This window comes from Opitutia bacterium ISCC 52, assembly GCA_014529675.2.
Taxonomy (GTDB): Bacteria; Verrucomicrobiota; Verrucomicrobiia; order Opitutales; family UBA2995; genus UBA2995.
This window is the reverse complement of record CP076040.1, coordinates 2,018,502-2,076,172: the sequence shown is the minus strand read 5'-3', so window position 1 is coordinate 2,076,172 and position 57,671 is coordinate 2,018,502. Positions and strand designations below refer to the sequence as shown.

Genomic DNA, 57,671 nt, shown 5'->3' with positions numbered 1-57,671 from the left:
TCCCCCGACTCCAAATCCAGAATAAGAAAGTAACTCGATGTACCATCTTCAGTAGCAGCAGTCAGAATGACTCGATCGTCCAGGATCACCGGTGTAGAAATCCCATGATCATGCAGCTCAGTCTTCCAGGTTATGTTCTTACCTTCGTTCCAGACGGTAGGAAGTTTGTTGGCGATCTGTCCATCGTGATTGGGGCCGCGGAAATCGAGCCATTGATCTTGCGCGCAAAGAGAAGTTGTCAGGGCGAAAAGTAGAAGGAAGCACTTCATCATTGATTAAAATTTAGTAGTATTATTAGGAGATTGTCTAGGGAGTGTTTGGATTTCTAAGTCAATACCCTTTCAGACGATTGAGATCCCTGGAAAGTTCCTCGAGCACAATTCTATATTCAGGCCGATTCACCAGATTGAAATTCTCCTCCGGGTCTTGGCTGTGGTCATACAACATCCTCGCAAGCGTGGGACCACTGTCCTCAATTTCGGCGTTTGTATATTCCGTGTATCTCCATCGGTCAGTCCGAATGGTGTCTCCATTACGAAATCTCCCGACTGCAAAGCCTTTGCCTGGAGCCTTCGGATTTTCGATTACAGGCACTAAGCTTCGCCCATCCAGATGCGACGGTTTTTTCAGGCCGGCGAGGTCACAGAGTGTAGGATAGATATCAATAAACTCTGCCAACGCTTTAGTTTCATTTCCTCTTTGGTTGGCTGCTTGCTGTGGTGTGCGAATAATGAGGGGCGCCTTCATCGCATTTTCAAAGGTGCAGTGCTTACACCAGAGCGTGTGTTCTCCCAGGTTCCATCCGTGATCCCCCCATAGAACTACGATGGTGTTCTCGCTGAGGCCTAATCGATCCAGTTCGTTCAGTATTCGACCTACTTGAGCATCGGTGTAGGACACGCAGGCATAATAGCCACGGATCAAAGCGTGAGCCATGTCGTCAGACACGGGTCCTTGCTTGGGTATATTCGCGTAGGAACGCAACTCACCGAAATTGTGGATGGCTTCCTCCGGCGCATCTTGTGGCGGATGATAATTATCGGGCAAATCGATGTCTGTCTTGTCATATAAATCCCAATACTTTTTCGGCGCATTGAACGGTAAATGGGGTTTGAAGAATCCAGCAGCCAAAAAGAAGGGTGCATCCAGTTGTGCAAGTTTACGCAGCTGCTTCACCGCTTCCGCGGCTACCTTTCCATCACCTAAGGCATCGTCATCCACATCAAAGGAGGCAAACGGCATCCGTTTGTTTTTCGATTGAGCGATGCGTTCTTTCAGATCCGCAGGCTCCGTCCACCCAGCGATAGGGGCAGATTTCTCAGGAAAGCTCCGATCGGGTCGCCAGGCAGGTTCACTCCACCCTTCAGGCGTATCTGCCGGATAGTGAAGAATCTTTCCCAGGCTGATCGTGCGATAACCGTTGTTTTTAAAGTGGGTATGAAGGGCTGTAACATCGGGTGTCTGCTCATCGATCCGTGCCGTAAAACGAACAAATCGATTGGGCGATGGACGAAGCCCCGACATGAGACTCGCTCGAGAAGCACCGCAGGTAGGCACCATACAATACGCACGTTCGAACTTGGTGCCTGTTTCTGCTAATCGATCGATATGGGGAGAGATAATGTGATCAGCGCCGTAGCTGCCCAACTCTGTTCGCAGATCGTCGACCGCCAGAAACAACACGTTAGGTCTCTCATCCTGCCCAAGCAGGACAGCCGAAAAGATAAGCAAAACCGATAAGACTCTTAGGGGAAACATTCAAAGAGTAGATCTCATAATCCAGCTATGGACAACCCATTTGATAAGCCAAATGGAGAACACTCCCCGAAATACTGACATTAAGTAAACTTCTAACAGGACGTCCAACCACCATCAATGGTGAATGATCCGCCGGTGCAATAAGAAGAGGCATTTGATGACAGAAACAATGCCAGACCTCCAATCTCAGACAGTTCTCCCCAGCGTCCCAGCGGAATATTGGACACAAAGGCCTGGTATTTCTCAGGATCCTCCAGTAGTGGCAAATTCATCTCGGTAGCAAAAGGGCCAGGTAGAATAGCGTTGGCGGTAATCTTATGAGGCGCCAACTCGACAGCCAGAGCCCGGGTCATATTCAATACCGCACCTTTACTAGCTGTATAAGGAGTTCGGTCTGCCATACCAATGACGGAAAGCATGGAAGCAATATTCACGATACGCCCATACTCTTGCTTTTTCATGAAGGGCGTCACCGCTTTACAACCGAGCCAAGTGCCAGTCACATTGACTTCCTGCACACGACGAAAATCCTCAAGGCCCACTTCCTCAATCGACCCCCGGAAATTAATACCCGCACTGTTAATCAGAATATCTACAGATCCAAATTCCTCATTCACCTGATTCGCCGCCGAATTCACCTGGGCTTCCTCAAGTACGTCACAGGCAATCCCGATCGTCTTCCCCTCGCCTTGTGAATCAATAATCGAAACCGCCTCCGCATTTTTGTCGGCATCGCGAGCTGCGACCGCAACAGAAGCACCGGCCTCAGCAAGTGCTTTTCCCATTTCAATGCCCAGCCCGCGGTTTCCACCAAAAATAAGCGCTGAACGATTAGTAAGTTTGAATTGATCGAGAATCATAGAAGACAGGTAATAGAAGCTTTCAGAAAAGGTTGAGTAAATTCTTCAAAGATTTTGTATCCCCCTATTACATCTATGACTTGGAGTATTGGAATCGATATAGGAGGCACAGCGATCAAAGCAGTCGCGATTAAGGACGACGGAGAAATGCTCCTTCAACGTTCCAAACCTACCAACGACGATCCCGAAGCTTTCCGCTCTTGGGTTGATAGCGCCAAGTCGATTGTCATTGAACTGGAAAGCGAAGTGGGTTCACCTGCTAATTCTGTGGGCATCTGTGCTCCCGGATTGGCGGACCGTCAACACCGGTGGATCTCCTACCTTCCAGTAAAACTCCAGGGCATCGAGAAATTTGATTGGACGCAGGCATTGGGTCGCCCGAAACATGTGCCAGTCGTAAACGACGCCCATTCCGCCCTTCTCGGCGAATCCTGGATCGGGGCCGCAGGAGGAAAACAGGATGTTGTGCTACTCACACTAGGTACCGGCGTTGGTGGAGCGATACTCTCCAATGGTCGTCTCATCAACGGCGCCATCGGTCGAGCCGGCCACCTGGGGCACATGAGCCAGGACATTGATGGTGAGCCCAGTATCGCCAACATGCCTGGAGCCATCGAGGTCATGATTGGTAACGCCACGGTGAGCAGTCGTTCAGAAGGGAAATTCGACTCTACTCGCGATTTGGTGAAAGCTTATGAACAAGGAGATTCTAAAGCTTCTGTTATTTGGTTAAAATCCATTCGCTCATTAGGTTGTGCAATTGGATCGTACATAAACATCCTCGATCCAGAAGTGGTTGTGCTTACAGGAGGGATCACCACGGCCGGCGACTCATTGATGCAACCTCTTTTGAAAGTCATGGAAGAGGTCGAATGGCGGCCCGGTGGACATACTGTTCCACTTATCTTTGGAAAGCTCGACATGTGGGCAGGTGCAGTCGGTGCGGCATACGCTGCCCTCAAACCCAATAAAATCTAATTTCCACTGATTTTCTTGGCTGAAATCCGTTGCTTCACGTCCTGTAGTCGTTAGGTTGTTGAATCGCATTTAATCTTACCCACATACACATGTTATGAAACAGAACACCCCAAATACTACTCGCAGAGACTTCCTTAAAGCTGGAGCTGCTGCCTCTACTCTAGCCGCTCTCGGCTCACAAACTCAACTATTCGGCTCTGATGTTGGAGCCTCAGACAAACTTAAAGTCGGAGTCATCGGCTGTGGAGGACGTGGTACTGGCGCGGCCATTCAGTGTGTGCGCGCTGCACCCAACGTAGAGCTCTATGCCTTGGCAGATTTCTTTCCCGACAAAATCCAAAACGCCAGGAAACAGTTTGTCGAAGGCTGGCGCGGCTCGGAACCCATCACTGACAAAGTAAACGTCAGTAAAGAACGTGAGTTTACCGGATTTGATGCTTATAAAAAACTCCTGGCAGCGGACATCGACGTCGTAGTCATCGCCACCCAACCAGCTTTTCGCCCCATACACTTCGAAGCGGCGATCAAAGCCAGGAAGCACGTCTTCATGGAAAAACCTGTTGCGGTTGATCCGGTGGGTGTCCGCAAAGTGATCTCCGTATCTGAATTGGCAAAAAAGAAAAGCCTTACCGTAGTCGCCGGTACCCAGCGCCGCCATATGCCCAGCTACCTTGAAACCATGAAACGTATTCACGATGGTGAGATGGGTGAACTTCGTGGAGGCGACTGCTACTGGAACTGGGGACAAAAGATCGGGCAAAACGCCCAGAGCCCATCCTGGTCAGAAATGGAATTTCAAATCCGCAACTGGTATTTCCACTGTTGGGGATCCGGTGACTGTTTGGTTGAGCAAGCCATCCACCAGATCGATGTCATGAACTGGGCCTATGGCGGACCTCCTGTCTCAGCCCTCGGTATGGGCGGATTGGAAATCGAACACAACTTCGGCAACATCTACGACCACTTCGCCATTATTTACGAATATCCTAATGGCGCCCGTGTATCTGCCATGGCCAGCCAGATTCCAGGATCCACTTCTCGCGTAGGACAAAATATTGTAGGTGCGAAAGGCAGTTCCGACGGAGAAAGCATCTCCGGCAAGAAGTCCTGGAAATACGACGGCAAAGCAATCGATGGCCAAGAGCAAGAACACGTAGACTTCATCGACAGTATTCGCGGCAGCGGTCCCTATCTCAACCACGGTAAACGCATCGCCGAGTCAACACTGACCGCCATCATCGGACGCATGTCTGCTTACACCGGTCGCCAAGTACGCTTCGATTGGGCACTCAATAAATCCGAACTGGATCTCACTCCGGCTAAGTGGGAAATCGGAGATAACCCGATCACACCACGTCCAGTACCCGGTCAGGATCAGTTGGTTTAAACGTCATCAATTTTATCACAAAGTCCCATCCATTCGGGTGGGGCTTTTTTTATTCCCTGGGAACGCTGCCGTGTTTCGCCATTGCCCTTGGGCGACGGCGAAGCACCAGCTCGGCATTTTGAGATAATGTGTTTTAACCGCCTAAATACGCTCATTTAGCGCTAAAAATTTAGCAGCGGTGGATACACCGCTGATTGAGCGAATTCTTAGCTCTATGCACCCTGCTCACTCTTTCAACAACGCATCAAAGTGTCGCGTCCTGCCCTAGGTTGACAAAACTATCCAGTAGCTACTGATCACCGATTACTGAAAACAGACAACCGACCACGGCGGTCCGCGCCTCACCATTCCGCGATCGAACCATCCTCGTGGCGCCAGTCGCGGTCATGCCAGGTGAATCCTTCTTTGTCTGCTTCGATGACGGCGTCTTCGACGATGTCGACACCCAGACCGGGAAGCGTTGGTAAGCTTAGATAGCCATCGGTGACATTGAAGACATCCTTGTTTTTTATGTAGTCCTGCAAGTCACCATTGGTGTTGTATTGCATCTGCAAGGACATCTCCTGGATGACGAAATTTGGAGTGCAAGCGTCCAGCTGCATGGAGCTGGCTAAGCAAAGCGGACCCAATGGGCAATGAGGGGCGATTCCAATATCGTAGGCTTCTGCCATGGCGGCTATTTTCCGTCCTTCAAAAATGCCCCCACAGTGGGACAAGTCGGGTTGAATCAGATCTACAGCTCCTTGGGAAATCCTGGCTTTTTGAGGGCGGAATTCGGGTTCCGCTCATTGTTCGCTGGCGTAAACAAATTCCCAAAAACCAGGTCTCCGGCTTTGTCACTTACAATACAGATCATTTCCCTACTCTACTTGATCTACTGGACCTACCGCTCATCCCCGAACGACACATCGATGGAGTCAGTATAAAACAAGAGCTAGTAGGAAATAGTATGAAGCTCGATCGCCCCTACTATTGGGTCTACACGAGTCACCAAATGGAGAGGCAGGCTTATAATTGCGTAGCCTACCGCGAAGGAAATTTTAAACTCATTCATTGGTATGAACACAACCACACCGAGCTTTACAATCTGGCCAATGATATAGGGGAAAACCACAATCTCAGCTATATCATGCCAGCTAAAAGGGAACAGATGAAAAGCACCCTGTTATCCAATGTCTTGGTTGCTGATGTCGTAAAAAACTACCGCAGAAGAAAAGACTGAGCTAAGCCTCTGTCCTCGTCATTGGTTACAGCTCATTCAAGGCGGTTTCCAAAATAACCCGTTGTTCCTCTAATTGAACTTTCGATAATTCACGGGGCACATGTATGGGTTCAGAGAATTTAACCGAAATTTTTGAAAATGGCTTAGGAATGATAAGTCGATCCCAAGATTTCACGCGCCAACAACGGTCTACAGAAAAGGAAAATAAATAGATGGGAGCTCCTGACAATTGAGCCAGAACAATAGCCCCCGGTTTTGCTTCGTACCTAGGACCCTGCGAGCCATCAGGTAAAATAACAATGGAGAATTTTTCCTTTTTTAGCACTCGAAACATGCCACGAAGTGCGCGACTTCCTCCTCGATTAGAACTACCTCGGACAACCTTTATATTGGCCCATTTCCCGAGGTAATAGCCAACGTCTCCATCTTTAGACAAACTGACCATTTGAGTGAGCCTAAAACCTCGACGGGTCAATCGCTTCTCTAGAAAGCTACCCATGTAAAAGATGCGATTGTGCCAGGCACACAAAATCACAGGCGAATCACAATCTAATAACTCCTGAACCTTTCCCTCGCCGGATGCAATCTGGACTCGATAGGTGAGCGCCATGAGACGTATGATGCAGCGCAACAGAAAGGCCGTACAAATTGCCTTGAGCGGATTTCCCTTCTTTTGCGGTGCTTTGTCAGCCATACGGCTACGAACCAACCTTCTTGAGAATGTCGCCCACCGTTTCCATTTCAGCGGCATCTTCGTCCGAGATTTCAATCTCTAACGCTTCTTCCAATTCAAATAGGAGCTGCAAAGCCATCGGAGAATCAATTCCCAGACCCGCCGTCAACTCGGAGTCGTTGTTGATCTCACTCCGATCCTTACCCGTTAGTTTGCTCAGAATCTCGTAGACAGTATTTTCAGTACTCATGGATCTTAAAATTTTAAATACTCAGTTCAAACGCTCAATTTTACCCTGTAAATAGTCTTCTTTCAACTCGCCACGTTTTATTTTTCCGCTGGTGGTTTTAGGCAATTGCCCACGACGAATAAAAACCAGATCCGCCAACACCAAGCTCATTACCCGCCCAATCCGACTAAGGATGTTTTCTTCGAGATCATTCAAATCATCCGGATTGGAAATGGACGTTTCAATCACCAGAACCGGTTCTTCACCAGCACTGCCTCTGACTATCGAAAAAGCACCCGCTCGTTCCGAGCCGCCACTTCCACGCACCTCTTCCACCTGCCATTCGATATCGTGTGGCATGATGTTCTCACCACGAATAATCAGCACTTCTTTGGCGCGTCCAACAATATAGAGTTCTCCCTCACGAATAAATCCAAGATCGCCCGTCTTTAACCAAGCGTCTGTCAATACGTCCGATGTGGCTTCCTCGTTTTTGTAGTAGCCCGCAAAAATACTCGGACCTTTTGCCTGAACAGCTCCCAACTTTCCCTCAGGAAGCACTTCAGATTCATTGCCCGCATCCACTATACGAACGATTGTATCCGGAATAGGGGTACCACAGCATACTACCGGCTCTACCGCCTGTACACCTTCCTCCTGATCTGGAGCAGCCACCCGAATACCTTTTCCTAGTTGATCGAAGGTCAGTCCTACAATCGATTCAGCCATGCCGTAGCAAGGGAGAAAGTGCTCCGCCTTCAGACCTGTGCTTTCCAGCTTCTTGAGAAATGAAGCCATCGTATCGGGACGAACCATTTCAGAACCGATGCAAAAACGTTTGGGCTGCGATAAATCAATCCCTTCAAGTTGCCCGTCTTTGACGCGATCCAAACAAAACTGATATCCGAAATTGGGTGCTGGTGATATAAACTTCTTTCCAGACCCCGCTTCCAACCATTTAAAAGGTCGAGCGAGAAACGTAGTCGGATTCATCAGCACAATATCCATACCGGTTGATATGCCAAAGAATACACCAATCAGCCCCATGTCGTGATTCAACGGCAACCAGGATAGTAGCACTTCGTTCCAGGCCTCCGACTTGGGAGCGTACGGTCTACCACAGCATGCATCGAGCGAGAAAACATTGTGCACCAAAGCCTGGTGAGTAATCATTACTGCCCGGGGCATTCCGGTGGATCCACTGGTAAATTGAAGGAAGGCCAACTCCGATGGGTCTGGTTTGTGAAAGTTTTCAGGAGCTTCACCATCTTCCGCCAACAAATCGGTCGCGGATATAGTGATCGAAGAAAGCGCTTCGATGCCTTTACTTTGAATAAACTCAACCAGTTTTTCCTTACTAATAATAAAGCTGCCGTCGATGACTGATCTGAATCGTTCCAGCCGGACGTGAAAATTTGAATTGGGACCCAAACCGCCAATGGGCGGTGCGATCGCTGCTGGCAATGCTCCGAGGTAGACACAGCCTAACCAGATCTCTAATAGTTCCCAGCTTGTTGGCAAAGAGACCAAGACACGATCACCTGTTTTTACACCTCGAGCGGACAAGCAACCTGCAGCTTTTTGAATACTTGCCATGACCTGGGGATAAAGGCGCCTATCGACATTTATTCCTTTCCGGTCATATATGCCGATGCCTTTGTCAGCGTGTTTCTCAGCACTTGATTTAAACAGATCAATCAGCGTAACACCGGCGTAATCCTGCAAAATCGTAGACTCCTCTCCCTTGATGATAGATAGAGGACGCGAATCACCATTTGAATCACTCACTTGCCAACTGGAACAATTAAATCTTCGTCCTTTATTTTAACCCCTTCCGTAGCCTTACGGCTTGCCACAATTGATTTCTCCAATCGCCGCTTAGTCACGTTGCTAACCGTGTTCATAATACGTTCACGATCGAGACCGATGGAGGTCAGTTCATCTTTCAAGGCATCCAGTATGGGTTCGACTCCTTCGAGCACATACTTCCGACGCTCTTCCAGGTGCGCAGCAAAGGTTTCGGCTTCTTCTTCGCCTTTTGTTTCGTGCAGTTCCTTGAAGTGATCACACATATAAACGTGATTGAAACCCAGGTGACGCGCTTCGTCTTCGAGTATTCCGTCGCAGATTTCGCTAAGAACAGGATCTATGTCTGCCTCCTTAAATTCGTGGCTCACTGTTTGGGCTACCGTCTCGCTGACCAAAACCCCGGTTAACCATTCTGCGGGTTCTTTGGAAATGATACGGCTTTGAAATAAATAACCGGCAGGAAATCGGCGAATAGACAAAGGCTCTCGATCCAATCGATGATAGTAACGCGCAAAAAGCTCCGTGTGCCTCGCTTCGTCTACAGCCCAGGTTGTTAAATAAAACTGACCTTCAACTTCGCTGCGGTGCCCCAGGACCGGGATTAAACCGCTTACACTATATAGAGCAGACTGCTCGCCCGTAAGGACTGGAGTTAAAACTTTGGCCAAATCATCCAAGCAAGATTTCGATATATTGGGCAGAGCCTTCTTCCAGTTGATATCTTCAGCAGACCATTGCTTGCGAAGACCTTGATACCAAAGGCGCATCTGCCGCTCGTTCGTCAGGTCCGGTAAGACTTTATAGATATTCATAAGGACAAATTGGGTTGTCTTTAAGCAATTGATTTAGGCACTTGGTCGCAAGTGAATCGAGGATTTTTTTCGGATTGCTCTACCTGTATCTGCTCGAGGAAACTCCCCAATATTCAGAGTTGTGCCATAGGCTGTCTTTCGATGGAGTTCTACGTCATGGTGTTAAAACTCTACCCCAAATGGCTACTCATAGCCGCCGTATCATCCAGTTTCTCCACTCTCTGCTATTCCAAAGATGAGCTAAAAATAGGTGGCCAGGTATTTGAGCTGGAACCCTTTGTCATCTATGAAAGCCCAATACCAGTCATCGACGGAATGACGGGAGAAAAGTATACTGGAACCAATCCTCTCGTCCTGGACTTTGCGGAGTCATTCAACGATCTGTTGCTTAAATATCACCGCCAACTCCTGGTCTATGAGATTCAGCATCTGGATTTCCGCTTGAAAGACGGTGTTGCCTTTGAAAAAGATCTCAGAGAATTGGCTGAATCCTTCGGGATCAAGAGCTTCCGCATGCGGCATGAAAACTGGCTTCGGCGAGAAGTTTCAATCGTCACCCGCCTCAACGAAGAGCCGTTTTTCAAAATTGAGGAGTTAATTATATGGCATGAAGATCAGCTTAACGACCTCTACCCCACCTTGCCTCTCACCAAGCATGCGAAGGATATTCGCTTCAATGAGGAGAAAAACATCTGGGAACGCCGAGTGACCACAGATTGGGTCGTGGCTTATCGGACCTACAACAACAAAGGAAAACTAGGTAAAGGTGTCCGTATTGAGAAACAACAAGGCCTGAATCTGGATACGCAGAAAGGTTACCACATTCTAAATCGCGGGCTCACAGCACAGGTTCCTCCTCACGCATTCAAAGACGTAAAATTTACATACCCCATCATTATAAATTCTAAGGAGGATCATGAGATCCAGCTGAAACGTCTGAAGGAAACTTACGCCCAGAATCTGATGCACATCTACGATCCATTTAGTTGGATGGCTCGGCGCAACTCACGCTTCCGTGGAGGTTTTGCTAGAGACCTGGAGAATCACCTATCCAGACGTAGCCTGAAGGTGTCTGACAATGATTGGTTTGAACCCGTTCTTTGCAACTTCCTCAACGATATTATCACCATCAAACGTCACGGCAAAGAGGAGATCTATAATTTGCATGGTATCCGAAAATTCAGTCCATCCCGCAACGTCCTTGGGAAAGGTCTTGACTTACTCAACTGGAACAAAGGGGAGAAGCGTAAAGGAACTTCCAAGCCCGCAGCTAAAGTTAAAAAACTTAATTTCAACAATCATGGCGATGCCCGCTTTATCGTTCTGGACGCTTACATGAGAAACAAAGATAAATTTCTAAATACCATCAGGGAAAAAATAACTAACCTGGAAGGACGACCATCAGGAAAAGAAATTTTCAAATCGGCCATTGAGGAAGTCTCGGGAATACCGTTTAAAATTTATGTGGAGAAAGTTACTCCGATACAGCTTAAGATGATCAATGATCAAAGGCCAGATTATCTAGATGAGTAATCAGCGCTAAACTCAAGCCGGCCAGAAAAACGGAAGACAAATCATTGCCGTCACGAATACCACAAAAGCGAGTGGAATTCCTACTTTGAGGTAATCAACAAAACGATAACCACCAGGTCCCATTACCAAAACATTGGCCGGGTGAGAAATGGGGCTCGTGAAGCTCGCTGAAGCGGCCATGGCTACAGCCATCATAGCTGCATAGGGTGAGAACTCCAAAGTCTCTGCCGATTGGATCGCAATGGGAGACATCAACACCACCAAAGCCGCTGTGGGAATAATCGTCGTTGCCAATGAAGTAAGGACATACAGGCCTCCAATAATAACCCATGGTCCTTGACCGCCAATGACAGCCATTAAACCATTTGTTAGGTAAGAGGCGGCCCCGGATTGCTGCATAGCCGTTCCTAGAGGAAGCATGCCTGCAATCAAAAATACAGCACGCCACTCGATGGATCGATAGGCATCCTCCATCCGCAAACATCCTGTTAATACCATAAGGGTCGCTCCAGCAATCGCTGTTAGGGCAATAGGCATCCAACCAAGAAATACCGGGATGAGAACCGCAGCCATAATGGCCGATGCAATCCAGGGTTGGTTAGTCCCCTCTTCTTTGGCCTCTGGCAGCTCAGAAAGAAGTAAGAAATTTTTATCAGCTTTGATAATTTCTAGTTTATCCTCAGGTCCCATAAGCAAAAGTGCATCACCATATTGGATTTGCATTTGCCCCAAGTCTGTTCGGTAAACTTTATTAGCGCGTAAAATCCCAAGAAGCTGCAAGCCATAGCGATTGCGCAGTTGAATATCCGCCGCTGTTTTTCCTGCAAATTGGGTATTTGGCGCAAGGGTCGCTTCAATTAGAGCGATATCTTCAGCTTCAAGGATAGCCGCATCGGATTCTTCCGACGTTTCGATTTTTAACTGTTGTAAGCCTTGCAGCGTATCCAGGTTATCTGGACGGCTATGCAAGGTCAGGCGATCACCCACTTGCAACGGCATCTCTGGATCAGGTAAAAGCAATTCTTCTCCTTCCCGCTTAATCGAAATAACATGAATATCAAACAACTGGCCCATCCGACATTCTGCCAATGCTTTACCAGCCAGCCAGGAAACCTCAGGCACCTCAACCTCAAAAAGTTTACGCTCAATAGAACGATACCGCTGAAGCAATTCATCAGAGACAGGTTGAAGGTCCTCAAAGCCAGGGTTGTCCCTCAATGAAGCAATTGCATCCTCGGAACCTTGCAGCAACAAGCGATCTCCAACCTGCAGCGCTTGCTTGGCGAGCTCGTCATCTTTTTCTGATTCACCTTGAATAACCTTAAGGACATTCAGACCGTAATTTCTTCGAAATCCAGATTCACGCAGGGTCTTTCCCACAAAATCCGCTTCTTCAGTCACCTTGGCCTCGACCATGGAAATAACGCCTTTCTGAAGCATGTTTTCTTCGGTCGCTTGAACCGGCTGAAGATCATGCCAACCGATCAACTCGTTCAGTCGCTCAGCTTCGCCCTGGGTGTAAAGTCGATCACCTTCTTTCAGCACCATATCAGGCCCAGGAGCAAAATGAGTCTGCCCTTCCCGCTGAAGGGCTATGACCTGCATTCCCAGGCTATGGCCTATGTTTGAATTTGCTAATGTTCGCCCCGCCAATAAGGACCCTTTCTCGAGTTTCACAAAGAAGGCCCGGTCCTTAAGCGCATATTGACTCTCCAGTGATTTACGGTCCGAGCTGGAAGACTCACTGGCTCCTGGGTCATGTGCGGGTAATAAAAAACGGGCTGTAAAAGCCAGAAACAGGGTACCGACCACCATAATGACACCTCCGATGGGCGAAAAATCAAAAAGAGAGAATGGTTCGTAACCGGCTTCTTTTAGTCCGTTGCTAATGAGTAGATTTGGCGGAGTTCCAATTAAAGTCGTAAGGCCTCCGAGCAATGACCCGAAAGCCAAGGGCATAAGTAGGCGGGACGGAGCCACGCCTGTTTTTCGTGCTACGGTTATAACCACCGGGAGCATAAAAGCAGCCACACCTATATTATTCATAAAGGCCGACAGCACCCCCGAAGTGATCATGATAACGATGATCATCCTAAATTCTGTCTTACCCGCCATCTTGAGCACTTGCTGACCAATAATGGCTGCTACTCCAGTTTCAGTTAGTCCGGCACTTAAAATAAACATCGCCCAAACCGTGATTACGGCAGCGTTGCTGAATCCGGCTAATGCCTCGGTGGGAGTAACCAGTTTGGTGAAGGCCAATGAGACCAGAACCATAAGCGCAACCACATCCATTCGGACCTTTTCCGTAATGAATAATACGAGCGAAACGAGAAGAATGGATAAAACAATTGCGATGTCCGTCGTCATAGAAGTGGGAAATGTCACTTACAATCGTGACTGTTTTCTTTCGACGTTAAAGTCTTAAGTGCGCTCAATTCAGGAAAAACTCGAAGACCTTGGTGATTGAATAATGAGTCAGGCCTCCTAGGCTGTGTTTATGAAATCCGGAGACCCTAAAAAATCGGACCATCTACCACTAAGCAGGCGTCGCTTCGTAAAGGCGATGGGCGCTGCCCTCGGGACGAATATTGTATTCGCCCATTGGATGCCAGAAGGACTGACTCCCGTAGCGCTCGCTCAAAGCAATCCATCCATCCCGGGAAAGGATGGATTAACACTGCTTAATGATCGTCCTCTAAATGCAGAGACTCCCGCTCATCTACTCAACGACGAATTTACTCCAGCCAACCGACTCTTCGTAAGAAACAACGGTCTGCCACCCGCCAATCCCGATGCGGATGATTGGACGCTTACCTTAGGTGGGGAATCTGTGCGAACCCCAAAGACCTACACCATCAAGGAGCTCAAGCAGAAGTTTGAGACTATAGAATTAGCACTCACTTTGGAATGCGGAGGTAATGGTCGTGCGGACTTTTATCCACCAGCAAGTGGCAACCAATGGACAACCGGTGCTGTTGGGTGCCCTAAGTGGACGGGGGTTCGACTCAAAGATGTTCTCGAAGATTGTGGAATGAAAGAGGATGCCGTCTATGTCGCTTATCATTCTGCTGATGCCCACCTCAGCCAGGATCCCTCCAAAGATGCCATTTCAAGAGGCGTGCCCATTGCGAAAGCGATGGAGACAGAATCTATGATTGCCTGGGGTATGAATGGAGAAACACTCCCTTCTCATCATGGATTTCCGCTTCGGCTCGTATTTGGCGGATGGCCTGGATCAACTTCAGGCAAATGGCTCAAAGAAATTGATATACGCAATGTGGTACACGACGGCACCAAGATGACTGGCACCTCCTATCGAGTCCCCAATTACCCAGTAAAAGCGGGTGCCGAAGTTCCAGATGAAGCTATGGGGATTATCGAAGCCATGCCGGTAAAATCCTTAATCACCTTTCCACGCAGTGACCTCAAGCATACTACTGACAAGTCTCTTAAAATAAATGGTCACGCCTGGGCCGGAGATCTTGAAGTCTCAAGCTTGGCCGTATCAATTGATTTTGGACAAACCTGGATATCGGCAAATCTGAAGATGCCTGTGAATCGACTCGCCTGGCAACAATGGTCTGCGAACGTATCCTTCCCTAAAAAAGGGTATTATGAAGTCTGGGCCAGAGCGGTTGATTCAGAAGGGACTTCGCAACCCATGCTGGTTCCTGGTTGGAATCCCAAAGGCTATCTCAATAACTCCTGTCACCGAATTGCCGTCTATGTCAGCTAATCTGAGAAAACTCATTAGCAAAGGCCTGCTTTTAGTAATAGGAGTATTACCAGCCACAGCAGAAGTGCCAGAGAAAGACCCAATAACCGGTCTGATCAAAGCCAAAGATTGGGAATTGGTAACTGCCAATTGCATGGCCTGCCACTCGACCAAAGGATTCACCCAGGTACGCTTAGACCGAAAAGGTTGGGAAAAAACAATTCGCAGTATGCAGGAAAAGAACGGCCTTTGGCCACTGGGCGACATGGAAGTCAAAATACTCGACTATCTGGAAACAAACTACGGCCTCCCGAAAGAAGCTCGTAATCCTAAAATCCGTCGTCCACTTGTAGATTAAGTTTTTATACCTGCTACATGCCCATACTTAGTCTGCGCAATATAACCTTGGCTTTTGGTGGTCCTCCCATCCTGGACCAAGTCCAAATGACCATCGAACTCGGTGAGCGCATTTGCTTGGTCGGTCGTAACGGTGAAGGCAAATCGACCTTACTCAAATTGATCCTCAGGGAGTTGGAGCCCGATGGCGGTGAGTTCGAACGTTTTCCTGGATTGAAAATCGCCAGACTCGATCAAGATCCTCGTATTGAAATTGATGGCACAGTCATTGATGTAGTTGCCAAAGGTGCCGGACCTACCGCAGCCCTGATTGCTGAGTATCACCATATCACAGCCGAGCTTGGTGGTGATCAGGATACAGAAATCATGGATCGCATGCACGAAATCGAGCAGGAGCTTCAAAAAACCGGCGGCTGGGAACTCGATCAAAAGTTAGAGCAAATATTGAGTAAACTCTCTCTCGATGGTGATGCGGAATTTAATGCCCTTTCCGGCGGAATGAAACGCAGGGCACTTCTCGCTCAAGCATTGGTTGCTGACCCCGACCTATTACTGCTTGATGAACCAACCAATCATATGGACATCGATTCTATACGTTGGCTCGAGGGATTTATGATGAAGTATGAAAAAGCAATTCTCTTTATCACTCACGACCGGATGTTTCTCCGGAAATTAGCCACTCGAATAATCGAATTGGATCGAGGTCAATTAACCAGCTGGGATTGCAGCTATGATCTGTTTCTTGAAAGGAAGGCCGCCCTACTTGAAGCTGAGGAAAAGCAAAACAAAGTCTTCGATAAAAAACTCTCAAAAGAAGAAGTTTGGATTCGTAAAGGCATTCAGGCTCGGCGAACGCGAAACGAAGGCCGAGTACGTGCCTTGAAGTCCCTTCGTGTTGAACGGTCCGAACGTCGCGAACGTTCAGGCACCGCCCGTCTGGCAATGCAAGATGCTTCCTCGTCAGGAAGGAAAGTCATTGTAGCTGAGGACATCTCCATGGACTTTGATGGCCGTACTTACATTAAATCGTTTAGCACTACCATTTGGCGGGGAGAAAAAATCGGAATCATAGGCGCCAATGGCTCCGGGAAGACGACCTTACTTAAGATACTGCTTAAGCAACTCGAACCCACAAGAGGGACAGTCGAGCATGGCAGTAAACTCAAGGTAGCCTACTTCGATCAGCATCGAAGCCAACTTGACCCGAAGAAGACATTGGCAGAAAATATCTGGGATAAGGGAGACAGCATAACTTTCAATGACCAGCCATTGCACCTGATGTCCTACCTTCAACGATTTCTATTCGACCCCAATCGAGCTGATTCTTCGATCAATGAATTATCAGGCGGAGAACGAAATCGTTTATTACTCGCAAAACTTTTTGCCCAACCGGCCAATGTTTATGTTCTCGATGAACCTACCAATGACCTAGACATCGAGACCATGGAATTACTGGAAGAATTGTTGCTGGATTTTTCCGGAACCATCCTGCTTGTTTCTCACGACCGTGAGTTTCTTAATAATATTACCACGAGTGTACTCTCACTAGAAAAAGCGGAGGTTAAGGAGTATAATGGTGGCTATGATGATTATCTTCGTAATGAAGTATCGAATACACCCAAGCCCAAGGCTAACAAAGCTCAAAAAACAAAGAGCAAAGAACGGCCACAGAAAACTCGCTATATATCCATCAGCGAACGTAAGGAATTAGAAAATCTCCCAAGTGTTATAGAACAGCTAGAAGAAGAGCATTCAAAGCTCGTTGAAGAAATGGCCCAAGCAGATTACTTTCAGATGACTGGCTTAACTGCAGAGCAAGCTGCGGAATCATTATCCACGCTAGAACAGAAGCAAGAAGCTGCGTTTGCCCGCTGGGAGGAGTTGGAAGCCTTACCTAAAAAACAGAACCCTTCCGCATAGGAACACTTCATTCCAGGAAGGTTGGTACAATTCAGATGCAGTAAGGCAGCTGTGCCTATTTCGCCCATAGAGGCACTTCCATCGCGATACCGAACACAGGAATAGCTATTAAGTACATCACTAATGTAACAATCGCGACCCCGATTAAATTCAGGAAAAAACCACAACGAGCCATCGTGGGAACATCGACGCGACCACTCGCAAATATCACACTATTCGGACCTGTGGCGGCTGGCAGGATAAACGCGCAGGAACAAGCAACAGTGCCAGGAATCATCAAGAGTAATGGATTCAGGCTACCGACAATGGCCATAGCGCCCAACACCGGCACGAAGATATTTGAAGTTGCGGTATTTGAATTCACCTCAGTCAGAAAACTCAATGAAAGCACAACTAGCAGAACGATAATTATCACTGGAAGCACATGAATAAAACTCAATTGCCCTCCTACCCACTCGGTAAATCCAGTGACTTTAAATCCAGATGCAATACAGTAACCCCCTCCGATGATCATAACGATTCCCCAAGGAATAGTCTGGGCAATCTTCCAATCCATTAGGCGCGGTGCGACTGATTCACCTGCTTTTTTGGGCTCTCCTGATGGAATCATAAAAACCAGTAGCATGCCTAAAGCCGCAACCGTACCATCATGGACCCAATCATTTAGGCCCGTTAATGTAGCCCAGCCCGGGATCATAACGGATCCAAATTCAAAGTCTTTTCTAAACACCCAACCGGCAACCGTAAGTAAAGCCACGAAGGCCGTCCGCTTCTCAGCAGTTGTCATGGATCCCAAAGAACGCAATTCTTCCTTGATCGCCTCCTCACTACCGGGCAACTCACCTTCAATGTTGAAGAAACGAGTCAGGTAGAACCAACAGACCGGCAAGAAAACTATCACGAGAGGCACTCCAAACAGCATCCACTTGGCAAAACTGATTTCAGGTGCGTCGGGGAACATGTTTTTCAGCACTCCGGCAAAAACAATATTAGGAGGTGTTCCCACTAAGGTACCTACTCCACCAATACTGGCAGAATAGGCTATCCCCAGCATCAATGCCAAAGAGAATCCACGCTCGTTTTCAGTAGCGCTTAGCTTCAGGAGAGCTACACCGATAGGCAACATCATCAAGGCCACTGCCACATTCGATAACCACATGGAGAGAAATGCCGTGGCTAGCATAGTGCTAAAAATAATTTTGCGCCTACTCGTACCAATCCAACTAATAATGAGTAGAGCAATCCGCTTATGGAGGTGATTACTTTCAATCGCTTTTGCTACAATTAAGGCACAAAAGAACATCAACACCATTGGCTCGCCAAAATTGGCTGCTGTTTGCTTGGCATTTAGTACACCTAAAAGGGGAAACAAGATTAATGGGACAAATGCAGTCGCATAAATAGGTATGGCTTCAGTGATCCACCAAGAGGCCATCAATAATGTAACAGCTGCTACGTATTTACCTTGCGGCGTTAAACCTTCTGGGGTGGGGACAAGACAGATAAGTCCAAAAAGAAATAAGCCGAAGAATAATCCAAAACGGTGACGAGACATAGAGCAGAGAGAAGAGCACTTAATTCAGTCAGCTAGATTCTTTACGAGCAAGCTAACAATAGCCTTAATCAATTAGCTGGAGCCAGCATCACGCTCTTTATAAACGCTATGTCTCCAGGAGATAGCCGCCTCTCCATGACGGCCAGGTTACTTTCCACTTGGGTGGCGTTTCGAAAACCTGGAATCACACAAGCAACCCTCGGAAAACTAAGCACGAACCGTAATGCGAAAGATGCCAGTTCTGGAATGGAGTCACCAAAGCGTTTCTTAATTTCTGCTAATCTGGGCTTCGCGTCACGTAATGCTTCTTTGGAAAATATCGGTGATATTCCACGATGGTCGCCTTCTTCAAAATCGGGAAGATTCTCAGGATCAAATTTATCCAACAGAATTCCCTTATTGAGCGGACTAAACGCTATGTAGGAGAGCTTACTCTCTACCATCAATCTCCCAACTGGACCGTTGGGCTCAATAAATTGGGTATCCATGGCGTGAGCCCAACTCTGTAACACTGTGGGCTGAATAACAGGAACTGAATTCTTGAAGTGAGCAGCCGTGTAGGCTGACTGGCCTTTCAGTCGAATTTTTCCTTCATCTACCAAGACATTCATGGTGTCTGCTGCACCGTCTAGGTATTCATTGTTTTTACCGAAATTTCCGTGATGCAGATAGAAGAGATCAATGTAGTCACGATTCAGATTCTTCAGGGACTGCTCACATTGGCGACGAATATGGTTCGGTTCATAGGCATGGGTCGCATCTCCAAGAAAGTGTCCCATTTTGGTCGCGATTACAAAATCTTCATTGTTCAGGCCGATACGTTTTAGGATTCGGGCCAACATCTGTTCAGCTCGGCCATTTCCGTAGACATCTGCATTGTCGAAATGATTTACGCCTGCATCGACCGCCCTTTTGACCGCTTCAAAGATTTCATCCTCGTCTACATTGGCCCAGCCATTGGCTTTTCCCTCAATAAAGCTGAGCCCTCCCATGGTCCAGCAACCCAGGCTCATTTCCGAAACCTTGATATCACTTTCCCCCAGCCGTCGGTATTCCATGTGTAGTTTTTGAGTTATATAAAGAATAAGAAAGACATTGATACTCGGCGATTAATTGTAAACATCCATCCCTTTCATCTACCTAAGCGTTTAAGCACTCCGTTGCTCAATCATCGAAAACTACGATATCCGAATGCACACATTTACTTGGGCCATTAAACAGCACCGCTTCCCTCTTCTGCTTCTCCTCTTGGTTGGACAGCTCGCCTACGCACAGCAAGAAACCATTGATCTAGCTCCGATGGAAATCGTTGCTGATCGGGCATTTGAATCAAAACTGGGCATTTCTACGGATGTCTTATTGGGTGTGCAGGAGACCTCCCTTTCAATAGACCAAGCACTTAGACGTCTTTCCTCGGTTGATACCTATCGTTCGATTGATTCATTCACCGCTCATCCGACTACCCAGGGCGTTCGATTTCGTCATACCGCAACGAATGCAACTTCCAGAGCTTTACTTCTAGTAAATGGTGTCCCGCAGAATGATCCATTCGGCGGTTGGATCTACTGGAACAAGCTTCCGATCGAAAGCCTGAGGTCATTAGAGGTATTTCCCGTGGGTTCAGTACCAGCCTGGGGCAATTATAGTTCAGGAGGAGCCATCCACATGTTAACACGCTCCCCATTCGAAGAGCGTTCACGCATTTCAGTCATGGGAGGATCTTTTGGCACGGTCAAAGCAGCTTTTGATCATTCTTCCAAAGTGTCGGACACGACTGCGATATCCGTAGAAGGTCGATTTTTTACAACGGATGGATTCAACGTTGTTCGCTCCGATCAACGGGGTCCGGTTGATGCCGCTTCAAAATCTGACTACGATTACCTGAGGGCCCAAATCACTCAGATGATCAATGATGAGTGGCAGTGGTCGTTGACTGGGCAGTATTTTGACGAAGAACGCATTAACGGGACTCCACAGTCTCCGAATTCAACCTACGCAACGGATCTGTCATGGACGCTTGAAAAGGCGCCTGGAGCAGGTCCCGGTTTCAATTTTGTGAGCTTCTACCAAGATCGTGGGTTTCAAAACGTATTTTCCTCCGTCAATGAAGACCGAACTTCAGAACGCCCTGTGCTGGATCAATATTCGGTTCCTGCTGAAGCCATTGGAGCTCAAGCCACCTTTCTTTGGGAAGGAAATGGTTATTTAAATTATCTGGCTGGTGCCGACTTCCGTCATGCCGAAGGAAGCGCCAACGAATTGACGAGAAATCTGGGAGCAGGATTTACGCGCAAGCGCCAGGAAGGCGGAGAACAGTCATTTGCGGGTGCATTCATTACCGCTCAATCTTTGCCAGACGAAGATAGCACGCTTGAGGCTACATTGCGGGCTGGCCACTGGAGCCAGAAAGATGGCTTTCGCCGTGAATTCAATCTGGAAACGGATTCACAAACAAGAGACACCGCATATCCCAATCGCTCTGGTGATGTTATTTCATTAAACAGTCGATACTCTCGACGATTGAATGCTAATTGGAGTTTCGAAGCCTTGGTCTTCCATGGGTTCCGTGCACCTACTTTAAATGAACTATACCGTCCATTTCGGGTTCGCAACGATATCACCGAATCGAATCCCAATCTGGGAAAAGAAACTTCTACCGGGGGTGAGCTAAGCCTATACTATTTGGATGAAGCTAGCTCCTTTGAATTCTCTGCATTTCACTACGAATTGGACGACATGGTAACCAACCTGTTTCTTCACAATGATTTTGGTTTTGATCCCCTTTGCGGATTCGTCCCGGGCGGAGGATCCTGCAACCAGAGAGGTAATGTTGAAAGCAGTGAAGTTCAGGGATTTGAAGTGGCTTGGTTATGGGACCCTGGTAATGATTTGGAATTCCTCCTCAACTATACTTACAGCCATACTGAATTCAAACGCTCAACCATCCAGCCTAGTCTTGAGGGAAGAGCCTTTCCCCTGTCTCCTCGACACAAGATCACCTCGCAGTTGGTTTGGCATTCTAGCGAAAACTTAGATCTATTAGCTCAATTCCAATATCGACATCATCATTATGATAATCCGCTGAATACGCGCAAAATTGATAGTTCGTTTGTCTTGAACCTGGGTGCCCACTATCAAGTTCCTGATGCACCCTGGTCTGTGCGCATTCAGGTCGACAATGTTTTGGATGAAGACGTGACCACAGCCATATCCAGCAGTGGAATCTATACTCAGGCGGCTCCCCTTAATGCTTGGATAAGTTTAAGCTACGATCGTTAGTTTTCCTTTCTCAAGAGAGGGCTAACCCGTAGGCAAAACCTTACCCCTGGTGGGTGTTTTTATATTTTGGTGTTGATGGACTATGCGGCCATAGCTTTGGTGGATAAAGCGGGGCATGCGTCGCTCCAAAGCAAAATCATCAAGCCTACGGGCATAACCAATCCAAAATTAAAATCCGCAAATTATGACATCCACATTCGAAGGCTACGTAGAAGCCCATGGAAAGACCGTTTATGAAGCCGTCCAGGGCACTTTTCACAAATATACCCGCAGACAGGGTAGTCCGCTCTGGGACGGCAACTTCAATATCCAATCAGGTGAACCTCCCCAACCCCTATCCCAAGGAGTCCTACACCCAAAGAATGGTAAGATGGGTAAAATATCTATCACTGACCTTTTTATCGGATCGAATGTAGTACACTTTCGAGGCCTGGGTGATATAGAGGGCGAAACCAACTAAGCGATATCCCAACATAAACATTTCCGCCACGGTCCTTGTAAGGGCCGTGGCTTTTTTGTGCTCTTGCCTGGAGTAGATCCTGGATCGTCTCCCTTCAAAACCCGAATTCAGGTTTGACCTGGGAACGGGTCTCTACTGGAGTCATTTTTTACCCATTCACCCCCTATTACAAAACATGAGTTCAGACTGGACTAAGCAAGTAGCGATCATCACAGGTGGCGCTTCCGGTATCGGATTCGCTACCGCCGAAAACCTACAGTCTAAAGGTGTTCAAGTAGCCCTTCTCGACATGAATGCAGAAGGACTGGCAACGGCCAAAGAAAAGCTAGCCGACAAGCCACTCACCATCCAAGCCGATGTAAGTGATGAAGTCTCAGTGAATGCTGCTGTCGAACAAGTCGCTAAGCAATTCGGACGCATCGACATCTTGTTTAACAGCGCAGGTATAGCTGGAAAAACCAACCTAAAGACTCACGAAGTTCCGACAGAGGATTTTGAAAAAGTATATGGAGTAAATTTGCGTGGTTCCTTTCTTATCTGCAAAGCGGTAGTGCCTCACATGCTGAAAACCGGTTACGGCAGGATTCTGTTGATGGCTTCGATTGCCGGGAAAGAAGGGAACGCAGGTATGGTCTCCTACTCTGCCACCAAAGCCGGAGTCATCGGCCTGACCAAAGCGATTGGAAAGGAATACGCCGATTCCGGGATCACTGTGAACGCGCTTGCTCCAGCAGTCATCTGGACACCGATTCATGACGAAATTCCACAGGAGCAAATCGATTATATGACATCGAAAATCCCTATGGCTCGTTGCGGCACTCTACAGGAAGTCACTGACATGGCTGTCTTTATTGTTTCTCCCGAAAACAGTTTCACTACCGGATTCACTTTTGACCTATCCGGAGGTCGAGCCACCTATTAATTTTTAACTATCCCCATTTTTATGAAGATTATTCGTTATCAGGACTCACATGGCGCTGAACATTATGGCGCAGAAGAAAACGGCCAACAGCAACGCATCGAAGGCGATATCTACGGTGACTATACCGTGACAGAAGAGGTAGCAGATGTCGCAAAACTACTCGCACCTATAGTTCCTGAAATCATTTGGTGTATAGGCCTGAATTATAAATACCATGCTCAGGAAAGCAAAATGCCCATTCCTGAAAGACCCGTTCTTTTCGTAAAAAGCGCTAGTGCTACTCAAAACCCAGGAGATCCCATCGAGATCCCTACCCACTTAACCAGCCATAAAGTCGATTACGAATGCGAGCTGGCCATAGTCATCGGGAAAGCGTGCAAGAATGCCACTGAAGAAAATGCACTTGATTACGTATTAGGATATACCTGTTGCAACGATGTCAGTGCTCGCGATTGGCAAATCGAATGGGGAGGCAGTCAATGGTGTCGCGGGAAGACCTTCGATACGTTTGCCCCGCTTGGACCCTGCCTGGTAACAGGAGACGAAATCGGCGATCCTAATGCCTTAAAGATCAAAACGATCCTCAACGGAGAAACGGTTCAGGATTGGAATACTGATGATATGATTTTCACTATTCCCCAGATCATTAAATTTCTGAGTGGAAGCACTACCTTATTGCCAGGGACTGTGATTATTACAGGCACACCGCATGGCGTGGGTATGGCTAAGGAACCACCTTTATGGCTGAAAGCTGGCGACGAAGTCACCATCGACATTGAAAAGATTGGCGCGTTGACCAATCCAGTCATCGACGAAGCTTAGGGCGAGGCCTAAGAAAAAGCCTAGGAGTTGTCTTATCGGCCATTTCCTGGGTCACACATGCGCATTAGGCTTAATCGTTAGTAGGCCGGAGAAAGACTTTCTGTACAATTGGAGTCTGCCCACGAAACCTTGTAGCCTCGCTTTTCCCAGTTGGCGGAACATGGAAATTTAATATGTTTCCATATAAAGAGACAAAACGGCGTTTCCGTAACGTTTCATCCATATAACGATTCAATGGCCGACACATCCGCATCTTGGAAAGACTACTTCGACCAATGGGCACCTGCGCTCCTGCTGTTTGCTAAACAACAGGCGTACAACCCAGCGGAAGCGGAGGACATCATTCAGGAAGCCTTTGTCAAAGTATGGATGAAATATGGACACGCTAAAATCACCAAAGCCCTACTCTGCTCAACGGTGCGAACCACGGCTATGATATGAACCTTTTAGACGAAGATCTCGAAAAAGAATTGGCTTCATTACGCCCGACAGCGCCTAGTGAGGTTCTGAAGTCAAACATAGGAGAGGAACTGGAAGAACAAACAGTAGTGCACTCCAACAAGATCATCCGGCTATGGCCCATCTTGGCAATCGCGGCGGCAGCCTGCCTGGCACTAGTCCTAGATATTTCACGGTCAAATCCTGAAACGGTTGAGCCACTTAATGTAGCTCAAAACGATGCTTCCCACCCAGAACCAACGGATCCCTTCGCCAATTATGAAGCTGTCGATTCTGAGCAACGACTCGTCGAAGCCATCGATGATGGTGTCGTTTTGGTGGTGAACAATGAACCTGTCCGTCGACTTCGTTACCAATTCATAGATTCCGTAACCATGGTTGATCAAACCGATGGCAGCGTATTCACCATGGAAATACCGAGAGAGGAAACTCTATTTGTTCCTGTAACCCTTTTATAATTTCAAACCAATCTATATCATGAAAAAGAGTACTATTACTACCCTCTCCATATACCTATTCGTGAGTTCCATCACTATGTTTCCAGCTTCCTTATCGGCCGCTGAAGAGGAGGACGTTGAGATCATCATCAAAAAAACGAAGACCGTAACATTTCTGGGAATCGAAACCAGTCGCATCAGCAAAGCGCTTCGTAATCACATCGATTTACCTGAAGGCGTAGGACTTACTATAGGTCATATTGCTGACGATTCAGGAGCTGCTGAAACGGATCTCAAGCAATTTGACATCCTGCATAAAGTGGATGACCAAATCATTATTAACCAAGAGCAGCTGAGAACTTACATTCGTTCCAAGAATCCCGGCGACACAGTAAAGCTCGAGATCCTTCGCAAAGGAAAAGAACTGAAGGTACCCGTAAAATTAGGAGAACGAGAAGTCTCTGAAAACCGCGGTTTTGGAAATGAGTGGAAATTCCCAAATTCCATGCCGAATCCTTTTAAGGGCGCAGGTAAAAACTGGAACTTCGATTTTGATTCGGAAGAGTTCAATGGCCGTATGGAGGAGTTTTCACAATGGGCTTCTGAGTTTGGCAATCGCGCCATGCAATTTATTCCAGAAGTAATGATTGAACAAGAAATTGAAGATGGAAGTAAACGAGTCACATCTGTGGGACGAGGTGCACACCGCGTCGTGATTCGAAAAAATGATCTGACAGCTGAATTAACGCACGAGGAGGGAGAGAAAGTTTACACCCTCAAAAGGAAAGACGGAGAAGAAGATACCACACTCTATGAAGGTGCAAAGTCTGGTGAAGAGGAACTCGAGAAACTTTCTCCTGAAGCCCAAGCCCTAATCCAGCAATTAGACAGCTCTGAATCTTTCGATTGGAAAAATATGAATAAAGTGATGAATGAGAAAACCCGAATCATCATCAACACCGGAGAAGATGAAGCTAGCCTGTCAGATAATTCCGACGGTAAAGAAGAAGCCTGATCCTTTGGTTCAAGCGGAAGTTTACTATAGAGCACCCCCCGGATCATTTTAAATGGCTGGGGTTTGTTCAGATTAACATTTCCAATATTCTTCAGCCTCAGAAACGTCCATCGCGATCTGAGCTTTCAAGGCACCCAATCCATCAAACTTCTTTTCGGCTCTCAGATGCTTATACCATCTAACTTTAAGTAGTTGCCCGGTTGTAAAAGGACAGAAATCCAATACATGAACTTCAAGCACTGGATCTTCTGATTCTCCAATCGTTGGGCGGATGCCATAATTAGCAACTCCACGGGCCTTTACAGGGCTACCTCCAACTTTCCCCTCCACCTCGACACAGTAAACTCCAAAAGGTGGCTTGAGCTCAGGTGACCAAGGAAGATTAAGTGTAGGAAATCCCAAATCTGTTCCCATTCGCTTACCTTCAACAACGGTGCCAATAGACAAATAGATATCACCAAGGAGCGCATTAGCGTGCTCCATTTCACCGGCCGATAAATGTTCTCGAATTCGTGTGCTACTTATGGGATCTCCGTCATAGGAAACACGCTCAACACTTATGACATGAACTCCTGCTTGCTTACCTAACTCCACAAGTAGTGGAATGTCTCCAATTCGCTTTTTGCCGAACCTCCAATTTGAACCCACGTGAATAGATGTCAGGTATGGCAAACACGCTTTTAGGTGAGCCACAAGACCCTCTGCTTCAATGGATGCAAATCCCTCGTCAAAGGGTTGTTGAATGATGTACCCAATATTGTGAGACGCGAGTACGTCTACTTTCATTTCCGGTGACATGATCATTTTCACCGGGTCATCGGGGTTGAATAGCCGACTGGGATGAGGCCAGAACGTGAGTACTGCCGCCACACCATTGGAAGCATGGGCAGACTGAACAGCTGTTTCAATGACAGCTTGATGCCCAATGTGAACGCCATCAAACATGCCAACTGCAAGATGGAGTGGTTTGTCGGGAAATCCGACAGACTCTAGACTTTCAAATTGTATGGTGGTTTTTACTGCCACAATATTGTTACTCCAACCCTGGAGCGATGGCTTTGTAACCGGGAATCAGGTACTTGCTAATTTCTGAAAGGGGCTGATCTTCGAACTTTTTAAGCTCAACGGCGTTTTCCAAGTTCAAATTATTTGATGCGGTTCGACGAAGCTGCGTTAGAATTCCTCCACAACCTAGCTTCTCGCCAAGATCATGGACAAGACTCCGGATGTATGTTCCCTTAGTGCAATATACAAAGAAGGTACCACTCGGCTTATCCCATGACTTCAATTCGTATTTTGAAACACGTATAAATCGCGGCTCACGTTCAACAACCTTTCCCTTGCGTGCGTGCTTATATAGAGGAACCCCTTTGATTTTCACAGCTGAGAACATCGGGGGTGTCTGGTATTGATCCCCTTCAAAAGTATTCATCTGTTCCTGAACCAGCTCAGCAGTAATAGATTCCGGAACCTCATTCTCTTCGAGGATCTCGCCTTCTATGTCATGGGAATCAGAGACTTTTCCAAGTTCAAAAGTACCTTCATACTCTTTGTCCAAACTCATAAGTCTAGAGGACAGCTTAGTAGCCTTCCCAACAAGTATGATTAATAAACCAGTCGCCAAAGGATCAAGAGTCCCAGCGTGTCCCACACGCTTCATTTTCAACTTTCGCCGAACTCGATCGACTACATCGTGCGATGTGATACCACTCGGCTTGTCCATGAGCAGTACTCCTTCAAAGTCATTTTGTATCTGTGCCATAACAAAACTAATTCAAGATTCAGAATCTATAGCCTCTAGTTGAGTCGATATTGCTGCTAACAATCTGGGCAAGAACTCTTCCATACTCGATTCATCATTCAATCCAGCGGCAGCAGCATGACCACCTCCATTAAACTGTTTCGCTATGAGATCGCAGCGGTATTTCTGTTCTTTCGCACGCAAGCTGCCCTTGATCTTCCCTGAACGTTCTTCGACAAGAACCCCAATGTCGACGCCTTCTATACTTCTAGCGTAATCGACCAAACCTTCTGAATCCTCCGTACTGGCTCCCACTTCATCGTACACGCCGTCTTTCAACAATCCTACGCACACGCGGCCATCAAAATGCAGCTCTAGGGACTCAAGAAAACGCTGTAGTAATTCCAGTTTGGCAAAACTCTCCTGCTCATAGAGCTCTAAATTTACTTTCGCTAAATCTACTCCACGATCGATCAGTTTTCCGGAAATCTCAAAAGTATGACGCGTAGTCGATGGGAAGCGAAACTGCCCTGTATCAGTAGCAATGCCGACATAGAGACCGTTTGCTGTATCCGTATCCACTTCGTAATCACAGTCGAAAAAGAATCCAGCCAATATCTCGCCGGTTGCGGAAGAAGTCCCTTCAATCAAATTCATTTTCCCATACTGGGTATTGGAAATATGATGATCGATATTACCCAAGGTGCGTTCCATGTGCGGAGCAACACTAGGCCCTGTCCTTCTAGCATCCGCACAATCCACACTCATGATATCCCAGCCATCCAGGTCAAATTCTGTTCCTCGATGAAAGGCTGTATTTTCAACAAGGAATTTGAGTGTAGCAGGAACCGGATCGTGATTAACGCAAACGGCTTCTATTCCCCGTGACTGGAGAACTCGGCAGAGTGCTACCTGGGAGCCAATACAATCTCCGTCCGGTCTCACATGTCCAACGACAGCAATCTTTTTCCCGTTTATAGACTCAACCAACTGCTTAAATTGAGGGGAGGTATCTGGGTAATAATTCATGAGTCAGATGATTCTTCAGAAATTCCTTCATCAGCCACCTCATCCATCAAATCTATGATATCAACTCCGCGTGCAATTGACTCATCATAATTGTAACGGAGATGCGGCAGATACTTAAGCACGATTCGCTTTCCAAGGTGATTACGAATATCGTGGGCATTCTGCCTAAAGAACTTTTCGGCCTTCTTTTTTTCCTCTTCTCCGCCAATGACCGAATAGTAAACACGGCCATTACGAAGATCAGGCGAAATCGATACATCAATTATGGTAATGTATACAGTGTCTCCGCGATACCTCGTGTGCAAGAGATGGCTAATCTCCTGTTGAACGAGCACATTTACACGTAGGTTTCTTTGCCCCATGGCGCCTATGGATTGAATGGGTTGGGAATCTTCACCCCTTTAAAGGGATGCACGCTTCTTCTCGATTTCGAAGCATTCAATAACGTCGCCTTCTTCGAAATCTCCGAAGTCAGTCACCTGAACACCACATTCGTAACCGTTACGCACCTCTTTAACGTCATCCTTAAAGCGTTTGAGCATGGAAATCTTGCCTTTGAATATTTGAGTGCCATTGCGAAGCACTCGTGCTTTGGCATCCCGGCTAATCTTGCCATCAGAAACCAAACAACCAGCAACGGTGGTACGTCCTACTGGGAATAGTTGTCTAACTTCGGCAGAACCAACCGTCTTTTCACTCAATTCTGGCTCAAGCTGATCGGCCATCGCCTCCATCACTTTATCCACCATCTCATAGATGATGTTAAATTGCATGATGTTTACACCCGCGTGTTTAGCTATGGGAGCTACACCGCTTTCAAGTTTTACATTGAAACCGATTACCGCTGCATCGGAAGTGCTCGCAAGATCCACATCCTGCTTACTAATTCCACCCACTTCAGCCGTAATAACTTCCAGGTCAACTTTGTCGCTTTGAATGGCCTCTAGGATATCAGTGACCGCTTCAGTAGATCCATGCACGTCGCACTTCACCACAACCTTAAAGACTTTCTTACGTGTCTTTTCAATGGCTTCAAAAAGAGTCTCAATGGTCGCAGGTTTCTTGGGCTCTTCTTCCTCTTCTACGGAAGCTCCTCTTCTTCGCTCTAAAGTACGTTCTTCGACGATACCCTTGGCAGTTTTTTCATTTTTGACTACTGTAAACTCATCACCACTGCTTGGCGTGTCTGACCAGCCCATAATTCTCACAGGAGTAGATGGAAGTGCTGATTTCAAGTTTTTGCCGTTGTCGTCCATCATAGCACGAACCTTGGCAAAGCTTTCGCCGCAAACAATTGCGTCACCCACCTTGAGAGTTCCTTGCTGCACGATCACGGTAGCTGTAGGTCCTCGACCTACCTCCATTTGTGATTCAACCACGGTTCCAGAGGCTGGCCCTTTAGGACTCGACTTTAATTCCATGACTTCAGACTGAAGATTAATCATCTCCAGAAGATCGTCTACATTTTCACCTTTTAAGGCTGAAATAGCTACGGAAATGGTTTCACCACCCCAGTCTTCCGGAGCAATATTCCGCTCCTGCATCTGGGTCTTAACGCGATCAATGTCAGCTCCCTTGGAGTCCATCTTATTGATGGCTACAATGATGGGGTTGCCAGAGTCTTCAGCAAACTTCAGTGCCTCGTCAGTTTGTGGCATAAATCCATCATCAGCAGCTACAACCAGAATCGCTAAATCAGTCACATGTGCCCCACGCTCTCGCATTTTGGAGAAAGCTGCGTGGCCGGGAGTGTCGAGAAAAGTGATTTTCTGATCGCCATGCTCCACTTGGTAAGCGCCGATGTGCTGAGTAATTCCACCGAATTCATCAGATACCACGTTGGCATTTCGGATGTGATCCAGTAAAGTTGTCTTTCCGTGATCAACGTGACCCAAAATACAAATAACCGGTGGTCGAGGTTCGAGGAACTTACTTTGATCAACTTCGACTACCTTCTTCTTAGGTGCCGGTTGTTTTTCTTCACCACGGTGTTTTACTTCCAGGAGAAAGCCATGTCTTTCGGCTAATTTGACGGCTACCTCTTCATCAATATTTTGATTCATGGAAGAGAAAATCCCCATCTCCATGAGTTCTGATATCAATTTGAAAGGCTTGAGGCCGATCTCTAAGGCAAATTCCTTAACGACGATGGGTGGCTTCACTGTAACCACTTTAATGTCATCACTTGCTTCTGCGGCTGATTCACCCTCTTCAGCAGCTTCTTCATCTGCTGGTTGATTGAGTGGGGGCGGCGGAGCACCGATACCGGGAGTCGCCGGAGGTCGTCCAGCAAGAGGTGGAGGTGCGCCGGCAGGTGGAGCGACCGCTACTGGTGCAGCTGGAGTTGCGGGAGCTGGTGCCGGTGGTGCAGCTTTAGGAGCCGCAGCGGGTGGAGTAACGGGCGGCGGAGCCGCTGGAGAAGGTGCTGATGGCGGAGGTGCTGGCGGAGGCGGAGGTGTCGGAATCGGAGGCGCTGTAGCTGCCGATTTTCTTTTATTTTCCTCTTCCTGACGCTTCTCTTCCTTTTCCCGGTCGATATCTTCCTTTGACCGCACAAATGCGCTTATAGGAGGGGCCGTTGGCGATTCAGGAGCTTCTTGTTTCTTCGGCTCCTCCGGTGGAGATTCCGTTGAAGTGGGGTCGCTTGCCGCTTCGGGTTCCGCTTTTTTGCCTAGCTCTTCAATTAGAGATTCAGCAGAGATGGGATCGATACCACTTGAAGCAGTAGATACTTCGTATCCTCGCTCCTTCAGTAATTCGATAATCTCCTTACTGGCGACTCCGGTCTGTTTAGCAATTTCGTGAATTCTTACACTCATAGATTTATCCGCCCACTCGGGCAGTAGGGTTAGGACCTAAAACGATTTATTCCTGTGTGAGGAATTCCTTAACTTTGGTTAAAATAATATTGGCTTCGTCTTCTGTAAATTCTGCGTCCACTAGATCAGAGGCTTCTACTCCGGCAAATGCATCTGGACTGACAAGACCTACGGCAACAAGTCGTTCGGCCAACTCATCACTGATACCAGGGATTTGATTAAGTCCTGCGATCGCCCGCTCTTTCTTGTCTTCAAAACCTCCAGCGACCTTTTCTTTGCTGATGTCGAGACGCCATCCCATCAAACGAGAGGTCAAACGCGCATTTTGTCCACGGCGGCCAATGGCAACGGAAAGGTCACGATCTGCCACTTCGAAATGAATGCGTTTGTTGCGCTCATCGATTTGAACATTGATTGGCACGGCTGGCTTCAACGCTTCAGCTAACATTTCCTCCGGATCTTCGAAATGGCGGATGATATCAATCTTCTCACCACCAAGCTCTCGGACAATGCTTTTGACGCGAGCTCCACGAGCTCCGACACAAGCACCTACTGGATCTACTTTAGCATCCTTACTAGCTACCGCAATTTTGGTGCGATAACCAGGCTCACGAGCCAGGGCCTTAATGACCACGGTTCCGTCTGTAATCTCGGTGACTTCGAGTTCCATCAAACGGCGAATAAATTTAGGGTGTGCGCGTGTGAGAATTAACTCAGGGCCACGATTCGTTTGCTCGATGGCTAGAAGCAGGCAGCGGATGCGTTCACCGGGTGCATAGTCTTCACCGAATACCTTTTCACGGGCTGGTAAGAGTGCTTCAGCTTTTCCCAGGTCAATGATTAGATCATTGCGCTCACGTCGACGCACGATCCCGGAAATCACATCGCCGATTGAATCTTTGTAATCATCAAAAATGCGCTCTTTCTCAAACTGCCGCACCTTTTGTATAATGGCTTGGCGAGCCGTCTGCGCAGCAATGCGTCCCAGGTAAGCTGGATCGATTGGTTTTTCGAATAAATCACCCAGGTTTTTCTCCTTGTCGACCAGGCGTGCTTTCTCGATATGAATCTGGGTTCTAGAATCGCTGACTGAATCAACGACTTCCAGTAGCGTCCAAGCTTCGAGATGACCCGTTTTAGGATCGATTTCCACCTTCAGCTCCTGATCGGCATTTACGCCTTTCGCGGCCGCTGTTTTGATAGCTAAGGAAATGGCTCCAATCATGTCTTCACGACTGATGCCTTTTTCCTTCTCCATGTATTCCAGGACGGATAAGATTTCGCTACTCATGTCAAAAAAAGTGATAAAAAAAAGCGGGCTAATAAGCCCACTTCCCAGTGTTGGTAAAGTGTTAAAGGCAGCATTGATAGACCCGGTCCAATCCCATGTCAAGTATGCATAAAGTCGGGAAAAATTGCTGAAATTTTCCTCGCAAATCGACTACTTCTCCAGCAGGCATCCGACGAGCCCCTGATAGGCGCCATTTCTGTGCGGGCCCAGCACAGAGCTGTCCTCACCCAGCCTACGAAACAGTTGTTTGAGCGCTGAAGGCACATCCCCTGGAAACCAATCATACCAATGCATGAAATAATCATCTCTGGAACGAGCTGCCAAAAGGGGTAGAAATCCGTCACAAACCATATTTTCAATGCGCGTTCCACCCACGGCATTTGCCAGGACATTGTCTGCCAGGTTTCGTTTCCTGTCCCCCAATTGAAGACTCCTCCTGGAACAAGTAGCTGAGGGTGCCATTTCAGCATCTTGAAGCTCATCTCCCCATGAGACCAAGCTTTAAGGCCAATTAGGCCTGGCGAGAACCCATTCAAATTACTGGTCTAAACGAATTTTTGGGTGATTTGCCGGTCTACTCCCGGACAATTTCCATCTTCCCTTCCCTGCTCTAAAAATATCCTCAACACTATGAGAGCCTGAACGTATAGCCTCCAACGTATAATCGCCTGCCAGGAACAGCATAACTGCGCGATTATAGCGGTAACCGAGGATTTCCATAGCCGTCTGATGGCAGGCATTTTCCCAACTCAAAATCTCTAGTCGTTTGCGAGCATAGTCGACTTTTCCGAGCCACCGAGACTTGGCAGCCTTCAAAAGCTTCTACTGGCGCTGCTCCAATGGCAGAATTAAGAGCCTCTCCTCAAGTGCGGTGGTTTCTCCATCAGCTAAAGCACCCAATACTTCTTCTTCTGCATAACTTTCCAAACCTTGGGGAAGCAGGTCTATGAATAACAATGAGTGTTCTATACTGCAGCGCGTGGGCGATGTCCTTGGTTTCGGAGGAAAAACGAGAATATGTAAGATTACATCGTCAAAGGCTGGATTCTTCCCATGACCATGGGCATCCCAATCAGATTCAAAAAAATGTAGCTCAGCATCCCCATGCAGCAGCTCACCATCTATGCGCAAAACTACGTTTTTAAATTCGGGGCCCGCTAACAAATTCCAATTACCTCATTCCACAATCTCTAAGGACCGTCCCTCCAGGGTCTGCAAACCGGTCTGCCGAAACTCACCTCGAGCCCAGATCTTTTGCACCAACCGTTCACTAACAGTGATCGGTCCATACTCACCTTGGATTCCTGCAACTAGTTCTGTTTTCAACGACTGCGTGAATTTAAGAAAGTTAACAGGACTTTACACGTATCCAGTAACGGAACTCCAATTAAATCTCTTTGCCCCACTTTCCACCTTGGAAATAATAACCTTTTGGGTCAGTTGGTAGTAGTATGAATGGATTGCCCCGGACTCTCTGCTTACTTGGAGCTTTTATCATAGGCTTCATTTTCTCAGAGATTGGCGAATCCTCCTTTCTGATTCAATACATCGTGATCTTTGTATTGTTCATGGCCTACCTGACAATGCCCCTGGAAGGTAATCCTCTAACGCGAATTCACTTTTATATCCTGGGAACCAATCTTCTCATGGGCTTCGTGCCGTTTATAATATTGAGGTCATGGTCAACGGATTTGGCACTGAGCGCATTCATGGTCGGAATCACACCGACTGCGATCGCAGCACCAGTCATTATGGTGTTGATAAATCGCAATGTGGCCTTTGCCGCTACCTCAACCCTATTAACCAATACGGTGATGGCGTTCGTCATACCTTTTTCGGTCCCCCTTCTGGCCGGCCAAGATATCCCGATCGACTTGGTTCATATCACCAGTCGTACATTCCTTGTATTACTGGGACCTCTCACGATTGCATTTGGGATTCGTTTTCTGTTACCCAGATTGGCACTTCAGATAAGCAAGATCGGACGTTATACCTTCTTTATTTGGATATGGGCCATTATCTTGGCTGTGGCTTCTGCAGCGAATTACTTGAAGAACCAGAATGACGTATCCTCTACGCAATTGCTTTTTGTGGCGATTATCTCATTCATACTCTGTGCACTCGGATACACACTTGGTTACTTTTTAGGAGGTAAACGATTCAATCTGGAAGCTTCCTCCTCGCTGGGTCAGAAACATGCCATGCTCACGATTTGGATTTCACTTAGCTACTTGAATCCTTTCATCGCTATGGGGCCGACCTTTTATATATTGTTTCACCATATCATGAATGGATGGCTGATTATTCGGCATAGCGGGAAAAAGTGAGCTTAATAAAAGCGCTGTGACGGAGGGATGGCTGGCTGTTTTCGCTTTGCTGTCGGATTAACCCTTGGTACTCCCTTTGCTCGTGAACTACCGGGCACGAAGAGCGACATGACCACAAGAAAACAACCCCGGGGTTCTCATCCCGGGAAACACATTAGATTACTGTACATTAAAAAACCTGTGTAGACACAGGTCTCTTAAAAGTGGCGGAGAGAGAGGGATTCGAACCCCCGGTACCTTTCGGCACAATGGTTTTCAAGACCACCGCATTCGACCACTCTGCCATCTCTCCGGTGGTCAAAGAATCGGAAATTAGGAGTAGACCGATTCTCGGCAAGTAAAATGTCATAATTTTTATTGAGGCAGAAGGTCTCATTTTCGCATGGTCGCTTCGCTTGTGTCGTCACTTCGCTCCTCGGAACGGCCACTCTGCCATCTCTCCGGTGGTCAAAGAATCGGAACTTGGGAATGGAGTGATTCTCAGCAAGTAAAAACTTTCGCTTTTCTTAGCCTAGCTGAAACTGCGAGGACGAGATCCAGGATGAATCAATTAAATGAGCCTTTATCGGGACGTTTCGCTGACAACTTTCCCATTGATAATTACTGCGGTGCAATGAGTCACGTATTCAAACGGGTCCCCATCAAACAGAGCCAAATCTGCATCCTTTCCGACCTCAAGTGAGCCGACCCGGTCGTCCACACCCAATATTCGGGCAGCATCTATGGTGATAGAGCTCAGTGCAGCTTCAAATGGTAGGCCATAAGCGGCAGCCATTCCTGCTTCAAATAGAACCACACGGGTCTTCGGAACGTAAGATTCAAATCCACTTTGTATGGCGAAAGGAATACCCTCTCTTTCAAGAATTGCAGCCATCTCTAAAGTCATATTCTCTCCATCTCCCCCAGCACGCATCATGGTGGGATGAACGATTACAGACACATCGGCCTTCTTGATGGCTTCCAACATCAGATGCGCTTCACTGGCACCATCCAAAATCAGCTTAAAGCCAAACTCCTCAGCTAAACGTAACGCCGCGCCAATATCCTGGTGCCGATGTGCTGTTAGAAGCAAAGGGTTCTTTCCCTGCAAAACATCAACGAGTGCTTCCAGCCTAAGATTCCGCGATGGTTCTTTTCCCTCTTCCGCCGTTTCTAATTTAGCCTGGTATTCGTCGGCTTTGATTAATTCGGTTCGCAACAGCGCAATGGCCTTTGCTCGTGTCCCTGGCGACTTCTTGGCTTCACGGTTAATACCACCTGTTCCCAATGATCCAGTTACCATGGCAAAGGGAACCATTACGTCGTCACCTATGGCTTTCTGATCCGTTTTTAGAATCATCGTCTGACCTGAAATGAGGGATCCAGGGCCGTGGCCCGTGTGAACCGTTGTAACCGCGAGATTCCTAACCCAATCGACCAATTCATCTCGAGCATTGTAAGCATCTATGGCACGGAGTTCCGGTTGCATGGGAGCTGACTTTTCAACCTGCTCCTGATCATGAGCCTGATTGAGCATCCCAGAAAGCCCCACAGTGGTATGAGCGTCTACGAGTCCAGGGGTTACTACAGCAGCTGAAAGCGTGTTCCAACCATCTGGAATATTTACCTCATCTGCGCTACCTATCTGGGATATCTTGCCATCCTCAATCAAAACAACACCTGCTTTGATCACCTCATCTGCCATGGTATAAACAGTTTCTCCCTTCACCGCCAGGTTGGCTGATAACGAACCCGCAATGCAGTAGAAGGTGACTAGAATACAAATAAATGTGTTTTTAGACTTCATCTCTTAGTTCTCCAAGTGCTGATAACAGCAAAGCTGCAAGGTTCTAGGGGTACCCGCTCCGTAACCTCCGTTAGCCCAGAGTCGATCTTGTGGATCTGATAGATCAAAGACTTTCTCACCTTCGACCCAGGTTTGCTCGATACGCGTGTAAACACTTAGGGGATTTCCGTTGAGGACAATAAAGTCTGCATCTTTTCCTGACGTAAGCGACCCAATGCGATCATCCAAATCCAGCATAAGCGCTCCAGCCATTGTCATGCCATAGAGGGCACCGCTTTCTGACATGCCGGCTCGCACGGCAAACCCTGCTGACCTTAAGAACCAACGAGAATCCGTAACGCCATCATCTGTATGAAACCCCGTAACCACTCCGCGCTTTTCGAGTTCAGCTCCGTTCCGCCAATCAATATCCCTGGCCTCCAGTTTTCCTCCCGGACTGTCTAAATAAATGATCGAACAAGGAACATCAGCAGCGGCAATTTCATCCGCCACCTTCCAGGCCTCACTGACATGCTGCAGCACCAAACGAAAACCAAACTCTTCCTTTAATCGAAGCACCGTCAAAATGTCATCATGCCGATGTGTATGATGGTGCACGACTCGCTTGCCTTCGAGCACCTCCACCAAGGCCTCCAATCCTAAATCTCTTTCTGGAGGATCTTTCTCAGGATCATCCGCAGCAGCTTGGAGTTTCTTCTGATATTCTTGAGCCTTAATATACTGTTCCCGAACAAGTGCGGCAGACTTTGCGCGGGTCCCAGGAAAGGGTGCACCTTTTCTTGGATTGGTGCCATTCGCCATTTTGATTCCACCTGCAATGGTACCGTCCACAGTGCGAATCACTAAATCATCAACAGAATTGCCGTCTCGCAATTTGAGATAAATCGTTTGACCGCTGAGAAGATGCCCGGAACCAGGCATAATATTGGCGGTTGTAATTCCTCCAGCTCGTGCTTTCTCGATTCGCGAATCCCGTACATTGATGGAATCATAAGCACGAACTTCAGGTTGAATGGGACCGGATGCGTCTGCCCCGCTCACCTGACCAATATGACTGTGAGTGCAAACCAGGCCAGGCATTATGACCTTGCCGGATACGTCCGTAATCACCGCATCATCTGGTATGGTAATCTCATCCGTAGTTCCTACGGCGAGTATATGTCCATCTTTCACAAGCAAGACACCCTGCTCAATAGGATCTGATGAAATGGGATACAGTTTCGCCCCAACATAAGCATGAATGGATGCTTGAGCAGCCAGGATATTGAAGCTGAAAGCAATGAAAACAATGCAGGTTGAAATGAGGGGCGCAGGAAGGGAGATTCGTCTAAACATTCTGAATACGTACCCTGCTCAGATAACTCGGAGGGAGCAACTCGAATCTTTATTTGATTATTCGACGATCATTATTCTACGCATCATTAAATGATGCCCCGAACATTCACCCTGTAACAGGCAGGTTAAGAAGTATTTAAATAAACAAGTTCTTAATAATTAGCTCAACACCCTCTCCTACTTGCTCTTAACGAGTCTCTGGAAGTAAACAGTGGCCACCAGACCTATGAGAGCAAAGACAGCCACCAATCCAAACACATATTGATACCCTAAGGCACCCGGGGAACTATCAATTAGAAGACCAAACACATAGGCAGAAAATATATCCGGTGAATACCCAATCACAGAAATAAGTCCAATGGCGCTGCCCGTATATACCATCGGCATTCTGGCCTCTTGGAAGAGTGAAAAGTAAATCCCCCGCAAGGCATATATCCCGATGTTGGTGAAAACCACCGTTCCGACTATCGTCCAGTAGATTCCAGCCTCGAGGATGTTAGAAGCAAAAATAAGGCCACCCAATATTACCACCAGAAAACTCAATACAATCATACGTGAGTTTCCAAACCGATCACCCATGAATCCAGCACCGATGGCCGCAAAGGGACGAACCCAAAATGAGACCGTTCCCAAATGGGCCGCGGCTACGTCGTCGTAGCCAAACACATCGCTGGCGTATTGAGAAAAGAAGGCCACGCTTTTCATGCCCACATAAGCACTCACAACGATCAATGAGAGCAACCACAAGGTTGGCATTGGCAGGATCTTGCGTATGCCTTCCAGACTCAATCGATTGCTTGATTTATTGACATCACTCGCAATGCGATCGGGAACCAGAATCCATACCAGTAGTGCGGCCAGAAATACCATAAGGGTGAATATCGTAATGATCTGCTTTAAGGCAGCCGTACGCTCTTTCAAAGTCGCCAGTCCGGCATCGGAAGGAAGCAACAGTGAAAAAATAATCACCGATCCGCTGGCAAAGCTGGCAGCGGTGAGCCCACGGCCTCCATCAAGAAAACCAAAAGCGCGCCCCTGACTGCTACGACCTCCACACTCCCGAGTAGCACGAAGCATGGCAGCCCAAAATAAGAGCATCGTCGAGACTCCCCAAAACGTATAAAGAATTCGTAGCTCCACTATACCGGGAATCGTTCTTAAGTATAATCCACCTGACGCGGTAATAACGAGAGCAAGAGACATAAGCCGGCGTGCCGTAAAACGATCGGCAATGATTCCCCCCGGTACATAGGCAATCATCGCCACAATACCTAATAAAGAGAAAGCCGTACCTAGTTCCGCATTCGTCAATCCAAACACGTCCAAGTAGGTTGGGCGAAAAATACGGACGAGGACAAACGGTAAGATAAAGATCAATTCACCCGATATCACGAGTGCGACCATAATGGAGAATCGCCGCCAAAATGAGAATTCCCCTGGAGAATCGGATGCTTCAAGCATTACCCATTTTCAGCAATTGCCAGCAGAGAGCTCTGAGTGCGGAAATACAAGGTTCCATTAGAGATCGCTGGAGTAGCCAGGCAATTGTCACCTAACTCATAAATCCCGACTTCCTCATATGCATCCCCTACTTTCACCACCCAGATTTTTCCAAATTCACTTGTAACGTAGAGGTGAATGCCATCCGAAACCGGTGAAGCAGTAAATCCATTTCCTTTCAGGCGCTCACTAAAAAGGATGGCTCCGTCCTGCGCGTTAAAACAGGTAAGCGTCCCTCGATCATCGCAACCGAAGAGCCTCTCACCAATCAGGATGGGAGTCTGCATGTAGTTTCCACGCCGATGATGTACCCAGGCGATCGCATCGTTTGTTTCTTGTATATCGGGAGGCGTTATGTCTCCCGTAGCAGAATATCGGATACCGCGCATAGGGCGATAGATTCCGTGAGCACTAGTGAAGTAGGCCATGCCCTCTCCAAGGATGGGTGTCGGAACGGGTATATCCCCTCCTCCATCCAGTTTCCAGATCTCTTCACCTGTTTTGAAATCATAAGCGCCTATGTGATGCCAACCATTCACCAGAATCTGGGTCTTACCCGAAACATCCACTACAGCAGGGGTGCTCCAAGTGGGTACATCACTCCGAGCTGTGCGCCACAACTCTTCACCATTCTCAATGTCAAAGACCGCCAAAAATGCATCTTCCTGAACGTCACATTGAACAATCACCTTGCCATCATGAATTACGGGCGAGCTAGCAAAACCCCATTGGGCCGTCTTCACCTTAAAGTAACCCGCATCCATATTCCCAAGGTCTTTCTTCCAAACCAATTCTCCGTCCATATCGAAACAGAACAGTCCTTCTGACCCCAGATAGGCTACGATGTAGTCACCATTAGTAGCAGGTGTTGAATTGCAATGGGTTCCTTTTGTGTGGCGTAGACTTTGGGGAATTCCATCGTGAGCCAGTTTGTCAAAAATCACTTCACCCGATTGACGATCCAACGACAACAGTCGCCATTCATGGTGCCCTTGATCTTCGGCTGCTTCAATGGCCCCATAAAGCCCGATCTTCAGTTCCGCCTCGCCTGGCCCTACTGCTGTTGTCAGATACACACGATCGCCCCAAATAATCGGAGCCGAATGAGCGAGGCCCGGAATCGGCGTTCGGAATAATACATTTTCACCAGTTTCAACATCCCAGCTTGCTGGCGTAGGAAGCGTGGTGTCGAGGCCACCGGCTCCGGGTCCCCGAAACTGAGGCCAATTATGGGCTATAGATTCAGTTTGCTTTTTGCAGCCCGCAGAGAATGAACTTAACAACAGGATGAGAAATAAAACAGAGCACTTCATTAAAATCACACCTATCAACTAGTCGGCTCCTATGACGAGCGGAATCTTCAATCCCCATTCGGAGTTACTACTATTTTATTGTAATATTGAACCGCCTTTAAACTCTGCTCTTTCGCCCAGTTGATGTTCAATGCGCAAAACCTCGTTCCATTTGACCATACGCTCGCTACGGGCAAATGATCCCACTTTCAACTGCCCAGCATTGGTAGCCACAGCGAGGTGACTAATAAAAGCGTCCTCAGTTTCTCCCGAGCGTGCACTCACAACCGGATTCCAACCCGCTGCCTGAGTCTGTCGAATAGCTTCAATCGTTTCAGAAACGGTCCCGATTTGGTTAAGTTTGATCAAAACCGAATTAGCCACCCCCTGCTGTATTCCTTTCTGGATACGGCCGGTATTCGTCGTAAATAAATCATCCCCGATAATCTGGAGACGGTTCCCCAAGGTTTCATTGTATCGTTTCCAAGCTTTCCAATCAGTGTCCGCTAGAGGATCTTCAATAGAGACTACTGGAAAGCGGTCACACCAACCTATTTGTAGAGTGATAAACTCATCGGGCGAATATTCCGCTTTGTCCAACGGCAAACGATACACTCCTGCTTTCTCATTATATAAATCACTCGCAGCCACATCCAAAGAGATAGCTAAATCTACTCCTGGCTCATAACCAGCTGCAGCAATGGCTTCTATCACGAATGAAAAGATTTCTTCATGAGAAGAAAAACTGGGCCAGTAACCCCCTTCATCTGCTATCCCAGCCAAGTTGCCCTTTTCTTTTAATAAGCGACCAGCCGTATGATAGACATTGAATGTCATTTCCAGCGTTTCAGCATAGGATTTTGCACCGATCGCCATTAGAAGAAAATCTTGAATATCAGTACGCCATGCAGCATGTGCGCCTCCACCTATCAATTGAATTTCTGGAAGCGGAAGAAGAGTTCCTTCACCTTTTCCAAGGTAGTCAAATAAGGGTTTCCCACTAGAATTGGCTGCGGCATTCGCTACTGCCATGGAGACACCCAGGATAGCGTTGGCTCCCAGTCGACTTTTGTTAGCAGTTCCATCAAGCAGAATCATGCGTTGATCAACCTCCTCCTGGCTAAAAGCATCCATTCCCTTAATGCCGGCTGCTATCTCATCCTCGATATTGGAAATCGCCTTTAAAACTGATTTCCCCTGCAAATGATTCACATCACCATCCCTTAATTCCCAGGCTTCAAATTGCCCAGTAGAAGCACCAGACGGAACTATACCGACTCCACAGCTCCCATCCGCCAACTCTAAGTGGCATTCTACCGTAGGAAACCCACGAGAATCATAAATCTGAAAAGCCTTCAGAGAAGTAATTTTCATAGACAATTACTAAACGCGGAGAGCTTTAATACCAGACTCCCAATCTTCGAGAATATCCCCCAGGCCTTTGGAATTCTGTATCAATTGAAGCCGTACGAATGACCGGAGGTAAAGTTTGGAAGACTCAGCGGTTAAATATTCCACAGGAGATTTCCCATCCACTCGTGCCATCAGCAACAATAACAACAGTCGACCTGCTCGAGCTTCAAAGTCTAAGCTAAAGACCCCATAGGCTTCAAGAAATGCATTTACGGAAGATCGCATTTCTTTGTAGTAATTTCTATGATACAGTATTTTCAGAAACAGATGAGAGAGCAAAAACGCGACATCAAAAGCTGGATCACCGTAATTGGCTACTTCACAATCCAGGACTACCATACGATCCTTTGATACAAGAATGTTTTTCGGACTGAAGTCTCCATGAACCAGAGCCAAATTGGCAGATCCTAACCTCTCGGATTCTTCTAGGAATATGGTATCCAATTCCGGATGCTGCTCACTAGCCGCGATGAAATAAGGCTCAATCCTGAGCTGCCAGAAGGCGTCCATCTTATCGAACTCCTGAGCAAGTGCATCATTCTCTCTCGAATGACGATGTACGTCACTAAGAAATACCCCTGCCATTCTTGCGCATTCGGTAGAAAAACGACCACAAAGCATGGAGACTTTCCAATTAGCAAATTCCTCCCCCATATACTCCATCGCAAAATAATCTTTTCCGGTAGAAATGATTTCAGGCACAGAAGACGGGTTCGTTTTGGCAACGTGCTTCATGAACCGCCATTCGGTTTCATTCCGTGTCACATCTGCAAACCAATCAGATTCAACCTTCAGTTTTGGCAAGGCACGCTTTACAACCATTGATCGCTCTCCGTCACGGAGTAAGTATATATCAGAAGAGACGCCTCCCTTCATGGGCTCCAAAGTGGCGGAGCTGCCTGTTATCAATCCGTCTGCTCGAAGCTGATCAATAAACGATTCACTCATTGAAGAAATCTTGAAACAAACGATTTAGACAGGATCGTTAAGAGGCTAGCTTTTTTCAATCTTCTCAAGTGGAACTCCTCTTGTTTCCGGAACCCAAACTTTTACCCAGATCAACTGCAGCACCATCATAAATGCAAAGAACCCAAACACGATGGAAGGAGAAAATGCAGTCACCATTTTGGGAAAGAATAATGTAAGCAGCGCCGCAAAGATCCAGTGCGTGGAGCTACCAAGAGCTTGTCCTTGAGCGCGGTCCTTATTGGGAAAGATTTCTCCAATAAACACCCAAATGACTGCCCCTTGCCCAACGGCATGAGCTGCAATGAACGCAAAGATACAGACTGGTACGATGGCAAAGTTTTCAGACGCAAACGCCCAAGCACAAAGACCTAAAGATAGAATATAACCGAAAGATCCAATAATCAGCAAAGTCTTCCTACCTGCCCGATCAATCAGCCACAGTCCTACAAAGGTAAAAACCAAGTTGGTAATCCCAATTCCGACCGATTGAAGTAATGCTGCTTTGGATTCAAGACCCGTCAGTTCAAAAATTCGCGGTGCGAAATACAACACCGCATTGATCCCGGATAGCTGATTATAGAAGGCGATGAAAAATGCCAACAGAATGGGAACTCTCAAACGAGCACTCCAAAATCCAGATGAAGCCGATGTCTTAGCAGGCGCCTCAGCGATCTCTTCTGCCTTCGCCGACAGTTCCTCTGGCGTGAATTCAGGGTGAATTGTTTTCAATACCTCTGTGCCAGCTGCCAGGTCATTTTTCTTGCCGATCAACCAACGCGGACTTTCAGGAAGGCTAAAACACATAACTGTGTATATGATAGCCGGTATAGCCTCCACACCGAGCATCCAGCGCCAGGCATTTTCGCCCAAACCGCCAAGCAGATAATTCGAGAGAAAGGCTACAAGAATCCCGAATACGATGTTAAACTGAAACATGCCGGCCAGCCGTCCACGTTTGTCTGCAGGGGAAATCTCAGCAATATAAAGCGGAGCAGCTACAGTGGATACGCCAATTCCTATTCCTCCAATGAAACGGGCGATCATTAGCGTATAGGCATCGGGAGCCATTGCTGATCCTAACGCAGATAAAAAGTATAAAGCACCAATCCAAATAAGCGTTTGCTTACGACCAAATCGATCGGTTGGCCATCCGCCAACCAAAGCACCTAGAACCGTTCCCCAAAGGGCCATACTCATAACCCAGCCATGCATACCAGCACTGAGACCCCATAACTCCTGTATCGTTTGTTCGGCCCCGGAAATGACAACGGTGTCAAAGCCAAAGATAAATCCAGCGAGCGCAGACGTTATAGCCCAAAGAAAGAGACGAGGATTAGATCCAGATGATGACATGAGACAGCTTAGTAGGTTGAGATTTCAAGAATCCTGAGATTCGCAGAATTCATGAAAGGCAGGAGAGGCAATACCGTCCAGAGCAAACTTCCATTGGTCGCTCTCCGAAATACTTAAACAGCCTATTCAAATACACCAAACATCCGTGGCACGGAAATTTCCGCCTACCCTCGAGTCACTGAAATTAAATCTAAGAATGAGACTTATGCCGTTCTCAACTTTTACTTTTCAGAAACGAATTCTGTTCCTTTAAGAGGCTTTCAATATTGGAGAGTAGCTCAATATCCTTCGGGGTAACCACTTGTTTGTCTTTTGGATTCTCGGCTTTGGCCTTCAAGTTATTCATCCCTTTGATGACCACAAATATAGTCAGGGCAATGATCATAAAGTCGACCGACACTTCCAGTAGTTCTCCGTAGCCGATAGCAATTTCTTCAACTCCTTCGCTGCCCTGTTGAAGGACATATCGCCAATTGGACAAATTCACATTCGACGTGAGCATCGACAGTGGAGGCATCACGACCTTCTTCACGATCGTCGTTACCACATTATTGAAAGCGGTACCAATGATGATACCAACAGCGAGATCAACCATGTTGCCTTTGACGGCGAAGTTTTTGAATTCATTGAAGAAACTTTTCATAATATATCAGTTAGAGGTTTGAAAATTTGTACAAGCCAAATGAAGCGATTTTCATACCATTTCGCCTAAAATCGGAGTGGATCTACTTCCTAAGGTTTAAAGGCTGTGGCGCCTGGATATAGGAAAAGATATCCACAATAGATTGCTCATCCATACCCATAAGAAGTCCAGAGGGCATGAGAGAAAAACCCACGTCTTCCATGCTTTCAATTCTAGATTCCTCTAGAACAACGGGTTGACCTCCGACGGGTCTTAAAACAACCACGTGTTCATCACGGTCCACGATGAATCCAGACAAAATTTGACCATCACTCGTTCGAACCAGGTGATTTTCATAGCCTTCACGAATTTCTGCATTCGGGTTGGTGATAGCCAAAAGCAGGCTATGAAGATCACTCCGCTGGTACCCGGTTAGCTCAGGCCCAATCGCACCTCCCTCATTGTGTAAAGTATGACAGGCTCCACAACGAGCCAAATACAGTTCACGTCCCTTATGTCTGTCAGGAGTTTTTCCTTGGCTCAATATGGCTCTTAAGCGATCCATTTCCTCCGCCCCTTCCTCATTGCTGTTTTTATCTTCTGGCCAGATCTCATCCACCAGTGAGCTTAACGCAGGATCACCTAGACGGCGAAGTCCATTGACAGCATCAGTTGGGATTAAATCTCTAGCAATCGATCCTTGTTTCACGGCCCGGATCCATGTGATAGCCCACGAGGTCCGACTCATAAGTAATGTTTGAGCAGCGGTTTGAACTTCGCCCTCAAATCCTGAGTATGAGTGACTGATCGATTCTCCAACAGAAGGATCATTGTACGCCCTCAACGCCGACAAGCTTGCGATGCGTATAGAATCGTTATTTCGATTCAGTTGCGAAAGCAATGAAGGCAGTAATGGAGGAGATGGCACTTCACCCAAAGCTTCAATAACCCGCTGCAAGTCATCTTCGTTCGCAGAAGGGTTTCCGAGTAATTGTTCTGCCTCTTCACTCGCAGAATTCATTCCTTGCCTAATTCTCATGGCAAGTGATCCACCTCCAGACGTGGCGATGGCAGATAATAGTTCATCTGGAAGTCCTACCATAGATCTGCCGCGATAGGCTTGTTCGAATCCAGCCAACAAATTTCGTTTGCTCTCTGGATCTGGAGCCAACTTTAGAAGACGTGCACATTTGCGTAAATAATCCCGCGTACCTTCCGCAGCCAAACGTCGCATGATAAATTCCAGGGTAGAATTCTGAACCATGGCTTCGTCGAAGAGTCGCCCCCCTTCAAATAGACTCACAACCTGATCCGGGTTATTCGAAATGAACGCTTCTAATGCCCACCAAACTAAGAGTGGCATAAATGCATCCTCTGCATCCTCATCTCGTTTCATTAGCTCTCTGACGATTGAAAGACTGCCGTTGATCTGTAGCCGTTTAGCGGTCGAAGAAAGTTGCTGCCTTACTTCTATGTTGGGGTCACTGGCAGCCAGATCTCTCATGGTGCTGAGTTCCCAATCTTCAGCTGTCTTCTCATCGCCAATCAAGCGAACAGCCCACTTGCGAACATGAGGATGAGTGTGTGCCAGTGCCGTTTTTCGAATCTCTTTATCAAAGCCACCTAATAAATTGATCGCCCAGAGTGCCTCCAAAGCCGTTTGACCGTTTTCATTTTCCAGAAAGTCCCTCAATACAGGAAGCACACTCTCATCCTGCCGCTGATAAATCAATCGACGCGCCGTTTCCCGATACCATTCCCTGGGGTCTTTCAATAAGTTTACCAATTCAAGGGTCGAAGAAGTTCTAAGGTCTAGCTTGGCTGGTTTATAACCTTCTTCAGAACGAATACGATACACTCGACCATCCGAGGGACTCATCCGGCCGACAAAGTTTTCCATATGATTAATCTGCTGATCGTACCAATCCGCTACATACACGGCCCCGTCTGGTCCACTTTCTGAGTAAACAGGTCGAAACCAGCGGTCCTCCGAATCAACCATGACATCCACTAACTCAGAATGAAAAGTCGGACCTCTGCTGACTGGACGTGAAGCTAACACTCTCCCGATGAGCGGATTCGCAGTAATGATGGTGTTCTGGTAGCGGTCCGGCAGCGCATTATCTGAATAGACCATCAAATTCGTAGTCACACGCTGAGAGCCTGCTTCTTCCACACCAAAAAAGTAGCCATAGGTATGTGGATTAGATAACTCTCCATGCTTGCCAAAGTTCTTCTTATTGTAGGCGCCTTGCATGTAGTGATAACCCAGCTTCCCTCCTTCATTGGCACCCGCAAATAAACGTCCCTTTGCATCGAACTGACAGCTCCAGATATTACCACCCCCTTCAGCGAATTTCTCATAGACATGATTCTTGGGATGATAACGCCACATCAATTGGCCTACACTTTTGATGGGTGGAGCATCACTTCCATCCACGGTGATTGCAGCGGTTACGGTTGAGCCTTGCGCACCATACAACCAACCATCCGGGGCCCAGGTTAAACTATTCGCATAGGAGTGTGAATCCTCAAGACCGAATCCACGCAGATGAACTGCCGGAGGACCATCAACTACGTCGTCGTGATCTTTGTCCTCATAGAATAATAAAAATGGGGGCTGAAGAATCCAAACTCCGTTGGCATCCCAGGCAAGCCCCGTGACCATATTAAGACCCTCGATAAACGTTGTGTTATTTTCAAAACCTCCATCTCCGTCACTGTCCTCAAGTATCGTAATTCGATCGGCACCTGGGACAAAATCAGGATGCCCCGGAGGCTCGGGGTATTTCTTGTATACGTTTCTCCAATACTCGTCTGTTGCCACGACTTCTAGCCCAGCCGGATGCGGGTATTGTCGATACTCAATCATCCACATCCGACCGCGTTCATCGAACCGAAGGAATGATGGTTGTTTGATATTTGGCTCCGACGCGACCAGGTCGATCTCCAAACCGGCAGCTGGAGTCAAATAGTCATGAGATTCCTCGGGACTAAATCCAGATTCAGCAGCTTCCTTTTCACGTCGTTCATGACCAGGTTGCACTTGAGCCCACAACATTTGAGACGACAGCAAAGCCAAGGCGACAAAACCCAGAGAGTAATACTTTGGGGAGAAGCAGTTTGGGGTAAGCATAGGGAGGGATTAAACCCGATGTATTTTAATAAAACAATGGAGAAACCAAGCCTCTAGCTCTAATCATCCAATCCCCATACTACGGCAGACTTCAGGAGCGACTGAACTTGCGGTAAAGCCATTTCATCCAGACCTCCAGGGGACATGTAGAATACCCGCTTACCATCTTGTGGGTTAGTCCATGCGACCGGATGAGCAGGTTCCCCTTCCTCGTAACGGGCGCTCAACAGAACTTCTATTTCAGGATCGGATTCGATGTACTCGTATAATTTATCCCCGATCATGAAGGGCTCCGAGAAATCAAGTTGCTGGACGATGGGATGCGATGCAGCTGATTCTTCTATCCAGGCCTTAACATTCAATCGATTCTCCCCTTCCTTTTCGCGGTAATGCCCTTGGTAACTGGCACCGAGCACATCCACATCTAAGGTATTCCAAGAAGCATGCCCGGAAGGAGCTTGATAACCCTCCCCTTTCGTCCGCTCCCCAAATGCATGGCTTGCCGTGCGAATCATGATCGTCGGTTTCCCGGAATCGATCCATTGGCGGATTTTTGCCATATCGGCCTCCAGAGGATAACGACGGCGTGTACTTATAACCAGAACGTCTGCTGAACCCAACCCATCAGCTATCCCCTGAAAGGTATGACAGGCTTCTGATGTGCGATCATCGCTAGCAGCGAAGATAAACGAGCTTTCAATTCCTAAAGGATCAAGATGCTGTGCTGCGAACTTAGGTAAGGATTGAGGAGTCCCATACTCATGTTCGCCAACCAGGAAGGTGACTTTTTTGCCTTGATGATTATTTGAGGAGTTTGAACAGCCAACGATACCGCAAATCGTTATAGCTACTGATAGAATAAGAATTATCTTTTTCATAAGGATAGGCAGTTAAGACAGATCTGAATTCGCCACAGTGACAAATCATTTCTCATGATCATTCATCCCGGACAAAATATACAAGGTTTCTATGTCCCACCAAGGCATTCAAATGCACTGGAGGGGCTCCCGGGACTAAAAAGGATGCATTTCGACAAATAATTACTAGACGCGCTGACATACACTTCCTAGCTTCGGGTCGAACAAAGAAACTGCCCTTATATTTATGCAATCTTCAACACGTCTACCCAAGATCCTACTTAGTAGCCTTTTAGTACTAACCTCCGTCATAATCGGCTGCGGTAAACAGGAAGCTTCACAGCCCGCCAAAGTTCTATTTGTAGCCGGGAAAATGAGTCACGGTTACAACAACCACGAACACAACGCTGGCTCCGTACTACTTGCCAAGGCCCTCAACGAGAGTGGCTTAGGTATCGAAGCAGAGGTTTACTACAACAAGGACAATCCCGGTTGGACCATGGATGCGTCCCTCCTCGAAGGTATTGATGCCGTGGTCATTTATTGCGATGGCGGCCAGAAACACTTGGCTAACAATCATGTTGGTACCATCGATTCACTCACAGACAAAGGCGTGGGTGTCGGTTGCCTCCACTATGGAGTGGAAACAGTAGACGGTGAACCCGGTGACGGCTTTCTTCGCTGGATGGGGGGCTATTTTCAACTAGGCAAATCGGTAAACCCTCATTGGTTAGCTCATTTTAAGAAGCTACCTGAGCATCCCGTAACAAACGGAGTTGAGCCCTTCCACATTCAGGACGAATGGTATTTCAATATGCGTTTTCGCGACAACATGGAAGGAGTGACTCCGATTCTCTCAGCGGTACCACCCTTGGATGTTATTCCAGAAAAAGACCACCATCACAACTCCACCGCCGACGCTCGTGCGGCTGTCAAACGTAGAGACCTTCAACATATGATGTGGGTATCCGAAAATGCCAACGGTAGCCGAGGTTTTGGTTTCACTGGCGGACATTTCCACGACAACTGGGTTGATGACAATTTTCGAAAGGTGGTTTTAAATGCCATAGCATGGATCGCACATAAAGACATTCCTTCCAATGGAGTGCCCAGCGCTACACCTACTCAGGAACAACTACTCCTAAACCAGGACTACCCGGTAGATATGAGCAAAGTTCGCGCGGACAAGTATGCTGATTTTCGCAGGAAGTAACTCTGCATAGATTTCTTACTTTCGCACATTTCTTCTAGAACCATATAACAAAAACTCAATGCCTTCAAAAACGCTTAAAAAAGCAAGCTATCATTTTGCAGTCAGAATTGTGAAATTAGCTCAGAAGCTAAGAGATGGAAAAAACGAGAACGTCCTCAGCAACGAAGTCCTCAAAAGTCGTACTGCCATCGGTGCCTTAGTTAGAGCAGCCGAACTGGAGTCAAACAGCGAGGAGTATTCAGAAACCTTGCATTTGGCACTTAAAGAAGCCCACAGGGCTATTTACTGGTTAGATATTATCGAAGACACAGGATATATTTTAGAAACGATCGCCTACAGTTTGAAATCTGACTGTAACAAATTAATTGAAGGGATTGATTTGGAAAAAGCCAGTGTCAGCAGCTAGTCCTTCACATTATTCTCAAACCATCTTTTCTTTTCTAAACTACTCATCATTCTTAAGTATTTATGCCCCATATCAACGCAGGTAAAACGAAACCTGAATACGACGTCATTGTAGTAGGCTCCGGTGCTGCTGGCGGACAAACAGCCTATACTTTAGCCATGGAGGGCGTAAAAGTCCTTATGCTTGAGGCTGGCCGCGATTACGACCCGGTAACTGAAACTCCCATGTTTCAAACGAATCAGCATGCGCCTTTGCGAGGAGCAAGCACCCCAGGCAAACCATTTGGTTACTTCGATGCAACGGTTGACGGTGGTTGGCAGGTTCCGGGAGAGCCTTATTCTCAAGCACAGGATCGGCCAGAAGATGAATTTCTTTGGTGGAGAGCACGCATGCTTGGAGGTCGCACGAACCACTGGGGTAGAATCTCTCTTCGTAATGGCCCCTACGATTTCAAACCCTATTCTCGGGATGGCCTGGGCTTTGACTGGCCACTCTCTTACGAAGATGTTGCACCCTACTATGATAAAGTGGAGGCCCTCATCGGAGTCTATGGATCCAACGAAGGCCTAGAAAATACCCCCGACTCACCCAACGGAACGCTGATGCCTCCCCCCAAGGCTCGTGCAGCTGAATTGCTTGCCCGGAAGCACGGCAAATCATTGGGGATCCCCATCGTGCCGATTCACCGTGCGGTTATGACGGAGCGGTTGAATTCAAAGAAGATCCCTAAGTGGTTGCACCCCAATAATCCCAAAGCTCAAGAAACCTTAGCTAAGGAAATGGATCTGCGCCTGGCCTGCTTTTGGGCGACTAAGTGTGGACGCGGCTGTTCCATCAAAGCTAACTACCAATCAACGACGGTCCACATTCCACCTGCGCTTGCGACTGGCAATCTGGATATCATCACCAATGCGATGGCTCGAGTGGTTGAAACGGGCAGCAGTGGAAAAGCGACCGCCGTAAATTTTATCGATAAAACCACTGGCAAAGACTACAGCGTAAAGGGACGAATCATCGCACTCGCTGCCAGCTCGCTTGAATCCATTCGGATCATGATGAATTCGCAGAGTTTTCATCATCCGGACGGCATCGGAAATTCAAGTGGACTGCTCGGCAAGTATATCATGGATACCACCGGTGCCCGAGTAAGTGGTCATGTGCCTGCGTTGGAGAATATGCCTCCTCACAATGAGGATGGTGCAGGAGGAGCACACATTTATGCTCCTTGGTGGCTCTACAAAGAACAGATTGCCGGAAAACTGGATTTCCCTCGCGGTTATCACATCGAGACCGGTGGAACGCGTGGAGAGCCTGGCCCAACTTCTCTTGGCGATATAGAGAGTCTAACAAAAGGATCCTACGGGAAACAGCTTAAGGAAGATGCGCGACGTTACTATGGCTCCTTTGTCGGTTATTCTGGTCGCGGTGAGATGATCCCCAACGATGATTGCTATGCGAGCATCGACAATACCCTAAAAGACAAATGGGGCATCCCGGTTCTAAAGTTTCATTGGAAGTGGCATGAGCATGAAATACGTCAGGCAGCGCACATGCACAAAACCTTTGCCGAATTGATCATAGAGCAAGGCGGCACAGTGACAAGTGAAGTCGATCCAACCGGTAAAAAGGCCCTCTATCGTCCAGGAGAAATCATCCATGAAGTGGGTGGTGCCATCATGGGAGACAACAAAAAGAAATCGGTTACCAATCAGTTTATGCAAAGCTGGGATGTGCCAAACTTATTCCTTACAGATGGAGCCTCGTTCTGTTCCAACGCCGATAAGAACCCAACCCTATCGATTATGGCGATCGCCTGGCGCTCCTGTGATTACATGATGGAAGAAATGAAGAAAGGAAACATTTAGATGAACGAACACATAAGCCACAAACGAATGGATCGTCGTTCAGTACTCAAATGGATATTTGCAGCCACAGCTACTGTACATTTTCTGGATACCAAAGCACTGGGACAAACTCAGGAGACGATTGGTCTAGGCTACGGTACAGATCCAGATCTGATCAAGGGAGACGTACCTTGGGAACGCACCATGACGGAGGCACAACTCCGGACTACCAAAAAATTGGCAGACATCATTCTACCCAAAGCCGGAGACAAATCTCCAAGCGCTTCAGAAGTGGGTGTGCCCGATTTTTTCGATGAATGGATCAGTGCTCCTTACGAGAACCATCAGAAGGATCGAACGATTATCCTTGATGGACTAGCTTGGATTGACCGTGAGTCCCAACGTCGATTTGGTACTGATTTCCATCTACTTTCTCGAACTGAGTTTACGGAAATCTGTGATGATATAGCTTATCTGCCAGACGCACTTCCCGAGTATAAATTCGGTGCGCAATTTTTCTCCAAGTTCAGAAGCCTAACCATGGGCGGATACTACACCACTGATATTGGCGCGAAAGATCTAGGCTATGTAGGAAATTACGCCATGCAAACCTTCGATGGCCCACCACCTGAAGCCCTAAAGCAACTCGGTATCGACAAAGCCCCCTGGTAATCACTCATTTGCCTGACAACATCAGGTTGAAAAAGAAATCGTTTAACCAACTATGAACGACGATTCATTGAATCCGACTGCAATTACTGACCATCAAAAAGCGCTTACTGAGCGCTGGCACGAAACTCCCTGCGACGTGACAGCGAGTGATCCGCTGATGAAACTGGTGGAAGAAAACCACAAACGAAACTTCACCCTCTGGCATCATGAAGATGACGCTCGCCGAGAAGACAAAGGCTTTGAATTTGTCTACCATGCGAAACGCGCCATTGACCAAAACAACCAGGAACGGAACGACTTCATAGAGCAGATGGATAAACACCTATTTGGTTTATTGGGTGATCGTTTTGGGGACGGCATTCCCATGAATAGCGAGACCCCCGGATCGATCATAGATCGCCTGTCTATTATGGCTCTGAAGGAATTCCATATGCAAAAGGAGGCAGACAGGACCGATGCCTCATCTGATCACATTGAAAAATGCGGATTCAAGCTAGGCGTAATCCAACAACAAATTAAAGATCTTCGATCGGCACTCACTGAACTGGTAGAAGCCTGCCAAAATGGATCTCGCGGCTTTCGTGTATATTTCCAATTCAAAATGTACAATGATCCGGAATTGAATCCGGCGCTATACAAGAAGGAAGACTAGGTGCACCGCACATAGGATTTTCATAAGCATCCTGTCGTGGACTTAAAAAAGATACTGATCATTCGTCCTTCCTCATTGGGCAACGTACTCCATGCCCTTATGTTGACCCAGTCGATCCGGGACCATTTTCCTGACGTGGAAATTGACTTCCTTGTACGCGATCGTTTTGCAGCCATTGTAGAGCGATGTGAAACCGTCGATCATCTAATCCCATTCAATCGCAAAGGCGGCCCTTTGGGTTTCTGGAAACTGTTGAAGGAAATTCGTAAAAAAGAATACGATGCAGTCTTGGATGTTCAGGCCCAATTTAGAACCGGACTGATGATCGCGGCTGCAAAGTCTAAACTGAAAATTGGGCGTGCAGATGCACGAGAAGGTTCAGGCGTTTTCTGTAACAAAATCATTGATTTGCCTAAAAAAAAGGAACCTCACCAAGTAGACTTATTCCTTCAATTTCTTCCAGCTTTGGGAAAACCGGCCGCACTTGTATCCGCTGTCGATTTCAACACCCCACCCGTTGAGTCGTTTGAGCCAAGCTTGTCCAAATCTGCTCCGATACTTCTACTCCCACACAGTCGAGGAAAGGAAAAGGAATGGCCTTATTTCCGTGAATTGACACACAAAATTTTAGATAAGCTACCAGACGAATCAGTAGTCTGGGACAGCCACATTCCGATTCCTTCAGAGGAACTTGAAGGGCGAGGTCGCTTTTTTAATACCACAGGAAAAACCTCTATTCCTGAAATGATCAGCTTAGTGAATCACGCATGCGTGGTCGTTGCGAATGACACCGGTCCCATGCATATTGCAGCCGCTTTAGCCAAACCTACTATTGCCCTGTTTGGTCCCACAAAAATTAACACCTATGGTGCTTACCCACTCGACGAGCCGCGTAACTGCAATATCCAGGCGGAGAGCGGCCAAATGAAGGACATATCCGTAGAGCAAGTCTTTGAAGCTGTATCGGCGAGGCTTTAAGAAGATTGACTCCTGAATAGGAGTTGTTATCTTTTTAGATACCCTTAGCAAAATCCTCAGTCAGCAAAATCCTCAGTCAGCAAGGTCGTGTCAGCCAAGACATACGAGTTGGAGTTTGGATGCTTCACTATGTATGAAAATTATATTCTCGGTGTTCCTAAACTGTATGCCGAAGTGGGTATCGAAGAAGCTCGCGAAATCAATCGAATAATCGGCACTCAATATACGAAACCTTATGGTTATATTGGTGACCGAAAGAAAACGCATTCTGTAGATCCCCGCGTATACCTAATGGCGAACAAAGAGAACAAGTTTCTCAAATGCATAGCTGTTATTGTTCAATCAGAATCATCGCGCCAAATCGCTGAGTTGGAAAAACAGGCCGCTGATGCCGCTCAATTTCCATTTGGTATTTTCAATGACTTAGAAGCAGCCGCCGCTTGGACAGAATCAGTGCTAGAAACATTTAAAGACTAACCACTCACCTCATCAGTTGGTGAGCATGACTGGGTAGTGGCAAATAATCCCCTTCACGGATCATCCACTTGTCCATTTCAATCCGCAATGTTTTCTCTATCGCAGTTACAGACGAATCGCCTGCTAGATTGCTAAGTTGAAACGGGTCGTTCTCGAGATCGTATAACTCGAAAATGGGTCGAGGTTTCTGAAAGTAAAGTTGTTCATGAATATCGGGGAGATCTCCAGCTTCATGCAATGCCTGCATTCTCAACCAAACAGGATTCTTCGGCATGTCTACAGGCGAATAGCTGCGTTCAGGAATGGAATTATAGATCAAAAGGTATCTTTGATTCATCACCGAACGCGACAGATCAAATCCGTCCATTCTCGTAATGGGGCCAAAGTGCCATCCTCTTTCTGCAAACACATATTCGCGTGGAGTATATGCCTTGTCTAAAAGGAGGTTTGCAAAACTCTGTCCGTTCATGCCGGGGTCTTTCTCAACACCAGCGATATCCAGGATTGTGGCGGCAAGATCAATTCCGCTGATCAAATGGTCAATGGAAATATCCGCTTTGATTTTTCCCGGCCACCTTACCATGAGTGGAACATGCGTTCCGCGATCCAATACGGTACCTTTTCCACGCAACAAGGCCTCCCCATTATCACCCATAAAAATGACAACCGTATTCTCCTTTAATCCCCGTTTCTCCAATACATGCTCTACCAACCCAATCCCAGTATCCAAATCCCGCACTTCAGCTAGATAACGCGCATAGTCGAGTCTTACTTCAGATAGGTCGGGCCAATCGTCTGGTAGGATAAGGCTGTTGGGGTCGATATTGTCATGATCCTCTCCCCACCTTCGATGCGGTTGGTTGAATCCGAAATAAAGAAAGAAAGGCTGGTCCTCATAAACCTTATCTAAGGCCGCTTCAATTTTCTCATCTACGGTCCATATGGCATCCCCTTTTGTTCTCGCCATCTGGACAAAGTGATCAAAGCGGGATTCAAAGGCTTCACCTCGTACTCCAAGTTGAATGAGCGTATCTGTCACATGGTCCAGATCTCCCCCCCTTCCATCCAGGTGTTGGTGCCTACCGTCTAAGCCAACCCAGTAACCCCCTTTTCGCAGAAGGTCAGTGAAAAATACAGTGCCTGAACGCGCAGGTTGGGCAAAGCGAGTTGCAGCAATACCTATGGGCGATCGACCCGCAAAGATGGAAGCACGAGAAGGCGCACATTGAGGAGAGGCCGTATAGGCTCGATTAAACAACATACCCTCCTTCGCCAAAGCGTCGAGATTGGGTGTGATGTTATTCTCAATACAATTAATGTCACCGTAAGCTCCCAAATGAGGGAAGCTGTGATCGTCCGAGAGAATAAGAAGGATGTTGGGTCGATCGGCTGCAGTCGCACCAAACGCAAACAATATTAACAAGAAGACCTTAAATATACACCTGTATTTCATACATCAGCCTCATCAAATAAGCACCTAATTCTTAAAGCTTACGCCAAATGCTTTTTAAAATGAGCGACGGTGCGGCTCCAGGCTAATTCCGCATTCTTTTCGTCATACCTTCCAGTGGAGTCATTATGAAAACCATGATTGGCACCTTCATACATATGCATGGTGTAGTCGTTTCCATTCTCCTTAAGGTCTGCTTCATATTCTGGCCAACTTCCATTTACACGACGATCGAGTTCAGCCAACTGAATGACCAAGGGAGCTTTAATGTTCTTCCGGATTTCTTCGGCTGCTGGTGTGCCAT

Annotated in this window: 53 protein-coding genes and 1 tRNA gene (2 of these 54 cut by a window edge); 22 read left to right on the top strand and 32 right to left on the bottom strand. The window is 47.3% G+C overall.

Features of this window, described 5'->3' with window-relative positions:
• From GA003_08860 to GA003_08850, 3 genes are all read right to left on the bottom strand, one after another.
• Positions 1–272, bottom strand: the start of a protein-coding gene (locus GA003_08860) for a PQQ-binding-like beta-propeller repeat protein (GenBank protein ID QXD30052.1). Its footprint begins 985 nt before the window's first position; only the first 272 of its 1,257 coding nucleotides appear in the window; it begins with the start codon at positions 270–272; its stop codon lies beyond the left edge, outside the window.
• 58 nt (positions 273–330) lie between these two features.
• Positions 331–1,758 (bottom strand): sulfatase, encoded by a 1,428-nt coding sequence (locus GA003_08855; GenBank protein QXD30051.1) that lies wholly within the window; start codon positions 1,756–1,758, stop codon positions 331–333.
• 92 nt (positions 1,759–1,850) lie between these two features.
• Positions 1,851–2,618, bottom strand: a complete 768-nt coding sequence (locus GA003_08850; protein QXD30050.1) for a glucose 1-dehydrogenase — start codon at positions 2,616–2,618, stop codon at positions 1,851–1,853.
• Between the two features lie 75 nt (positions 2,619–2,693).
• Here GA003_08850 and GA003_08845 point away from each other — a divergent pair, with 75 nt between their 5' ends.
• On the top strand, positions 2,694–3,596 hold the full coding sequence (locus GA003_08845) for an ROK family protein (GenBank protein QXD30049.1): 903 nt from the start codon (positions 2,694–2,696) through the stop codon (positions 3,594–3,596).
• 94 nt (positions 3,597–3,690) lie between these two features.
• Positions 3,691–4,983 (top strand): Gfo/Idh/MocA family oxidoreductase, encoded by a 1,293-nt coding sequence (locus tag GA003_08840; protein QXD30383.1) that lies wholly within the window; start codon positions 3,691–3,693, stop codon positions 4,981–4,983.
• Positions 4,984–5,324: 341 nt separating this feature from the next.
• Here the strand turns inward: GA003_08840 and GA003_08835 are convergent, their stop codons facing one another.
• A complete protein-coding gene (locus GA003_08835) occupies positions 5,325–5,654 on the bottom strand; it encodes a hypothetical protein (protein ID QXD30499.1) in 330 nt (109 codons plus the stop codon).
• On the opposite strand from GA003_08835, the gene GA003_08830 reads away from it, so the two are divergent.
• On the top strand, positions 5,612–6,205 hold the full coding sequence (locus GA003_08830) for a DUF4976 domain-containing protein (GenBank protein QXD30048.1): 594 nt from the start codon (positions 5,612–5,614) through the stop codon (positions 6,203–6,205). The two genes, GA003_08835 and GA003_08830, sit on opposite strands and share 43 nt — an antisense overlap.
• Positions 6,206–6,230: 25 nt before the next feature.
• Here GA003_08830 and GA003_08825 read toward each other — a convergent pair whose 3' ends face one another.
• Genes GA003_08825 through GA003_08810 form a run of 4 tightly spaced genes read right to left on the bottom strand, consistent with a single transcriptional unit; the run spans position 6,231 to position 9,728 of the window.
• On the bottom strand, positions 6,231–6,899 hold the full coding sequence (locus GA003_08825; protein QXD30047.1) for a lysophospholipid acyltransferase family protein: 669 nt from the start codon (positions 6,897–6,899) through the stop codon (positions 6,231–6,233).
• Between the two features lie 4 nt (positions 6,900–6,903).
• Positions 6,904–7,128 carry an acyl carrier protein gene (locus GA003_08820; protein QXD30046.1) on the bottom strand — a complete coding sequence of 75 codons (225 nt, stop codon included), beginning with the start codon at positions 7,126–7,128 and terminating at the stop codon, positions 6,904–6,906.
• A 21-nt stretch (positions 7,129–7,149) separates the two neighbouring features.
• Positions 7,150–8,895 (bottom strand): AMP-binding protein, encoded by a 1,746-nt coding sequence (locus GA003_08815; protein QXD30045.1) that lies wholly within the window; start codon positions 8,893–8,895, stop codon positions 7,150–7,152.
• The gene (locus tag GA003_08810) at positions 8,892–9,728 is read right to left on the bottom strand and encodes a diiron oxygenase (protein ID QXD30044.1); all 837 of its coding nucleotides are present in this window, start codon (positions 9,726–9,728) and stop codon (positions 8,892–8,894) included. Before GA003_08810 ends, GA003_08815 begins: the two co-directional genes overlap by 4 nt.
• 141 nt (positions 9,729–9,869) lie before the next feature.
• On the opposite strand from GA003_08810, the gene GA003_08805 reads away from it, so the two are divergent.
• Entirely contained in the window at positions 9,870–11,261 is a 1,392-nt protein-coding gene (locus GA003_08805; protein ID QXD30043.1) for a hypothetical protein, read from the top strand.
• Between the two features lie 12 nt (positions 11,262–11,273).
• Here GA003_08805 and GA003_08800 read toward each other — a convergent pair whose 3' ends face one another.
• Positions 11,274–13,649 carry an anion permease gene (locus tag GA003_08800; protein ID QXD30042.1) on the bottom strand — a complete coding sequence of 792 codons (2,376 nt, stop codon included), beginning with the start codon at positions 13,647–13,649 and terminating at the stop codon, positions 11,274–11,276.
• A gap of 178 nt (positions 13,650–13,827) precedes the next feature.
• On the opposite strand from GA003_08800, the gene GA003_08795 reads away from it, so the two are divergent.
• The 3 genes from GA003_08795 to GA003_08785 are packed head-to-tail and all read left to right on the top strand — an operon-like array spanning position 13,828 to position 17,256.
• Entirely contained in the window at positions 13,828–15,000 is a 1,173-nt protein-coding gene (locus GA003_08795; protein QXD30382.1) for a sulfite oxidase, read from the top strand.
• Positions 14,990–15,337, top strand: a complete 348-nt coding sequence (locus GA003_08790; GenBank protein QXD30041.1) for a hypothetical protein — start codon at positions 14,990–14,992, stop codon at positions 15,335–15,337. The genes GA003_08795 and GA003_08790 overlap by 11 nt, the downstream gene beginning before the upstream one ends.
• A gap of 17 nt (positions 15,338–15,354) precedes the next feature.
• Complete coding sequence (locus GA003_08785) at positions 15,355–17,256, top strand: ATP-binding cassette domain-containing protein (GenBank protein QXD30040.1); 1,902 nt, start codon at positions 15,355–15,357, stop codon at positions 17,254–17,256.
• 55 nt (positions 17,257–17,311) lie between these two features.
• On the opposite strand, the gene GA003_08780 is transcribed toward GA003_08785, so the two are convergent.
• A complete protein-coding gene (locus GA003_08780) occupies positions 17,312–18,811 on the bottom strand; it encodes a DASS family sodium-coupled anion symporter (protein QXD30039.1) in 1,500 nt (499 codons plus the stop codon).
• 68 nt (positions 18,812–18,879) lie between these two features.
• A complete protein-coding gene (locus GA003_08775) occupies positions 18,880–19,869 on the bottom strand; it encodes an aldo/keto reductase (protein QXD30038.1) in 990 nt (329 codons plus the stop codon).
• A 133-nt stretch (positions 19,870–20,002) separates the two neighbouring features.
• Here GA003_08775 and GA003_08770 point away from each other — a divergent pair, with 133 nt between their 5' ends.
• The 7 genes from GA003_08770 (at position 20,003) to GA003_08740 (ending at position 26,205) form a co-directional block, all read left to right on the top strand.
• On the top strand, positions 20,003–22,090 hold the full coding sequence (locus tag GA003_08770) for a TonB-dependent receptor (GenBank protein QXD30037.1): 2,088 nt from the start codon (positions 20,003–20,005) through the stop codon (positions 22,088–22,090).
• Positions 22,091–22,274: 184 nt separating this feature from the next.
• Complete coding sequence (locus tag GA003_08765; protein QXD30036.1) at positions 22,275–22,550, top strand: hypothetical protein; 276 nt, start codon at positions 22,275–22,277, stop codon at positions 22,548–22,550.
• 175 nt (positions 22,551–22,725) lie between these two features.
• The gene (locus GA003_08760; protein QXD30035.1) at positions 22,726–23,472 is read left to right on the top strand and encodes an SDR family oxidoreductase; all 747 of its coding nucleotides are present in this window, start codon (positions 22,726–22,728) and stop codon (positions 23,470–23,472) included.
• A gap of 21 nt (positions 23,473–23,493) precedes the next feature.
• Positions 23,494–24,294: a fumarylacetoacetate hydrolase family protein gene (locus tag GA003_08755; GenBank protein QXD30034.1), complete on the top strand. Its 801-nt coding sequence runs from the start codon at positions 23,494–23,496 to the stop codon at positions 24,292–24,294.
• Between the two features lie 234 nt (positions 24,295–24,528).
• On the top strand, positions 24,529–24,735 hold the full coding sequence (locus GA003_08750) for a hypothetical protein (protein ID QXD30033.1): 207 nt from the start codon (positions 24,529–24,531) through the stop codon (positions 24,733–24,735).
• Positions 24,732–25,211, top strand: coding sequence for a hypothetical protein (locus tag GA003_08745; GenBank protein ID QXD30032.1), 480 nt, complete (start codon positions 24,732–24,734; stop codon positions 25,209–25,211). The genes GA003_08750 and GA003_08745 overlap by 4 nt, the downstream gene beginning before the upstream one ends.
• Positions 25,212–25,230: 19 nt before the next feature.
• Positions 25,231–26,205 carry a PDZ domain-containing protein gene (locus GA003_08740; protein QXD30031.1) on the top strand — a complete coding sequence of 325 codons (975 nt, stop codon included), beginning with the start codon at positions 25,231–25,233 and terminating at the stop codon, positions 26,203–26,205.
• 72 nt (positions 26,206–26,277) lie between these two features.
• Here the strand turns inward: GA003_08740 and ribF are convergent, their stop codons facing one another.
• From ribF to GA003_08700, 8 genes are all read right to left on the bottom strand, one after another.
• Positions 26,278–27,150 carry a riboflavin biosynthesis protein RibF gene (gene ribF, locus GA003_08735; protein QXD30381.1) on the bottom strand — a complete coding sequence of 291 codons (873 nt, stop codon included), beginning with the start codon at positions 27,148–27,150 and terminating at the stop codon, positions 26,278–26,280.
• An 88-nt stretch (positions 27,151–27,238) separates the two neighbouring features.
• The gene (gene truB, locus GA003_08730; GenBank protein ID QXD30030.1) at positions 27,239–27,967 is read right to left on the bottom strand and encodes a tRNA pseudouridine(55) synthase TruB; all 729 of its coding nucleotides are present in this window, start codon (positions 27,965–27,967) and stop codon (positions 27,239–27,241) included.
• 12 nt (positions 27,968–27,979) lie between these two features.
• Positions 27,980–28,975, bottom strand: a complete 996-nt coding sequence (locus tag GA003_08725) for a DHH family phosphoesterase (GenBank protein QXD30029.1) — start codon at positions 28,973–28,975, stop codon at positions 27,980–27,982.
• Positions 28,972–29,337, bottom strand: a complete 366-nt coding sequence (gene rbfA, locus GA003_08720; protein QXD30028.1) for a 30S ribosome-binding factor RbfA — start codon at positions 29,335–29,337, stop codon at positions 28,972–28,974. Before rbfA ends, GA003_08725 begins: the two co-directional genes overlap by 4 nt.
• A gap of 39 nt (positions 29,338–29,376) precedes the next feature.
• Entirely contained in the window at positions 29,377–31,794 is a 2,418-nt protein-coding gene (infB, locus tag GA003_08715; protein ID QXD30027.1) for a translation initiation factor IF-2, read from the bottom strand.
• Between the two features lie 46 nt (positions 31,795–31,840).
• Positions 31,841–33,085: a transcription termination/antitermination protein NusA gene (gene nusA, locus GA003_08710; protein QXD30026.1), complete on the bottom strand. Its 1,245-nt coding sequence runs from the start codon at positions 33,083–33,085 to the stop codon at positions 31,841–31,843.
• A 150-nt stretch (positions 33,086–33,235) separates the two neighbouring features.
• Positions 33,236–33,547 carry a hypothetical protein gene (locus GA003_08705; GenBank protein QXD30025.1) on the bottom strand — a complete coding sequence of 104 codons (312 nt, stop codon included), beginning with the start codon at positions 33,545–33,547 and terminating at the stop codon, positions 33,236–33,238.
• A 360-nt stretch (positions 33,548–33,907) separates the two neighbouring features.
• On the bottom strand, positions 33,908–34,249 hold the full coding sequence (locus tag GA003_08700; GenBank protein QXD30024.1) for a DUF2851 family protein: 342 nt from the start codon (positions 34,247–34,249) through the stop codon (positions 33,908–33,910).
• 287 nt (positions 34,250–34,536) lie between these two features.
• On the opposite strand from GA003_08700, the gene GA003_08695 reads away from it, so the two are divergent.
• A complete protein-coding gene (locus tag GA003_08695) occupies positions 34,537–35,412 on the top strand; it encodes a hypothetical protein (protein QXD30023.1) in 876 nt (291 codons plus the stop codon).
• Between the two features lie 204 nt (positions 35,413–35,616).
• On the opposite strand, the gene GA003_08690 is transcribed toward GA003_08695, so the two are convergent.
• The 11 genes from GA003_08690 to GA003_08640 all read right to left on the bottom strand — a co-directional run bounded on the left by GA003_08690 (position 35,617) and on the right by GA003_08640 (position 49,696).
• A tRNA-Ser gene (locus GA003_08690) sits at positions 35,617–35,704 on the bottom strand.
• Positions 35,705–35,974: 270 nt separating this feature from the next.
• Positions 35,975–37,198, bottom strand: coding sequence for an amidohydrolase family protein (locus GA003_08685; protein ID QXD30022.1), 1,224 nt, complete (start codon positions 37,196–37,198; stop codon positions 35,975–35,977).
• A gap of 3 nt (positions 37,199–37,201) precedes the next feature.
• Entirely contained in the window at positions 37,202–38,533 is a 1,332-nt protein-coding gene (locus GA003_08680; protein QXD30021.1) for an amidohydrolase family protein, read from the bottom strand.
• A 177-nt stretch (positions 38,534–38,710) separates the two neighbouring features.
• A complete protein-coding gene (locus tag GA003_08675) occupies positions 38,711–39,994 on the bottom strand; it encodes an MFS transporter (protein QXD30020.1) in 1,284 nt (427 codons plus the stop codon).
• Positions 39,994–41,346 (bottom strand): PQQ-like beta-propeller repeat protein, encoded by a 1,353-nt coding sequence (locus tag GA003_08670; protein ID QXD30019.1) that lies wholly within the window; start codon positions 41,344–41,346, stop codon positions 39,994–39,996. Before GA003_08670 ends, GA003_08675 begins: the two co-directional genes overlap by 1 nt.
• Before the next feature lie 75 nt (positions 41,347–41,421).
• A complete protein-coding gene (eno, locus tag GA003_08665; GenBank protein ID QXD30018.1) occupies positions 41,422–42,699 on the bottom strand; it encodes a phosphopyruvate hydratase in 1,278 nt (425 codons plus the stop codon).
• Positions 42,700–42,708: 9 nt separating this feature from the next.
• Positions 42,709–43,686: an aminoglycoside phosphotransferase family protein gene (locus tag GA003_08660; GenBank protein ID QXD30017.1), complete on the bottom strand. Its 978-nt coding sequence runs from the start codon at positions 43,684–43,686 to the stop codon at positions 42,709–42,711.
• A 45-nt stretch (positions 43,687–43,731) separates the two neighbouring features.
• A complete protein-coding gene (locus GA003_08655; GenBank protein QXD30016.1) occupies positions 43,732–45,060 on the bottom strand; it encodes a sugar porter family MFS transporter in 1,329 nt (442 codons plus the stop codon).
• 214 nt (positions 45,061–45,274) lie between these two features.
• On the bottom strand, positions 45,275–45,703 hold the full coding sequence (gene mscL, locus GA003_08650; GenBank protein QXD30015.1) for a large-conductance mechanosensitive channel protein MscL: 429 nt from the start codon (positions 45,701–45,703) through the stop codon (positions 45,275–45,277).
• Positions 45,704–45,785: 82 nt separating this feature from the next.
• On the bottom strand, positions 45,786–48,818 hold the full coding sequence (locus GA003_08645; GenBank protein QXD30014.1) for a dehydrogenase: 3,033 nt from the start codon (positions 48,816–48,818) through the stop codon (positions 45,786–45,788).
• 59 nt (positions 48,819–48,877) lie between these two features.
• Positions 48,878–49,696 (bottom strand): ThuA domain-containing protein, encoded by an 819-nt coding sequence (locus tag GA003_08640; GenBank protein ID QXD30013.1) that lies wholly within the window; start codon positions 49,694–49,696, stop codon positions 48,878–48,880.
• A 226-nt stretch (positions 49,697–49,922) separates the two neighbouring features.
• Here GA003_08640 and GA003_08635 point away from each other — a divergent pair, with 226 nt between their 5' ends.
• From GA003_08635 to GA003_08605, 7 genes are all read left to right on the top strand, one after another.
• A complete protein-coding gene (locus tag GA003_08635) occupies positions 49,923–50,888 on the top strand; it encodes a ThuA domain-containing protein (GenBank protein QXD30012.1) in 966 nt (321 codons plus the stop codon).
• A 58-nt stretch (positions 50,889–50,946) separates the two neighbouring features.
• Positions 50,947–51,294, top strand: a complete 348-nt coding sequence (locus GA003_08630; GenBank protein QXD30011.1) for a four helix bundle protein — start codon at positions 50,947–50,949, stop codon at positions 51,292–51,294.
• A 62-nt stretch (positions 51,295–51,356) separates the two neighbouring features.
• Positions 51,357–53,159, top strand: coding sequence for a GMC family oxidoreductase (locus GA003_08625; protein ID QXD30010.1), 1,803 nt, complete (start codon positions 51,357–51,359; stop codon positions 53,157–53,159).
• Positions 53,160–53,810: a gluconate 2-dehydrogenase subunit 3 family protein gene (locus GA003_08620; GenBank protein ID QXD30009.1), complete on the top strand. Its 651-nt coding sequence runs from the start codon at positions 53,160–53,162 to the stop codon at positions 53,808–53,810. It begins immediately after the preceding gene.
• Positions 53,811–53,862: 52 nt separating this feature from the next.
• Positions 53,863–54,462, top strand: coding sequence for a DUF4254 domain-containing protein (locus GA003_08615; protein QXD30008.1), 600 nt, complete (start codon positions 53,863–53,865; stop codon positions 54,460–54,462).
• Between the two features lie 36 nt (positions 54,463–54,498).
• Positions 54,499–55,440 carry a glycosyltransferase family 9 protein gene (locus GA003_08610; GenBank protein QXD30007.1) on the top strand — a complete coding sequence of 314 codons (942 nt, stop codon included), beginning with the start codon at positions 54,499–54,501 and terminating at the stop codon, positions 55,438–55,440.
• Positions 55,441–55,527: 87 nt separating this feature from the next.
• Positions 55,528–55,917 (top strand): hypothetical protein, encoded by a 390-nt coding sequence (locus tag GA003_08605; protein QXD30006.1) that lies wholly within the window; start codon positions 55,528–55,530, stop codon positions 55,915–55,917.
• A gap of 4 nt (positions 55,918–55,921) precedes the next feature.
• Here the strand turns inward: GA003_08605 and GA003_08600 are convergent, their stop codons facing one another.
• Both GA003_08600 and GA003_08595 read right to left on the bottom strand, forming a co-directional pair.
• Positions 55,922–57,370: a sulfatase gene (locus GA003_08600; protein ID QXD30005.1), complete on the bottom strand. Its 1,449-nt coding sequence runs from the start codon at positions 57,368–57,370 to the stop codon at positions 55,922–55,924.
• Between the two features lie 38 nt (positions 57,371–57,408).
• Positions 57,409–57,671 carry the end of a dienelactone hydrolase family protein gene (locus tag GA003_08595; protein ID QXD30004.1) on the bottom strand. The gene runs 646 nt beyond the window's last position, so the window shows 263 of its 909 coding nt (coding positions 647–909); the start codon falls outside the window, past its right edge — the gene reads right to left on this strand; the stop codon is at positions 57,409–57,411.

What these genes read in the sequence shown, in the direction of transcription:
- GA003_08705 (QXD30025.1), bottom strand. Translation starts at nt 33,547, where the DNA reads ATGGCACCCTCAGCTACTTGTTCCAGGAGGAGTCTTCAATTGGGGGAC.
- GA003_08785 (QXD30040.1), top strand. Translation starts at nt 15,355, where the DNA reads ATGCCCATACTTAGTCTGCGCAATATAACCTTGGCTTTTGGTGGTCCT.
- GA003_08655 (QXD30016.1), bottom strand. Translation starts at nt 45,060, where the DNA reads ATGTCATCATCTGGATCTAATCCTCGTCTCTTTCTTTGGGCTATAACG.
- ribF (QXD30381.1), bottom strand. Translation starts at nt 27,150, where the DNA reads ATGTTTGATGGCGTTCACATTGGGCATCAAGCTGTCATTGAAACAGCT.
- GA003_08630 (QXD30011.1), top strand. Translation starts at nt 50,947, where the DNA reads ATGCCTTCAAAAACGCTTAAAAAAGCAAGCTATCATTTTGCAGTCAGA.
- GA003_08790 (QXD30041.1), top strand. Translation starts at nt 14,990, where the DNA reads ATGTCAGCTAATCTGAGAAAACTCATTAGCAAAGGCCTGCTTTTAGTA.
- GA003_08805 (QXD30043.1), top strand. Translation starts at nt 9,870, where the DNA reads ATGGAGTTCTACGTCATGGTGTTAAAACTCTACCCCAAATGGCTACTC.
- GA003_08620 (QXD30009.1), top strand. Translation starts at nt 53,160, where the DNA reads ATGAACGAACACATAAGCCACAAACGAATGGATCGTCGTTCAGTACTC.
- GA003_08725 (QXD30029.1), bottom strand. Translation starts at nt 28,975, where the DNA reads ATGAATTATTACCCAGATACCTCCCCTCAATTTAAGCAGTTGGTTGAG.
- GA003_08745 (QXD30032.1), top strand. Translation starts at nt 24,732, where the DNA reads ATGAACCTTTTAGACGAAGATCTCGAAAAAGAATTGGCTTCATTACGC.
- GA003_08645 (QXD30014.1), bottom strand. Translation starts at nt 48,818, where the DNA reads ATGCTTACCCCAAACTGCTTCTCCCCAAAGTATTACTCTCTGGGTTTT.
- GA003_08660 (QXD30017.1), bottom strand. Translation starts at nt 43,686, where the DNA reads ATGAGTGAATCGTTTATTGATCAGCTTCGAGCAGACGGATTGATAACA.
- GA003_08740 (QXD30031.1), top strand. Translation starts at nt 25,231, where the DNA reads ATGAAAAAGAGTACTATTACTACCCTCTCCATATACCTATTCGTGAGT.
- GA003_08835 (QXD30499.1), bottom strand. Translation starts at nt 5,654, where the DNA reads ATGGCAGAAGCCTACGATATTGGAATCGCCCCTCATTGCCCATTGGGT.
- GA003_08795 (QXD30382.1), top strand. Translation starts at nt 13,828, where the DNA reads ATGGGCGCTGCCCTCGGGACGAATATTGTATTCGCCCATTGGATGCCA.
- GA003_08820 (QXD30046.1), bottom strand. Translation starts at nt 7,128, where the DNA reads ATGAGTACTGAAAATACTGTCTACGAGATTCTGAGCAAACTAACGGGT.
- GA003_08825 (QXD30047.1), bottom strand. Translation starts at nt 6,899, where the DNA reads ATGGCTGACAAAGCACCGCAAAAGAAGGGAAATCCGCTCAAGGCAATT.
- GA003_08765 (QXD30036.1), top strand. Translation starts at nt 22,275, where the DNA reads ATGACATCCACATTCGAAGGCTACGTAGAAGCCCATGGAAAGACCGTT.
- GA003_08625 (QXD30010.1), top strand. Translation starts at nt 51,357, where the DNA reads ATGCCCCATATCAACGCAGGTAAAACGAAACCTGAATACGACGTCATT.
- GA003_08640 (QXD30013.1), bottom strand. Translation starts at nt 49,696, where the DNA reads ATGAAAAAGATAATTCTTATTCTATCAGTAGCTATAACGATTTGCGGT.
- GA003_08840 (QXD30383.1), top strand. Translation starts at nt 3,691, where the DNA reads ATGAAACAGAACACCCCAAATACTACTCGCAGAGACTTCCTTAAAGCT.
- GA003_08695 (QXD30023.1), top strand. Translation starts at nt 34,537, where the DNA reads ATGAATGGATTGCCCCGGACTCTCTGCTTACTTGGAGCTTTTATCATA.
- GA003_08670 (QXD30019.1), bottom strand. Translation starts at nt 41,346, where the DNA reads ATGAAGTGCTCTGTTTTATTTCTCATCCTGTTGTTAAGTTCATTCTCT.
- GA003_08680 (QXD30021.1), bottom strand. Translation starts at nt 38,533, where the DNA reads ATGTTTAGACGAATCTCCCTTCCTGCGCCCCTCATTTCAACCTGCATT.
- nusA (QXD30026.1), bottom strand. Translation starts at nt 33,085, where the DNA reads ATGAGTAGCGAAATCTTATCCGTCCTGGAATACATGGAGAAGGAAAAA.
- GA003_08675 (QXD30020.1), bottom strand. Translation starts at nt 39,994, where the DNA reads ATGCTTGAAGCATCCGATTCTCCAGGGGAATTCTCATTTTGGCGGCGA.
- GA003_08780 (QXD30039.1), bottom strand. Translation starts at nt 18,811, where the DNA reads ATGTCTCGTCACCGTTTTGGATTATTCTTCGGCTTATTTCTTTTTGGA.
- GA003_08845 (QXD30049.1), top strand. Translation starts at nt 2,694, where the DNA reads ATGACTTGGAGTATTGGAATCGATATAGGAGGCACAGCGATCAAAGCA.
- GA003_08850 (QXD30050.1), bottom strand. Translation starts at nt 2,618, where the DNA reads ATGATTCTCGATCAATTCAAACTTACTAATCGTTCAGCGCTTATTTTT.
- truB (QXD30030.1), bottom strand. Translation starts at nt 27,967, where the DNA reads ATGGCACAGATACAAAATGACTTTGAAGGAGTACTGCTCATGGACAAG.
- GA003_08750 (QXD30033.1), top strand. Translation starts at nt 24,529, where the DNA reads ATGGCCGACACATCCGCATCTTGGAAAGACTACTTCGACCAATGGGCA.
- rbfA (QXD30028.1), bottom strand. Translation starts at nt 29,337, where the DNA reads ATGGGGCAAAGAAACCTACGTGTAAATGTGCTCGTTCAACAGGAGATT.
- GA003_08830 (QXD30048.1), top strand. Translation starts at nt 5,612, where the DNA reads ATGGGCAATGAGGGGCGATTCCAATATCGTAGGCTTCTGCCATGGCGG.
- GA003_08685 (QXD30022.1), bottom strand. Translation starts at nt 37,198, where the DNA reads ATGAAGTCTAAAAACACATTTATTTGTATTCTAGTCACCTTCTACTGC.
- GA003_08755 (QXD30034.1), top strand. Translation starts at nt 23,494, where the DNA reads ATGAAGATTATTCGTTATCAGGACTCACATGGCGCTGAACATTATGGC.
- infB (QXD30027.1), bottom strand. Translation starts at nt 31,794, where the DNA reads ATGAGTGTAAGAATTCACGAAATTGCTAAACAGACCGGAGTCGCCAGT.
- GA003_08615 (QXD30008.1), top strand. Translation starts at nt 53,863, where the DNA reads ATGAACGACGATTCATTGAATCCGACTGCAATTACTGACCATCAAAAA.
- GA003_08770 (QXD30037.1), top strand. Translation starts at nt 20,003, where the DNA reads ATGCACACATTTACTTGGGCCATTAAACAGCACCGCTTCCCTCTTCTG.
- GA003_08600 (QXD30005.1), bottom strand. Translation starts at nt 57,370, where the DNA reads ATGAAATACAGGTGTATATTTAAGGTCTTCTTGTTAATATTGTTTGCG.
- GA003_08635 (QXD30012.1), top strand. Translation starts at nt 49,923, where the DNA reads ATGCAATCTTCAACACGTCTACCCAAGATCCTACTTAGTAGCCTTTTA.
- eno (QXD30018.1), bottom strand. Translation starts at nt 42,699, where the DNA reads ATGAAAATTACTTCTCTGAAGGCTTTTCAGATTTATGATTCTCGTGGG.
- mscL (QXD30015.1), bottom strand. Translation starts at nt 45,703, where the DNA reads ATGAAAAGTTTCTTCAATGAATTCAAAAACTTCGCCGTCAAAGGCAAC.
- GA003_08810 (QXD30044.1), bottom strand. Translation starts at nt 9,728, where the DNA reads ATGAATATCTATAAAGTCTTACCGGACCTGACGAACGAGCGGCAGATG.
- GA003_08855 (QXD30051.1), bottom strand. Translation starts at nt 1,758, where the DNA reads ATGTTTCCCCTAAGAGTCTTATCGGTTTTGCTTATCTTTTCGGCTGTC.
- GA003_08775 (QXD30038.1), bottom strand. Translation starts at nt 19,869, where the DNA reads ATGGAATACCGACGGCTGGGGGAAAGTGATATCAAGGTTTCGGAAATG.
- GA003_08760 (QXD30035.1), top strand. Translation starts at nt 22,726, where the DNA reads ATGAGTTCAGACTGGACTAAGCAAGTAGCGATCATCACAGGTGGCGCT.